Here is a 54,684-nt window from a genome sequence, read left to right on the forward strand (position 1 = left end):
GGAGACCGCAGACGGGGTGGTCTTCGCGCTGGTCCCCTGACATCACCGCCGCGCCGCGCTTTGATGTACCCATGACGGCAACGAAGCCTCCGGTCACCGACCTGCGCGTCGCCCTGTTCGCCACGTGCTTCAACGACACGATGTGGCCGGAGACACCCAGGGCCACCGTGCGGCTCCTCGAGCGGCTCGGCGTCACGGTGGAGTTCCCGATGGACCAGACCTGCTGTGGCCAGATGATGACGAACACCGGGTATGCCGGGAAGGCCGTTCCGCTCGTGCGTCGCTTCGTCGACGTGTTCGCGGGCTACGACGCGGTCGTGGCGCCCTCGGGCTCGTGCGTCGGCTCGGTCCGCGAGCAGCACCCGATGATCGCCCACCTCGCGGGCGACCCGGGCCTGGCCTCCCAGGTGGAGCAGGTGCGGCCCAGGGTGTACGAGCTGTCGGAGTTCCTCGTCGACGTCCTCGGCGTGACCGACGTGGGCGCCTCCTTCCCCCACCGCGTCACCTACCACCCGACGTGCCACTCACTGCGCATGCTGCGGGTCGGCGACAAGCCGCTGCAGCTGCTGCGCGCGGTGCGGGGGATCGACCTGGTGGAGCTCGAGGGCGCCGAGGAGTGCTGCGGCTTCGGCGGGACCTTCGCGGTCAAGAACGCCGAGGTGTCGGTCGCCATGGGCACGGACAAGGCGCGGCACGTCACCGACACCGGCGCGGAGGTCCTCGTGGCCGGTGACAACTCCTGCCTTGCACACATCGGCGGGATCCTCGGGAGGCAGCACTCCGGCATACGCCGCATGCATCTCGCCGAGATCCTTGCCTCGACGGAGGAGGACCCCGCATGAGCACCCCACCGGTCCAGGAGACGTCCCCGACGTTCGTCGGCATGCCGGCGTTCCCGAAGGCCGCGCACGAGGCCCTGGCCAACACGCAGCAGCGGGCCAACCTGCACAACGCGACGCACACGATCCGCGCCAAGCGCGCGTCGGTCGTCGCGGAGGTGCCCGAGTGGGAGGCCCTGCGGGTGGCCGGCGCGGACGCCAAGGACGAGGCGCTGCACCACCTCGGCGACTACCTCGAGCAGCTCGAGGAAAGCCTGACCGCGAACGGGGCGGTCGTTCACTGGGCGCGCGACGCCGACGAGGCCAACCGCATCGTCGTCGACATCGCCCGCTCCAAGGAGGTCGACGAGGTCGTCAAGGTCAAGTCCATGGCCACGCAGGAGATCGAGCTCAACGAGGCCCTCGAGGAGGCCGGCATCAGCGCCTGGGAGACCGACCTCGCCGAGCTCATCGTGCAGCTCTTCGGCGACCGGCCCAGCCACATCCTCGTCCCGGCCATCCACCGCAACCGCACCGAGATCCGCGACGTCTTCCTGCGCCAGATGGGCGAGTTCGGGCGACCGGCACCCGCGGACCTCACCGACGACCCGGCGCGGCTGGCCGAGGCGGCGCGACTGCACCTGCGTGAGAAGTTCCTGCGCGCCAGGGTCGCGGTCTCGGGTGCCAACTTCGCCATCGCCGACACGGGCACGCTCGTCGTCGTCGAGTCCGAGGGCAACGGACGCATGTGCCTGACCCTGCCCGAGACGCTCATCTCGGTCGTCGGCATCGAGAAGGTCCTGCCGACGTGGGACGACCTCGCGCCGATGCTCCAGCTGCTGCCGCGCTCGAGCACGGGGGAGCGGATGAACCCCTACACGACCATGTGGTCGGGGGTGCACGAGGGCGACGGGCCACAGGAGGTGCACGTCATCCTGCTCGACAACGGCCGCAGCCACGTCCTCGCGGATGCGCTGGGCAGACAGGCGCTGCGGTGCATCCGGTGCTCCGCCTGCCTCAACGTGTGCCCCGTCTACGAGCGCACCGGCGGCCACGCCTACGGGTCGGTCTATCCCGGCCCCATCGGGGCGGTGCTCAACCCGCAGCTGCGCGGGACCGCGAGCGAGATCGACCAGTCGTTGCCCTATGCCTCGTCACTGTGCGGAGCCTGCTTCGATGCGTGTCCCGTGCGGATCAACATCCCCGAGCTGCTCGTCGAGCTGCGCGGCACCGTCGCCGAGCAGGGCGGCCACCGGGCCGAGTCCGCCGCGATGAAGGCCGCGGCGTGGGTGCTGTCGGACCCGCGGCGGCTGGCCGTCGCCCAGAAGGGCGCGACCACCGCGGGCAGGCTTCTCGGCAAGCGCACGATCACGAAGGTCCCGGGGCTCGGTGCCTGGACCGACGCCCGCAACGTGCCCAGCCCGCCGACGGAGACCTTCCGCCAGTGGTGGGCCCGCGAGCGCGGCGAGACGTCGGGCACGCAGGAGGAGGAGCAGCGATGAGCGCGCGCGACGACATCCTCGCCCGGGTCCGCTCCGCGACCTCCGACATCACCACTGAACCCCGACTTCTTGCCCGTGTGGCCAGTTCCGCGGCCGACGAACCGTCGCTGGGAGGTGGCCAAACGGGCAATGAGTCGGGCGGGGAGCAGGGGACGCTGGAGCTGTTTGTCGAGAACGTCGCCGACTACCGGGCGACCGTCCTGCGCACGAGGGAGCCGGACGTCGCTGCGACCGTCGTCTCGGCCCTGCGCTCTGCTGGGCTGCGCTCGGTCGTGCTGCCCTCCGGGCTGGACGGGTCCTGGTGCGAGGCGTTGGGCGAGGCGTTCGAGGTGGTTCCCGAGTCCGAGGCGCACTCGCCCCAGGCCCTCGACGTCATCGATGCGGTCGTCACCGGTTGTGCCCTCGGGATTGCCGCGACCGGCACGATCGTCCTCGACCACAGCGGCGACCAGGGCCGGCGTGAGCTCACTCTCGTGCCCGACACCCACCTGTGCGTCATCCGCGCCGACCAGGTCGTCCCGGATGTGCCCGAGGCGGTGGCCCGACTCGGCGCGGCACCGCACCGCGGCCAGCCGCTCACCTGGATCAGTGGACCGAGCGCGACGAGCGACATCGAGCTCCAGCGGGTCGAGGGCGTCCACGGCCCACGAACCCTCGTCGTCGTCCTCGTGGGGCCGGACTAATGTGGCGAGCGCACCGCCGCACCGTCGCCAGGGAGGCCACCCCATGATCGTCCCGTTCACCGTCGCCGACTTCCTGGCCCGTGGGGCCGCCGTCTATCCGAACCGCGTCGGGGTGGTCGACGAGCCCGACCAGCCGGCTGCCTCCCTGGGGAAGCTGACCTACAGCGAGGTGGCGTCCCGCGCCAAGGCCATCGCCGTCAGGCTCGACGACCTCGGCATCGAGGTGGGGGAGCGCGTGGCGATGGTGTCGCACAACAGCGCCCGCCTCTACACCGCCCTCTTCGGCGTCTCCGGCTCCGGCCGCGTCCTCGTCCCGGTGAACTTCCGGCTCTCGGTGGACGAGGTCCAGTTCATCGTCGACCACAGTGGCGCCCGGGTGCTCTTCGTCGACCCCGAGGTCGCACCGGCGCTCGAGGGCGTGACCTGTGAGCACACGTTCGTGCTGGGAGACGACGACGAGCTGTTCGCGCCAGCGGGGGCGGACGGCATACGGGAGCCGCGCGAGTGGCAGGCGGACGAGAACGCGACGGCCACGATCAACTACACCTCAGGAACCACCGCTCGCCCCAAGGGGGTGCAGCTGACCCACCGCAACCTGTGGGTCAACGCGGCGACCATGGGCCTGCACCTCGGCGTGACCGACCGCGACGTCTACCTGCACACGCTGCCGATGTTCCACTGCAACGGCTGGGGCATGCCCTACGTCACGGCCAGCCTGGGCATCCCCAACATCGTCCTGCGCAAGGTCGACGGGGCCGAGATCCTGCGCCGGGTGCGCGACCACGGCGTGACGATCATGTGCGCGGCGCCCGCCGTCATCAACGCGGTCCTCGACGCCGCGGCCACGTGGGAGGGCGAGATCCCCGGTCGGGACACGGTGCGCGTGGTCGTCGCCGGTGCCCCGCCGCCCACCAAGACGGTGGTGCGCATGGAGGCCGAGCTCGGCTGGGAGTTCGTCCAGATCTATGGCATGACCGAGACCTCGCCCCTGCTCACGGTCAACCGCAAGCGGGCCGAGTGGGACGACCTCTCCGCCGAGGAGCGCGCCGCCAAGCTCATCCGCGCCGGCGTCCCGGCCGTGGGCGTGACGCTGCGGATCTCGCCGGACGGCGAGGTGCTCGCGAAGTCCAACGTCGTGCTCAGCGGCTACTGGAACCAGCCCGAGGAGACCGAGCGCACGCAGGGTGACGGCTGGATGCACACCGGCGACGGGGGCCACATCGACGAGGAGGGCTACCTCGTCATCTCCGACCGCAAGAAGGACGTCATCATCACCGGTGGCGAGAACGTCAGCTCGGTCGAGGTCGAGGACGTGGTCTTCGGGCACCCCGAGGTCGCCGAGGTCGCAGTCATCGGCATCCCCCACCCCAAGTGGGGCGAGACGATCCTCGCGCTCGTCGTGCGCACCCCCGGCTCACAGCTGAGCGAGAGCGACCTCATCGCCTACTGCAAGAGCAAGGCCGCGAGCTACAAGGCGCCGACGACCGTGGAGTTCCGCGACGAGCTGGCGCGCACCGCCACGGGCAAGCTCCAGAAGTTCAAGCTGCGCGAGCCCTACTGGGCCGGGCGCGACCGGCAGGTCAACTGAACCCGTGGCCATCGACCAGGTGGGCGGCGATGTGGGCACTGAGGAGGAGGCCACGCCGGTCTTCTTCGTCGCCGGGGGTACGGGCATCTCAGCCGAGACCTTGGGCAACCTGATCATCGCCCAGTTCCCGGGGTTGAGGTTCGCCCGGCGCAAGTTCCCGTTCATCGTCACCGTCGCGCAGGCGCAGACGGTCGTGGAGAAGCTCGACGCGGCGAAGACCGACTCGGTGACGCCGCTCGTCTTCTCGTCGGTGTCCGACCAGCAGATCCGGCAGGAGCTGCAACGCACGCAGTGCGCCTTCATCGACCTGTTCGGAACCCACCTCGACACGGTCGAGCGGGTGCTGCACGTCAACGCCGCGCACTCCTCGGTCGCCTCCCTGCACGGGGTGGGTGACGCGTCCCGCTACGACCAGCGGATGAAGGCCATCGAGTACGCGATGGAGCACGACGACGGTGCGAGCCTGCGCCATCTCGACCAGGCCGACCTCATCCTCATCGCCCCCTCCCGGTGCGGCAAGACACCGACCTCGATGTACCTCGCCCTCCAGCACGGCCTCAAGGTCGCGAACTACCCGCTCGTCGACGAGGACTTCGACGGCAACAACCTGCCGCGACCGATCGCGCACCTGCAGGACCGCTGTTTCGGGCTGCTCTCCACGGCCGCGCGACTCAGCCAGGTGAGGGGGGAGCGCCGCCCCGGATCGACCTATGCCAGCCTTGCCCAGTGCAGCTTCGAGCTGCGCCGGGCAGAGGCGCTCTACCGGGCCCATCGCGTCCCGTCCATCAACTCCGCCAAGATGTCGGTGGAGGAGATGGCTGCAGTCATCATGCAGAGCAGTCGCCTGTCCAATCTCGGCTGAGGCCGATCGACCAAAGGAACGCCATGACCGGCACTCCCACCGACGCCCCCCACGCCTCCGACAGCGTCAACATTGCGTGGTTCGCCGAGCTCGGCCTCGGCGACGTCGAGCACGTCGGCGGCAAGAACGCCTCGCTCGGAGAGATGGTCCAGCACCTCTCCAAGGCCGGCGTCCGCGTGCCGGACGGCTTCGCGACGACGGCCGCGGCCTACCGGCGGTTCCTGTCCCACGAAGGCCTGGCCGACCGGATCAACGGCATGCTCGCCGACCTCGACGTCGAGGACACGCGGGCACTGGCCAGCGCGGGCGCCGACATCCGCGAGGCGGTCGAGCAGCAGCCGTTCCCGGCTGACCTCGAGAGCGAGATCCGCACGGCCTACGACACGCTCGTCGACGAGGCCGACGGCGACGTGACCTGGGCCGTGCGCTCGAGCGCGACGGCCGAGGACATGCCCGACGCGTCCTTCGCCGGGCAGCAGGAGACCTTCCTCAACGTCAGCGGCATCGACAACATCCTGCTGGCCATCAAGCGGGTTTTCGCCTCCCTCTACAACGACCGCGCCATCGCCTACCGCGTCCACAGCAGCTACGACCACCACTCGGTCGCACTCTCGGCGGGCATCCAGCGGATGGTGCGCTCCGACATCGGCTCCTCCGGCGTGATGTTCACGATCGACACCGAGTCCGGCTTCTCCGACGCCGTCTTCATCACCAGCAGCTTCGGGCTGGGGGAGGCCGTCGTGCAGGGCGCCGTGAACCCCGACGAGTTCTATGTCTACAAGCCGGCTCTGCGGGCCGGTCGTCCCGCGATCCTTAAGCGCGGCGTCGGCAGCAAGGCCACCAAGATGGTCTACACGCAGGACTCGGCAGTGGGTCGCTCCATCGACTTCGTCCCGGTCGACGACGCCGACCGCAGCCGCCTCAGCCTCACCGACGCCGACGTCCTCGAGCTCGCCGAGCACGCGCTCAAGATCGAGGAGCACTACGGCCGTCCGATGGACATCGAGTGGGGCAAGGACGGGGTCGACGGCAAGCTCTACATCCTCCAGGCCCGCCCCGAGACCGTGAAGTCGCGTCAGTCCGGCTCGACCCTCACCCGCTTCCGCATGGGCGAGCGTGGACCCGTGATCGTCGAGGGCCGTGCCATCGGCCAGAAGATCGGCGCCGGTGCTGTGCGCGTGCTCACCGATGCCGAGTCGATGCACGAGTTCCAGTCCGGCGAAGTGCTCGTGGCTGACATGACCGACCCCGACTGGGAGCCGGTCATGAAGCGCGCCAGCGCCATCGTCACCAACCGTGGTGGCCGCACGTGCCACGCAGCCATCATCGCCCGCGAGCTCGGCATCCCCGCGGTCGTCGGCACCGGCAGTGCGACCACCGCGCTCACCGACGGCCAGGAGGTGACGGTCTCCGCCGCCGAGGGCGACACGGGCCTGGTCTATGACGGCCTGCGCGACTTCACCGTCACCGAGACCGCGCTCGACGACATGCCCGACGTGCCCGTCAAGATCATGATGAACGTCGGGACCCCCGACCAGGCCTTCGAGTTCTCGCGCCTGCCGCACAAGGGGATCGGCCTGGCCCGGCTCGAGTTCATCATCAACCGCCAGATCGGGATCCACCCCCGCGCCCTGCTCGAGCTCGACGACCAGGAGCCCGACATCAAGGCCGAGATCGAGGCGCTCATCGGCGCCTACGACTCCCCGCGCGACTACTTCGTCAAGCGCGTCGCCGAGGGCGTCTCCATGCTCGCGGCCGCATTCGCACCCGAGCCGGTCATCGTGCGCATGAGCGACTTCAAGTCCAACGAGTATGCCGGGATGCTGGGCGGCCGGCGCTACGAGCCGGACGAGGAGAACCCGATGATCGGCTACCGCGGCGCGGCCCGCTATCTCTCGCCCGACTTCGCCGAGTGCTTCGCGATGGAGTGCGAGGCCCTGCGGCTGGTGCGCGACGACATGGGCCTGACCAACGTCAAGGTCATGATCCCGTTCGTGCGCACCCTCGCCGAGGCGGAGGGCGTCATCGACCTGCTCGGCCAGCACGGGTTGCGTCGCGGAGAGAACGACCTCCAGGTCGTCATGATGTGTGAGGTCCCCTCGAACGCCGTGAACGCGGACGCCTTCCTCGAGCACTTCGACGGCTTCTCGATCGGCTCCAACGACCTGACCCAGCTGACGCTCGGCCTGGATCGCGACTCGGCACTGGTCGCTGGCGGCTTCGACGAGCGCGACCCTGCGGTCAAGAAGATGCTGACCCTCGCGATCGAGGCCTGCCGCCGACAGGGCAAGTACGTCGGGATCTGTGGTCAGGGCCCCTCCGACCACCCGGACCTCGCGGACTGGCTCGTGGACCAGGGCATCGAGTCGATGTCGCTCAACCCCGACACGGTCGTCGAGACCTGGCTGCGGCTGGCCAAGCGCGCCTGACCGAGGGAGCGGCCTTCGCGCCCGTGGCAGAAACGGTCGGCGCGCGGGCCCACCTCGGGTGGGCACACGGCATACGGTGAAAGGAAGCCAACCACCAGCGGAACCGGTGGCCCCGTCGGTTCCGCGCGACTTCGCTGAAGGAGAAGGACTGATGGCCGAGCTGAGCGAGGACCGACGCGACAAGCTGGACGACTCGGACTTTGCGTACGTCGACAAGGACGGTGAGCGGCACCTGCCGATCCACGACGAGTCGCACGTGCGCAACGCCGTGGCGCGCTTCGGACAGACCAACTTCGACTCCGCATCCGAGAAGAAGAAGGCGGCCAAGTCGATCAAGAAGGCTGCCAAGGACCACGACATCGAGCTCTCGGACGACGACGAGGTCATGAAGGCGGCCTCCTCCTGAGTGCGCGCAGGCGGATTCTGCTCACCGGCGCGACCGGGACCATCGGGCTGCTCCTCGCCGCACGCCTCGACGACGACTACGACCTCGTCCAGCACGGCCGCACCCCGCGCAGCGCTCAGCAGGAGCACGGGCTCGAGCGGGCCGACCTCACGAGCTACGAGGACGTGGCGCCGCTCATGGACGGCGTCGACACGGTCCTGCACCTGGCCGGGGAAGCCTCGCCCGAGGCCGACTGGGACGCGGTGCTGGCCGCCAACATCGTCGGCTACCGCAACGTGCTCGAGGCCGCCCGCGAGGCTGGTGTGCGCCGAGTCGTCTATGCCTCCTCGAACCACGCGATGGGGATGTACGACCGGTTGCAGGAGTGGCCGGTCTACCCGCACCACCTGCCGCGACCCGACTCGCTCTACGGCGTCTCCAAGGTGTTCGGCGAGACCCTCGGTCGCTTCTACCACGACGAGCACGGCCTCGACGTCATCTCCCTGCGCATCGGGTGGTGCTCGGAGGACCCGATGCTCGCGGACGAGGAGATCCTGCACGCGATGTGGCTCAGCGAGGACGACACCGAGCAGGCCTTCCGCCGGGCGATCGAGGCCGAGGTCCGCCACGGCGTCTACTACGTCGTCTCGGACAATCCCAACCGCCGCTGGGACCTCACCAGCACGATGCTCGACCTCGGCTACCGGCCCAAGGACTCCTGGGAGGACGCGTCGGGCCGGAGCGAGACGGTGGTCGAGGGCGGAGGCGACGTGCGCGACGACTGGCCGGTCGGGTCCTGAGCGGCTGAGGGCCGCTGTCGTCGGGCCTTTGCTGCCGACTTCGCCCTTTGGGGTGGAGCGCCCGTACCTGCGCGCGCCTACGGTCGAAGGATGACTGCCTACAGCACCACGGTCCGTGCCCTGCACCTCGTGACGAATGCCGCCTGGTTCGGCGGCTCGCTCGCGGGTGCCGTCGCCGTCAACCCCGCCGCCCAGGAGGGTGACACCCCCCGTGAGCGCTCCGAGATCGCCGACCGCGGCTGGCGCTCGTGGGGGCCGGTCCAAGGAGGCGCGATCGGCCTGCACCTCGTGAGCGGCCTGGCCATCCTCGCCGACAACAGGCGTCGGACCGTGCTCCACCCGCCGACCACGGCCGCGGTCGTCCTCAAGACGGCCCTGACCGGTGCTGCGGTCGCCGCCAGTGCGGCGGCCTACCTCAACGGGGCGCGCCTCGGAGAGGCCCAGGAGGCGAGCGAGGAGGACCTGGCCGCCCGGCGTCGAGCCGAGGACCTGTCCCGGCGGATGCGGTGGCTGCAGTGGGCCACACCCGCCACCACGGGGGCGCTTCTCGTCCTCGACGCCTACCTCGGTGAGCAGCAGCGTGGCGTGGCAGGTCTTCTCGACCGGCCGATGTCGCTGCTGCGGCGGTCATGAGCACGCGCTTCGAGTTCGACTTCGCGCCGGCCTACCGCCTCCCCGCCCTGGCCTTCGGCATCCGACCGTCCTCCGCGTTCGTCGAGGTGACGCGGGAGGAGCTGCGCGTGCACTTCGGCCCATGGCGGCTCGTGACCGGACTCGACAACATCGCCGGCACCGAGATCACCGGGAACTTCGCCTGGCTCAAGACCGCGGGCCCGCCCCACCTGTCGTTCGCCGACCGCGGCGTCACCTTCGCGACCAACGGGGAGCGGGCCCTCTGCGTCCAGTTCGTCCGCCCCGTGCCGGCCATCGACCCGACCCGAACGATCCGGCATCCGGCCGCCACCCTCACGGTCGCCCGGCCCGAAGCACTGCGCGAGCTCGTGGGCTGACGCTCCTCCGTTTGGTCGCGACCCAACGACAGCGGGACAACCATGTCGCACCAGGGGCGGTCGGAGTTCTTGGACGGCCGGGCCCAGGGGCCAGAATGAGTCGCCCGCCGGGATGCAAGTCATCCATCACCGATCCAAGGAGCTCGTTGTGGTCGACACCTCCAGAGCGAGTGCCACCACGCCGAGCCCGCGTGAGGTGAGACTCGAGTTCACCTTCCTCGACTGGGCCGACGCCAACATGGTCGCAGCCGCCCGCACCGCCGGCCCCGACGTCGACGCGGCCCTCGCGCTGGCACGCAACGTGAGCCCCGACTCCTCGTGGCTGGGCAGGACCACGTGGGCCTACCTCCGGGTCCTGGGCTCGCTCGGCGCGGGCGACCTCACGGTGGCCCGCGTCATCGAGCCGCACCTGGATGCCCTGACCATCCTTGCCCAAGCGGCTGAGGCCGACGGCCATGACTTCGCAGGCGGACTGCCGGGGCTGACGCCGTCACCGAGCAGCACCTGGGGGGTGTATGCCGCCCACGCGCCCGGCGAACGCCTGCTGGCCACTGTGGCCGACGGGGAGTGGTCCCTGAGTGGGAGCAAGCCGTGGTGCTCGCTCGCCGACCGGGTCAGCCACGCCATCATCACCGCCCACGTGGACGACGAGAGGCGTCGCGCCTTCGTGGTCGATCTCTCCCACCCCGGTGTGCGCCTTGCGGACGCCCCCTGGGTGTCGCGCGGCCTCGCGGCGGTTCGCAGCACTGGCCTCCACCTGCATGCCGTCCCCGCGACCCCCGTCGGACCGGTGGGGTGGTACCTCTCCCGTCCAGGCTTCTCGTGGGGCGGGATCGCCGTGGCGGCTGTCTGGTTCGGAGCGGCATCGGCGCTCGCCCAAGCCGTGCTCGCCGGGGCGCGGAGCCGCACACCGGACCAGGTCGCGATGCTGCACCTAGGCCGCCTCGACGGAGCCCTGCGCGCAGCCGAGCTCGAGCTGCGGGCTGCGGCTGCTGCGATCGACGCCGGTATGGCCCTGGGGAACGCGGGCGAGCTCGTGGCTGCCCGGGCCCGCAACGCCGCCGCGGCCGCAGCCGAGCTCGCCCTCACCGAGACGGCCCGGGCTCTCGGACCTGCGCCGCTGACCTTCCGGGAGGAGCACGCCCGTCGTGTCGCGGACCTCACCGTCTATGTCCGCCAGCACCACGGCGAGCGCGACCTCGTCCGCAGCGGAACCCTGCTCCTCGGGGGTCGGGCATGACGCGGGCCGCTCCGCAGCGTCTGGACCACCCCGACGGTGAGCTTCGGTGGGTGAAGGACGACCGGTGGGCCACCGTCGCGGCGCCGACGGCGAAGGCCATGCTCACGGCATACGACCATCTTCTTGTCATCGCAGCCCATCCCGACGACGAATGCCTTGGCGCAGGAGCGTTCATCGCCGATGTCGCAGACCTCGGCCTCGAGGTGACCGTGCTCGTCCTCACCGATGGCGAGGCGTCACACCCCTTGTCACCCACGGTGAGCCCCGACGAGATGGCGCGTCGCCGCCGTGTGGAGGCCGACCACGCAGCCGTCATCCTCGCGCCCGCGGCACGAGTGGTCCACGCCCAGCTGGCGGACGGAGGGCTGGGTGAGCGCCACGACCCCATCGTCGCGTCGGTGCGTGAGCTCATCGGGCCGCGCACCCTTGTCATCGCCCCGTGGGTCGCGGACGGACACCCGGACCATGATGCGGCCGGTGCGGGCGCGGCGGCCGCGGTCGCTGCTGCTCGTGCCGATGGCGAGGGGTCCCCGGGGATGGCGCACTACCTCGTCTGGTTCTGGCACTGGAGCGGGCCGGACCAGCTCCCCTGGTCCGACGCAGTGGTCTTCGACGCCACGAAGGACGGGCTCCGACGACGCGACCTCGCTCTGGCGCGGCATCAGAGCCAGGTGTCGCCACTGTCGCCCGCGGTCGGCGACGAGGCGCTGCTGACCGAGGGGGTTCTGGCCCCCTCCAGGCGCGGTTTCACGACGCTGCTGCTGCCCGGGCACGAGCCCTTCGCCGATGCGGCCCCAGTGAGTGGGCGTGACTCGACCTTCGACGAGATGTTCGCCGACGGTGACGACCCCTGGTCGAGTCACAGCTGGTACGAACGCCGCAAGCGGGCGCTCACTCTCGCAGCCCTGCGGCGTGAACGGTACGGGCGGGTGCTCGACCTCGGCTGCTCGACCGGCGCCCTCACGCGCGGCCTGGCAGCACGGGCCGACGAGGTCGTCGCGGTCGACGTGAGCCGGCGGGCTCTCGAGGTGGCGCAGCGAGCGTCCGACACCGGCATCACGTGGGTGCACGGGGAGGCGCCGTCGGTCCTCGAGGAGATTGACGGTCCCCTCGACCTCATCGTCATCTCCGAGGTCGGCTACTTCCTCAGCCCCATCGAGCTGTGGCTCACCATGGGCAGGCTCCTCGCGCGGCTCCGGCAGGGCGGTGAGCTGTTGCTCGTGGACTGGCGCCATCCCACGAAGGACATCCCTCTGGACGGACCGGCTGTCCATGACCAGGTTCGGGCGATCTGCGGTGCGTGGTCGGTGCTCACCCATGTCGAGGAGGACGTCCTTCTCGACGGTTATGAGGTCCCGCAGTGATCCGTGCCGTGCAGGTCGTGGTTCCGGCCCGTGACGAGGAACGCCTGCTTCCTCGCTGCCTCGAGAGCCTCGAGGTGGCCTGCGCGGAGCTGCGCCGCTCGCGTCCCGGCCTGCGGGTCGACGTCACCGTCGTGCTCGATCGCTGTGTCGACAGGTCGGCGGAGGTGGTCGGACACGCCGGGGTGCGAAGGGTGACCGTCGACCACGGCAACGTGGGGGCAACCCGCCACGCCGGGATCCGTGAGGCACTGGAGACGGCGGCCCTGATGGACGTCGGCGCCGACGATCTCTGGATCGCCTGCACCGATGCGGACACCGTCGTGCCGGCGCACTGGCTCACCGGTCAGGTGGAGCTGTCCGAGGTCCACGACGTCGTCATCGGCACGGTCGAACCCCTGGGTCTGACCGACACGTCCGTCCTGGCGGAGTGGCGAGCACGTCACCACCTCATCGAGGGCCACCCCCACGTCCACGGCGCAAACCTCGGGTTGCGAGGAAGCGCCTACCTCGAGGTGGGCGGCTTCCGGCCGATGGAGTCCGACGAGGACGTCGACCTCGTCCGGCGCATTCGCGCGCACTCCGCCCGATGGGTGGCGACCGACACCGTGAGAGTCGCCTCGTCGGCCCGCCGGACCGGTCGGTGTCGCGCTGGTTTTGCCGACTACCTCGCCTCGCTCGAGGACGAGGTGGGCTGAGGAAACACCCTCGGCCGAACCGTGCCCGCAGGAGCGGGTGCGCCGGCCTGCGCAACGGCCACGTTGCGGCCCCGGCCGCCGCGTAGGGTTGCGGACATGACGCTGCGGACGAGCGCGCCCCTGACGGTGGCGCTGGTCAACGACCACGAGGTCATCGTGCGCGGCATCGCGGCGATGCTGGAGCCGTTCGCCGACGTCGTCGAGGTCGTCGAGCTCGATGTCGACGTGCCGGTGACACGGCCGGTGGACATCGCGCTCTATGACACCTTCACCCGCACGGGCTTCGACGCTGACGACCTCGACGCGCTCTGCACGAACCCGGACATCGGCCGGGTCGTGCTGTTCACCTGGCTGCTCACCGACGACCTCATCGCCTCGGCCAGAGCGCGCGGAGTGCACGCGGCCATCCCGAAGTCCCTCGACGCACCGGGCCTCGTGGACGCCTTGACCCGGGCCCACCACGGCTCCCCGGACCTCGTCCCCATTGCCGAGAACCCTGATCTCGCCTCGAACGAGTGGCCCGGCCGGGACGAGGGGCTGACGCCGCGGGAGTCCGAGATCATCGCCCTCGTGACGATGGGCCTGAGCAACAACGAGGTCGCCGAGCGGACCTACCTCAGCATCAACTCGGTGAAGTCCTACATCCGCTCGGCCTACCGGACCATGGGCGTGAGCAGCCGCAGCCAGGCAGTGCTCTGGGGCATCGACCACGGGATGGCGCCGACCCGGATGAGGATCGTGGCGCCGCCGCCTCCCGCGGCCAACGACTACTGACTCCCGTCGACCTGGCTTCGCGAGTCGCGAGGGCCGGTCTCGTTGTGGCGACGAGCCGCGGCGTCACCGAGCACGCTCACCGCGTTGACGATCCTGGACCCGAGCATGCGGCGCGCCTGCACACCCTCGACGTGCCCTGCAGCGTCCGTCATGGACGGTGCATCCCGCTCACCGTGGGGCAGCGCCCGCGCGACCAGGCCGAGCAGGCGCGACGTCGTGCCGGGAGCGAGCCCGTGCACGCGCCGCCCCACCCACGTCAGGGGGGTGAGCTCCACCTGGGAGCGGCCCGCCAGCACGGCGTCGACGATGCGTCGTGCGGCACGCTCGGCCGAGACCGAGAGCAGGGGAAGGGACGCACCCGGCGCGAACCACGCGTAGTCCTTGGCCGCGTCCCCGACGAACCGGGCGTGCACGTGTCCACCGGTGCGCATGAGGCCGGGCACGATCGTCGTCGCCGTGACCCCCGTGCCGCTGAGCTCGGACTGCAGGCCCTCGCTCAGCCCCACGGCGCCGAACTTCGCCACCGAGTAGGGCAGCAGGTGCGGCACCGACACGACCCCACCGACCGAGGTCACGACACCGATGCGCCCGGAACCTGCCTCGAGCATCGTCGGCAGCACGGCGAGGCAGAGGTGGACCGGGCCGAGCAGCATCGTGTCGATCGCGTCGCGGAAGTGCCCGAGGGTGGTCGACTCGACCGGTCCCACCTGGATGATGCCGGCGACGTGGATGGCAACGTCGACCCGGCCCTCGGCTGCCTGCACGTCCGCGACCCAGGCCGCCACCGCCTCCGCGTCGGTGACGTCGCAGACGTGCCCCACGAGCTGGCCGCGCTCCCGACCGTCCGCTGGGTCGATGGCCGGACCGACCTCACCACTGTTGACGAGCTGCTCGGCGCGGTCGAGCTCGGCGCGGTCACGAGCGCAGCCGTGGACCCGATGGCCACGCGCCACCAGCTCGGCGCAGATGAGCAGGCCCAGACCCCGTGAGGCTCCGGCCACGAGAGCCACCGGCGTCATGGCTTGAGCACGACCTTGATGCAGCCGTCCTCCTTGTTGCGGAACATCGCGTAGGCACCCGGCGCCTCCTCGAGGGGGAGACGGTGCGTGGCGAAGGACTCGAGTCCCAGCGGGTCCCCGTCCTCGAGGACGACGGGGACGATGTCGTCGATCCACCGCTTGACGTGGCACTGGCCCATCCGCAGCGACAGGCCCTTGTCGAAGATCTCCATCATCGGCATCGGGTCGGCCATGCCGCCGTAGACACCGCTGATCGAGACCGTCCCGCTGCGGCGGACCGCGCCGATGGCGGTGCGCAGGGCAGCGAGCCGGTCGATCCCCATCGTCTTCATCATCGGCTTGGCCAAGGCGTCCGGCACGAACCCGACGGCCTTGATCGCCGTCTCCGCCACCGGTGCACCGTGCGCCTCCATCCCCACCGCGTCCAGGGACCCGTCGACGCCCCTGCCGTCGGTGAGGTCGCGGATGGCGGCGGGCACGTCGTCGGTGTCGTCGGTGTTGATCACCGTCGCACCCATGGCCTGTGCACGGGCCAGTCGCTCGGGCACGTTGTCGACACCGATCACCGTGAGCCCACGGTGCGCCGCGATGGCGACGGCCATGAGCCCGACGGGACCCAGCCCGATCACGCCCAGGCTGCCGCCCGAGGGCACCTCGGCGTACTCCACTCCCTGCCACGCCGTGGGCAGGATGTCCGAGAGGTAGAGGAAGCGCTCGTCAGGAACCCCGGAGGGCACCGGGATCGGGCCGAACTGGGCCTGCGGCACGCGCAGGTACTCCGCCTGGCCTCCGGGTACGGAGCCGTAGAGCTCGGTGTAGCCGAAGAGCGCCGCGCCCTTGCCCTGCGAACGCACCTGGGTGGTCTCGCACTGCGCGGTGAAGCCACGCTCACACATCCAGCAGTGGCCGCAGGAGATGTTGAACGGGATGACGACGCGGTCGCCGGGCGCGAGGTGGGTGACGTCGCCGCCCACCTCCTCGACCACGCCCATGGTCTCGTGGCCCAGGACGTCCCCGCGCGAGAGGAAGGGGCCGAGGGGCTCGTAGAGGTGGAGGTCGGAGCCGCAGATGGCCGTCGAGGTCACCTTGATGATGGCGTCGGTCGACTCCTCGATCCGCGGGTCGGGGACGTCCTCGACTCGCACGTCGTGCTTGCCCTGCCAGGTCAGTGCCCTCATGGAGTGTCCTTTCACGGTCCCACGCCGGGTGGGCCACGTCGTCTGCTGAGGAGGGGACCAGTGGTCCCACCTGCCCCGTACCCCGCTGTCGAGGGTCCTACGCGTCAGCGCTCGCGGTGGCCGCGGTCGGGCACCGCGTCCCAGACCTGCGGGGACGCCGCTCGCCTACGCTGGCAGAGCGACCAGCCCGTCCGCTACGACAGGAGTCACCATGACCGACAAGACACCGCAGGACCTCGTCGCCGAGATCATGAGGGAGACCCGGATCGCCGTCCTGACCTACGTCAACGACGACGGCCTCCTCGTGTCCACGCCGCTGGGGACCCAGGACTTCGAGAGCCCGTCGACGGTGTGGTTCATCACCGAGCTCGACAGCGACAAGGTGGCCGCCATCCGGCAGCGTCCCCAGGTCAACGTCGCCTACGCCAGCGACGCCGGCTGGGTGTCCCTCGCGGGGACCGCCTCGGTCAACACGGACCGGGCCAAGCTCGAGGAGCTGTGGGACCCCTCGGCGTCGGCGTTCATGGAGGGCGACGCGCAGGACCCGAACTCCGGCCTGCTCCAGGTGGACGCGGAGACGGCGGAGTACTGGGAGTCGCCCGGCAAGGCGGCCATGCTCGTCCAGATGGTCAAGGGCGCGGTGACCAAGTCGGACCCCGACCTCGGCGACAGCGGAGTCGTCCCGCTCTGACGCCGGCTGGCTACGATCAGCAGGTGACCACCACACTCGTCCTCACCGTCATCGGCAACGACCGCGCCGGGCTCGTCAAGGCCCTGGCCGACGTCATCGAGCAGGGCGGTGGCAACTGGGAGCGCAGCCACCTCAGTGAGCTGGCCGGCAAGTTCGCGGGCATCGTCACGGTCACGGTCCCACCGGAGCGAGTCGACGCACTGCGCGCTGCGCTCGCGCCCCTCGACGGGCTGCTCGACGTCACGGTGCACGACGGCTCCGCCGACCGTGGTCCGGCGGCGGATGCCGAGCCGCGACGCGACCTGCGCATCGAGCTCCTCGGCAACGACCGCCCGGGCATCGTCGGCGCCGTCTCGGGCGTCCTCGCCCGTCACCACCTCAGCGTGGCCGACCTCCAGAGCCTGACGCGGGACGCGCCCATGACCGGTGGGCGGCTCTTCGAGGCGTCGGCCCTCGTCGCCGTCCCGGCGCAGGTCGACCTCGATGCCCTGCGCGCAGATCTCGAGCAGCTGGCCAGCGAGATCCAGGTGGACCTGACCCTTTCACCCCACGACGCAACTGCCGAGGCCTGAGCCACCGCGGACAGCGGAAGGCCCCCCGACCACAAGGGTCAGGGGGCCTTCGCTGAGATCAGATGTCTCGAAGGTGGTGAAGGGTCAGATGCCCTTGACCTTCTCAGCCTGCGGGCCCTTGGGGCCCTGCGTGACGTCGAACTCGACCTTCTGGCCTTCCTGGAGCTCGCGGTAGCCGCCGCTCTCAATGGCCGAGTAGTGAACGAAGACGTCGGCGCCGCCGCCGTCCTGCTCGATGAAGCCGAAGCCCTTTTCGCTGTTGAACCACTTCACGGTGCCGGTTGCCACTTGGTGTTGCCTTTTCTGTAGTGCGAGAACTCCCGTGTGGAGCACTCATGCCGCCGATACTTCACCCCCGCAGGACCCACGCGAACCTTCGCGTGGCTACTCGGTCGTGTCGGCCACGCGGACGTGGACTGAAAGGCAACAGGGATGACGGTAGCAGTCTTCGTGCCCTGGGACCTATTGAGTGCCGCGGAATGTCCCAGCGGCCCATCCGGCATACGTCGCTCTGGACGTGGACAGTCTGCGCGCAAGAAATCGGTGCATGCTGCGGGACAACGGTTCTGTGACCGTTCGTCCCGACGGGACAAGGCGTCCGTATGCCGTGGGCGCGCGTGGGCCCAGCGAGTCCGGGAAGTGGTTGGCAACCGCGACCTCGGCCTACGTTGTGGTCATGACCGCGACTTCCGTCATCGACCTCAACAGCGACCTCGGCGAAGGCTTCGGCCGCTGGAGCCTGGGCGATGACGAGGCCATGCTCGGTCTGGTCACGAGCGCCAACGTCGCGTGCGGCTTCCACGCGGGTGACCCGAGCATCCTGCGGCGCGTGTGCGCGCAGGCCGCCGAACGGGGCGTCGTCATCGGCGCGCAGGTCGGCTACCGCGACCTCGCTGGCTTCGGGCGACGCCACATCGACGTCGAACCGGGCGAGCTCGTCGACGAGGTGATCTACCAGATCGGCGCGTTGGACGGCATCGCCCGCGTCGAGGGTGCACGAGTCGCCTACGTCAAGCCGCACGGTGCGCTCTACAACGATGCCGCGTCCACCCGTGCCACGGCCGATGCGGTCGCCGAGGCCGTCGACCTCTATGACCGCTCGCTGCCTCTCGTCGGGCTGGCGGGCTCCGAGCTGCTCGCGGCAGCTCGCGGTGCGGGGCTCACCGGGGTCGCGGAGGCGTTCGCCGACCGTGCCTACACCTCCGAGGGGCTGCTCGTGTCGCGTCGCGAGCGGGGAGCCGTCCTCCACGACCCGGCCCAGATCGCGGCGCGCTGCGTCCGGCTCGTCACCGATGGCACCGTCGTGGCCGTCGACGGGTCGGTCGTCACCGTTGCGGCGCAGTCGATCTGCGTCCACGGTGACACCGAGGGAGCCGTCGCAGTCGCGGCCGCCGTGCGGCGCGAGCTCGAGGCGGCTGGCATCGCGATCACGTCGTTCGTACCGTCGTCGTCATGAGACGGATGCTCGTCGCGGGTCACGACGGCCTGCTCGTCGAGTGCGAGGACCTCGAGGACGTCATGGCCCTGCACCGCTCTCTCGAGGCCTCGCGACCCGCCGGCGTCATCGACCTCGTTCCTGCCGCGCGCACGCTGCTCCTGACCTTCGACGCCACGACGAGCCGGTCGGACCTCGTCGCCGCGGTGACCCGGGCCGGAGCAGCGGAGGCGGGTCTTGCGCACCCCGTCCCGGAGGTGGTCATCGAGGTGACCTACGACGGCGAGGACCTCGCGGAGGTCGCCGAGCTGACCGGCATACCGGCCGACGAGGTGGTGCGGCGGCACCAGGCGGCCGACCACGTCGTCGCGTTCACCGGCTTCGCTCCCGGTTTCGCCTACATCGCCGGTGGCGACCCCGCTCTCGTCGTCCCTCGGCGGGACACTCCCCGCACTCGCGTGCCCGCGGGCTCGGTCGCTCTCGCAGGCGAGTTCACAGGAATCTACCCGCGTGAGGGGCCCGGCGGCTGGCAGCTCATCGGCCGCACCGACAGCGTGCTGTGGGATCTCCGTCGCGAGAACCCGGCCCTGCTCACGCCCGGTGCGCCCGTGCGCTTCACCGAGGCGGGGTCATGATCGAGGTGCTCAGGGCCGGGCCGCTCACGACGATGCAGGACCTCGGCCGGCCGGGGCTCGCCCATCTCGGCGTCGGGCGATCCGGCGCGGTCGACCGGCCGAGTCTGGGGCTGGCCAACCGGCTGGTCGGCAATGACGAGGGTGCGGCCGCGCTGGAGGTCACCTTCGGTGGGACGGCGTTGCGGGCCACCGGTCCGCTCACCGTGGCGCTGACCGGTGCACCCTGCACCGTTCGCGTCAACGGCCGGGGGAGCGACATGTGTGCTCCCCTCTCGCTCGCCGCCGGGGACGTGCTCGAGCTCGGTATGCCGTCACGCGGGGTGCGCACCTATCTCGCCGTACGTGGTGGGTTCGAGTGCGAGCTCGTGCTCGGGTCCGCCGCCACGGACCTCCTGTCCGGCCTGGGCCCGACGCCGGTGCGCGACGGCGACCTCCTTGTCGTGGGGCGGGCGTGCACCGCGCAGCCCGGTGTGGACGTGGCTCCGGTGCGGCAGCTGCCCGACGAGCCGGTGCTGCGGGTCGTGCCCGGGCCCCGTGTGGACTGGTTCGCCCCCGATGCGTTGATGGTGCTCGGCCGCAGTCGCCACGAGGTGACCTCGTCCTCCGACCGCATCGGCGTTCGGCTGGACGGGCCCGTGCTCGAGCGCTCGCGCACGGACGAGCTGCCGTCCGAGGGCATGGTCGAGGGCTCGGTGCAGGTCCCGCCCGATGGGCACCCGGTCGTGTTCCTGGCGGACCATCCCGTGACCGGTGGGTACCCGGTCATCGCGGTCCTCCACCCCGACGACATCGCCGTGGCCGCCCAGCTGCGACCCGGTCAGGCGGTGCGCTTCGACGTCCGTCCACCGATCTGAGCTCAATGGCGGACCCGGACGTGACCCCCTGGTCGAGAGGGGCACGTCCGGGCGATCCTCCGGCGGTGGCTCGTCAGCCGGCGGGGGCGGAAGCGGCGGGGAAGCGCTCCCACACCCGGTGCAGCGCGAGCTGCTCGGCGAGTTTCTGGGCCAGAGCAGCCCCATCCGACTCGCTCGTGATGCCAGCACCGTCCGTGGGGACGCCGGCCGCCGCAAGGACGTCCGCGCCGGCCTCGCCCAGTAGCCCGATGGCCTTGCTGTGCCGCCAGACCTCCGACACCATGACCGGGATCCTGGGGTCGACGCTCGCGCCCTTGGGGGAGGCGGCCCCCGCCCGTGCGTCCACCCCGACCACGGCGTCGGGCGTGGGTGGCAGCGCACCGGCGATCACGATGGCGTCGTACTCGAACGAGCGGGCGGTCGCCCACGTGCGGTCGGCGGTGAGGTCCCCGACGGCACCCCCGTGGGGCGCGACGACGAACGGCATGAGACCAAGCCCGGTGGCGGCTTCCACGAAGGCCCCGACCGTGGCGGTGTCACTGTCGTCGTCCACCACCACGCCGACCTTGCGGCCGGCGACGGGGAAGGGCGTGCCGATCTGGGAGAGGGCTGGGCTGGGCTTGACGTCCGCGTGCTCGACCGTCGGCTCGGGGGCGGGCAGACCGAGCGCCTGAGCCACGCGGGAGCACAGGTCGGCATCGATGTTGGCCAGGCACTGCAGCTGGCGCTCGCGCACGGCCTGCTCGTAGCACTTGCCGAGCTCGAAGGAGTAGGCCCCGACGATGTGGTCCTGCTCCACCGGCGTCATCGAGTGGTAGAACAACCGCGCCTGCGAGAAGTGGTCATCGAAGGAGCGGGCGAGCGCACGCTCCTTCACGCCCTCGACGACGACGGCGGGCACCTCCACGTAGCCACCCACGTCGGCGCCGGCCTCGAAGGGGCACCCGCCGTCGAGGGAGTTCGGGCGGTAGGGCGCGACGCCGGCGTGGACGGCGTGCTGGTGGAACCCGTCGCGCAGCATGTCGTTGACCGGGGCGTGCGGCCGGTTGATCGGCAGCTGTTCGAAGTTGGGCCCGCCCAGACGCGTGAGCTGGGTGTCGACGTAGGAGAACAACCGGACCTGCAAGAGCGGGTCGTTGGTCACGTCGATGCCGGGCACCAGGTGCCCGACGTGGAAGGCGACCTGCTCGGTTTCGGCGAAGAAGTTCGTCGGGTTGGCGAACAGCGTCATCAGTCCGATGGGCTGCACCGGGGCCAGCTCCTCGGGGACGAGCTTCGTCGGGTCCAGCAGGTCGATGCCCTCGAAGGTCTCCTCCGGGGTGTCGGGGAAGGTCTGGATCCCGAGCTCCCACTGCGGGAAGTTGCCGGCCTCGATCGCGTCAGCGAGATCGCGACGGTGGAAGTCCGGGTCGCCGCCCGCGGTGAGCTGAGCCTCCTCCCAGACGAGGGAGTGCACGCCCTGCTTGGGCTTCCAGTGGAACTTCACGAGCGTCGTCTCCCCGGCCTCGTTGACGAGCCGGAAGGTGTGGACCCCGAAGCCCTCCATGGTGCGGTAGGACGCCTGGATGCCGCGGTCGGACATGTTCCACATGGTGTGGTGCTGGGCCTCGGTGTGCAGGCTGACGAAGTCCCAGAAGGTGTCATGGGCCGACTGCGCCTGCGGGATCTCGCGGTCAGGGTGCGGTTTCGCCGCGTGGACGATGTCGGGGAACTTGATCCCGTCCTGGATGAAGAAGACCGGCATGTTGTTGCCGACCAGGTCGAAGGTGCCCTCTTGCGTGTAGAACTTCACCGCGAAACCGCGGGTGTCGCGCACGGTGTCGGCCGAGCCACGCGACCCGAGGACCGTCGAGAACCGGACGAACACGGGGGTCTCGACCTCGGCCGACAGGAACGCGGCTCGGGTCACCGAGGAGGCCTTGCCGTAGCCCCGGAAGACGCCGTGGGCTCCGGCTCCACGGGCGTGCACGACCCGCTCAGGGATGCGCTCGTGGTCGAAGTGGGTGATCTTCTCGCGCAGGTGGTGGTCCTGCAGCAGGGTGGGTCCACGGGTGCCGGCCCTGAGCGAGTGGTCGGTGTCCGGGAGGCGCACGCCGCCGGCGGTCGTGAGGTAGGCGCCTGACTGGCTGCGAGCCGTCGGCGGAGCGCCGGTCGGCTTGCCCGTGGCGCTGACGGTCTCCGGTGCGGCCTGGTCGGGCGCCGGCGGGAACGGCTCGTGCGGGGTCGTCGGCTCCTCCACGGTGGGCGGGGTCTTCGGTTCTTCCACGGTGCTGCTCCTGTCGTCGGTGTGGGCACAGGCGACCGCCATCGCTGCGGATCGGCGGGAGGGGTGCACCCGTCCCTTACCCAGCAGGCGGGCCGGGAACCTCCGTGCCGCGCCCATAGGCTCACCGGATGACCACCGTCGCGTTCGTCCTGGCCGGTCTCGCGGGCCTCATCCACGTCTACATCTTCCGCCTCGAGTCCCTGGCGTGGACCGCCCCGGCGACGCGTGCCGTCTTCGGCACGTCGCCGGAGCAGGCCGAGGTCACCAAGCCGATGGCCTACAACCAGGGCTTCTACAACCTCTTCCTCGCGGTCATCGCCGCCATCGGCATCGTCGTGGGCATCAGCGGGTCCGACGACGTCTCCGCTGCCCTCCTGTACTCCGCCTGCGGCTCCATGGTGGCGGCCGCGCTCGTCCTCGTGACCAGCGATCGGAGCAAGCTGCGCCCCGCCCTCATCCAGGGGCTGGCGCCGGCCCTCGCGATCGTCGCCCTGGCGCTGGGCTGACCACGGCGGAGTAGCGTCGAGCCATGCCCGAGCTCTCGACCTTCACGGAGTTCGAGGACCTCGACCCGACGGTGCCTGCGTCCGGTCCAGGCTGCGCCGAATGCACCGAGGCACAGGGGTGGTGGGTGCACCTGCGCCGTTGCGCGGCCTGCGGGCACGTCGGCTGCTGCGACAGCTCACCCGGCCAGCACGCGACTGCGCACTACCGGCAGACCGGCCACCCGATCATCGCGAGCTTCCCGTGGGCGCGTCCCCGAGAACTGGCGCGATCTCATCTCCACCTGAGCGGACGGCATACACCACCATGACTGACGCCACGAGAACGATCGGCGAGCAGCGGTACGTCGAGCTGACGACGTTCCGGCGCAACGGTTCGCCGGTCTCCACGCCCGTCTGGATCGCACCGGACGGCGACGACCTCCTCGTCGTGACCCTCGACGACACCGGCAAGACCAAGCGTCTCGCCCACACCGCGCGCGTCGAGCTGCGTCCGTGCACCGTGCGCGGCACTGTCGCGCCCAACGCTCCGCGGTATGCCGGCCGGGCCAGCGTGCACCGCGACGCTGCGGCCATTGCGCGGGTGAAGAAGGCCGTCGGCGCGAAGTACGGCTGGTGGTACCGCGCCCTCACCGTGGTCGAGCCGGCGCTCGACCTGCTGCCCGGGCGCAAGCCCAGAGCAGCCGTCGTGATCACTGGCCTCGTGCTGCTCGCGTCCTGAGCTCCTTCTCGATCGACCGCGAGAAGCCGGATCCCATGGCCGCGAGGACGCCCTGCATCGTCGCCTGGATGGCCGGCTTCGCCAGGCGGGGGAAGGGCAGGTCCACGGTGACGGCGAGCTCGATCCGCAGGTGGGTCGACGCCTTCCCCTGAGCGTCGCTGAGGTCGTAGCGGCCCTCGGTCCCGGCCCGCTCGTCACCGCGAGGGCTGTGGGAGAAGCTGATGCGTGACTTCGGGTCGTAGGACATCGCTTCGGTGAAGCCCAGCTCGAACGACTGGCCCAGGACGGCGATCCTGGCGAGCTGCCAGTGCCACAGGTCACCCTCGGCGGTGATCGAGCGGACCATCGGGGTCAGCTTCGCCACCGTCGCCGGGTCGGTGAGGACCTCCCACACGAGGTCACGTGGGTGGTCGACCGTCGCCTCGGACGTCTTCTTCGCGCTGAAGGACGCCATGTCAGTGGCCCGAGGGCGAGTCGAGGATGGCAACGCACGTGCCACCGGGCACGGGGCTGCCGGGCACTGGGACGAGGTGAGGCATCACGGGTCCAGCCTCTCACCCGCGCTGGCTTCCCGCGTGCGAAGTGGCCATGCGCGCGGGTGGGCCGGGCGCCTCGCCACCGGGAACCCGCCGGAGATGGCAGGGTGCTGGGAGGGGCCTGACGGGGGCCGGAGGGAGGACAGTCGTGGAGCTACCCGCACCGCAGTCATGGTGGATGGACACCGCACCGGGACCGGACCGCTCGGGACGTCCGCTCCCCACGACGGCTGACGTCGTCATCGTCGGTGCCGGGATCGCCGGACTCACCGCCGCCCACGAGCTCGTCCTCGGCGGCCGCAGCGTGCTCGTGCTCGAGGCCGCCCAGGTCGCGAGCGGGGTCAGCGGCCAATGCGGCGCCCGACCTCCCGGTCCCGGTCGCGGTGGTGGCGCGGATGGCGAACCAGGCGCAGTTCCACCCTCGTCGGTGGCTGCTCCACCTCGCCGAGGGCATCGAGCGCGCCGGCGGGGTCATCGTCGAGGGCTGCCGTGTCACCGAAGTGGAGGGTCAGGGGCGCACGGTCGTGGTGGGCGACCAGCGGGTGGAGGCCAACGGCGTCGTCATCGCCACCCATTTCCCGATCCCGGACCGGGGCGGGTTCTTCGCGCGCCTGGAACCCGAGCGCGACCTGGTCGTCAGCGGACCGGTGGACGCAGCGCAGGCCCCGCACGCGGCATACCTCTGCACGAGCGAGTCGCGCTCCGTGCGGACGGTGCCGGACGGCAACGGCGGACGGCGCATCCTCGTGGGTGGTGAGAACTACCGCACGGGAACCACGAGCGACGTGCAGAGCCGGTATGCCGCGCTCGCGGACTTCGCGTCGACGCACTTCGGCGTCACCGACATCACCCACCGGTGGTCGGCGCACGACCTCGTGACCCCTGACGGCGTCCCCCTCGTGGGGCCGTTGCTGCCCGGCGCGCAGCACCTCTGGGTGGCGGCCGGCTTCAGCCTGTGGGGCATGACCGGCGGTACGGCGGGCGGACGGCTCGTCGCCGACCTCATCCTGGGCCGTGCCGACGAGCACTGGGCTGCTCTCTGCGACCCGGGCCGCCTCGGCCTCGACCAGGTCCCGGGGGTCGCCAAGGACAACGCCGTCGTGGCCCGGCACCTCCTGGGCGACATCGCCGCTGCGGCACTGCGTGACGGTTCCTCGAGCTCACTGGTGCCGGGCGAGTCCCGCGTCGGGCGGGTCGGTGGCCGGTTGGTGGCGTCCTACTGCGACGAGGTTGGTCAGGTGCACTCCGTCAGCGCACACTGCACCCACCTCGGGTGCGTGGTGGCGTTCAACGACGCCGAGCGTTCCCGGGACTGCCCCTGCCACGGGTCGCGCTTCGCGCTCGACGGCTCGGTGCTGCACGGGCCGGCCACCGAGCCGCTGCAGGCGAGTACGCAGGATCTCTGACCCCTGGTGGTGCCTCGTCCTGCCGAGGTGATGTCGCGCAATGGGGAAGTTTGCGGCAGTGGGTACCCAGCAGTAGCCATCGCGTTCCGAAGTGGGGAGAACCGGGGGACATCGCGTGGGAGTCCTGTGGAACGGCGCTCCGTAGCGTTCTTCTAATCAACCCCACGGCATCGGGATCACCCCGATCGACTCGATCCAGGAGAACGACATGAGCATCAGCCGCACCAAGAAGATCCTCGTCCCGCTCGCCACCCTCACCATCGCCGGCGCCATCGCCGTCGGTTCCGGTGCGACCTTCACCTCCACCTCGGGCAACACCATCAGCACCGTCACCGCCGGCTCGCTGACGCAGTCGAACTCCAAGGACAAGGCCGCGATCTTCAACCTCACCAACATGAAGCCGGGCGACACCGTCATCGGCTCGGTCACCATCACCAACACGGGCACCCTCCCGGCCGACTTCGGCTTCACCGAGCTCTCCTCGGCCAACACGTTCGGTGACAAGACCACCGGTGACAACTACCTCAAGCTCGCCATCACCAACGTCACGACCAACAAGCTGGTCTGGTCCGGCAACTTCGGCGCCCTCGTCGACGGTGCGGCCAACACCCTCGGTGAGTTCCTCCCCGGTGCCGCGAACACCTACCGCTTCACGGTCACCCTTGACGCGGCCACCCCCAACACCGAGCAGAACAAGACGGCCAACGCCACGTTCCAGTGGGACTCGGTCCAGCAGAGCGCGAAGACCTTCGACCAGTCCTGACTCCTGAGTCCTGACTCCTGAGCACGATCGATTCCCGGGTTGAGGCAGGGCGTCCGCACCGGACGCCCTGCCACCGGCCCAGCTGCCCCACCGCTTCACCGCTTCACCGCTAGGCCGCTACACCGCCCGCCCCACCACCGAAGGAGCCTTCAGATGCACCGCTTCGTCCAGACCGCCCGCCGCTGCGTGCGAGTGCTCGGCTCCATCCTCCTGCTCGTCACCACCCTGGCCGGCCTCGCCTACGTCGTCCCCGGGCTGCTGGGCTACCAGCACTACGTCATCACCGGCGGTTCCATGTCGGGCACGATCGAGCGTGGCTCGGTCGTCTTCGAGAAGCCCGTCCCCGTCAAGGACCTCGTCATCGGGGACGTCATCACCTACCTGCCTCCGCCGGCCAGCGGCGTCTCGACGCTCGTGACCCACCGCATCATCACGAAGGCGCCCGGCAAGGACGGCAGCACCGTCTTCGGCACCCAGGGTGACGCCAACCCCGATCCCGACCCGTGGAGCTTCAGCCTGGCCTCGGGGGACCAGCCGGTCGTGGCGCAGGCCGTCCCCTACGTCGGCTACGGCTTCATCGCCCTGGCCAACCCGCAGGTGCGGATGCTCGTCATCGGCGTGCCCGCGGGCGTCATCGCTCTCATCGCCCTGCGCGACCTCCTCCTTGCCCTGCGACCGGCTCAGGGCCGGCGTTCCCCGGGCCGCCGCAGCGGCGCCCCTGCCCACCCCTGACCTGCCCCCCGGGTTCGGATCGCCGTAGCAAAGCGGGCAACTTCTGGGGGACTTCCGTGGAAGAGCAGTGGAGCCCTTCGAACTAGCGTTGAGCACAACGCCAGAGCTCCTGCCACCACCACCGACGAACCACAGAAGGAGGACACCGTGATGCGACTGCCCCGCTCGCTCCAGCTCCTCCTCCTCGCCGGCCTCGCCGGCCTGATGACCGTGGCGTTCCCGGGCTTCTCCTCCGCCACCTTCACCGCGTCGACCCAGTCCACGGCCACCGTGCGGGCCGCTGTCGACTGGACGCCTCCGACCGTCTCGGTCGTGAGTCCGGGAAGTGCCGTCAAGGGCACCACCACCATCACGGTCAACGCGACCGACGCCGAGACCGGGATCGCCTCCGTCACCCTCGAGCAGCTCGCTCCCGGTGCCGCCGACTGGGTGACCGTGTGCACCGACACCATCGCGCCCTACACCTGCGCCTGGAGCACCGGGGCCAACACCGCCGCGGTCGCCGACGGCCAGTACTCGCTGCGGGCGCGCGCCACCGACAAGGCCGGCTACGAGACCATCTCGGACTCCGTGCGCACGACCGTCGCCAACAACGTCCTGGTGGTCCTCGCCTCTCCCGGGGACGCAGTGCGCGGAACCGTGCCCCTGGTGACCTCCGTCTACAACGCCCCCACCCCCAACACGGTGACCATCCAGTACGCCCTCACGGGTACGACAAGCTGGACAAACATCTGCCGGAACATCTCCAGCCCCTACACGTGCAGCTGGAACACCGCCGGCATGGCTGCGGGCGACTACGACCTGCGCTCCTCCCTCTCGTACGGCACCAGCCTCAGCGCCGTTTCCGCCGTTGTTGACGCCGTCACCGTCGACAACACGGCGCCCAGCGCGACCATGGTGGACCCCGGCACACCCGTGAGCGGGACGCGCACGTTCACCGCGACCGCCACCGACGCCGACTCCGGCGTGGCCGGCGTCGTGATCCAGTCCCAGCGCAGCGGGACCTCGACGTGGCAGGGCCTGTGCTCCATCGGTGTCGACCCCTGGACGTGCCGGGTGGACACCACGACCCTCCTCGACGGCACCTACTCCTTCCGTGCCGTGGCCACGGATGTCGCCGGCAACGTGACGACCTCGGCCACAGTCGCGAACCGGGTCGTCGACAACACCGTCTCCTCGATCAGCCTCGACGTCCCGTCCACGCTCAACGGGACGGTCACCGTGGGCGCCGCTGCGAGCTCGACCGCGGGTGTTGCGTCCGTCCGGATCCAGGTCGCCCCTGTGGGGACGAGCACCTGGACCGATCTCTGCACCGACACCACCTCGCCCTACGCCTGCGCCTGGGACACGACCACCGTCATCGACGGCCTCTACGACCTTCGCGGCATCCTGCTCGACGCCAAGGGTCAGTCGACGACCTCGGTGGTCGTGAGCTCCCAGCTCGTCGACAACGCTCCTTTGCGCGGTGCCGACGTGCAGAGCGCCAACGGTGGGGCCACCGCCGGTCGGCCCGACACCGGGGACACTGTCACCTTCACCTACAGCGAGCAGGTGGACCTCACCACCATCACCAGTGGCTGGAACGGTGCATCCAAGAGCGTCACCGTCCGGTTCCGCGACGGCGCTTCCGTGGGCAAGAGCTCGACCGACGACACGCTCGACGTGCAGCTCGGCAACGCCGCGGTCAACCTCGGCTCGGTCAACCTGCGCGGTGACTACGTCAAGGCCGGGAAGTCCGCGTCCTTCAACGCCACCATGACTGCAGGCACCGTCACCACGAGCACCGGCATCACCCGGACCACGGTGACCCTGCGCCTCGGTGCCGTGGTCGGCAACGGCAGCAGTGCGCTGAAGAGCTCGACAGCGACCGGCTCCCTCATCTGGACGCCCTCCTCGGCAGTGACCGGTCCTCAGGGCCGGCCCTGCTCGACCACGCCGGTCTCCGAGACCGGCACCGCGGACCAGGACTTCTGATGCCACGGGAGCTCACGACCGCGTCGAGGTGGGCCGCGATCACCACACTGGTGCTCGCGGTGGTCCTCCTCGAACGAGCCCTGCACTCGGACAGCACCGGGCTGATGGTCCTCGACCTCGTCGGGCTCGGCGCAGCGGTGCTGGGCGCGGTGAAGATGTGGGTGCACAACTGCCTCGAGTCACACCTCGTGGTCATCACGGTGGCCATGGCGACCGTGGTCGGGACGGTGCTCACCCTGACCGTGGGTATGCCGGGAGCGCCCGTTGCGTCCGTGGCGCCCGTCCACGTCGTACTTCTGGCGCTCGCGGCGTCCATCCTGGTGCTACTCGTGGTGGACGCCCGTGCTCGCCGCCGCGCATGACGTTACCGTGCACGGTGACTATGACGAGTGGTCAGTACGCTCTGGTCCCATGGGATCCCACGTGTTGCTTGTCGAGGACGACGACAGGATCGCCGCGCCACTCGTGAGGACCCTGGAGCGTGAGGGTTACGACGTCCAACGGCTCGCGCAGGGCCTGCCCGCCCTCGAGCTCCTCGCGAGCGGTTCCGTCGACCTGCTCCTGCTCGATCTCGGACTGGCCGACGTCGACGGTCTCGAGGTCTGCCGCCGGGCGCGCGAGGCCGGCTATGCCGGGGGAGTGATCATCCTCACCGCCCGTGACGGTGAGCTGGACCGCGTGGTCGGCCTGGACGTCGGTGCCGACGACTACCTCGCGAAGCCCTTCGGTCTCTCCGAGCTGCTCGCCCGCGCCAGGGCGGTGCTGCGCCGCAGCGCGGCACGCACGGGCAAGGAGCCCCCGACGCCACCTGCACCACCGCCAGCGAGCACCGGCCTGAGGGTCGACGTGCAGTCCCGGCGTGTGTGGGTCGGAGCGGCCGAGCTCCCCGCGACGTCCAAGGAGTTCGACGTCCTGGCCCTGCTCGACGCCCCACGTGGCGCGGTGGTGAGCCGCGAGCGCCTCATCAACGAGGTGTGGGACGAGAACTGGTTCGGATCCACCAAGACCCTCGATGCCACGGTGGGGCGCCTGCGACAGAAGCTCGAGGACGCCGCTGCCCCGGCACAGGTCACGACCGTGCGAGGGGTGGGGTTCCGGCTCGAGGACGCGCAGGATGCGTGACCGGCTCGTCGCCGTCCTCGTCGGCATGGCCATCACCATCACCGCCCTCTACGGCGTCCCGCGTGCCTACCAGATCGCCGACCTCGTCACCCAGCAGGAGAACCACGCAGTCGACCGTTCGGCGGACCTCGTCGCCGTCGTGATCACCGAGCGCGCGAGTGCGGCGTCCCCGGTGACCGCGTCGTTCCTCGCCGGCCTTCTCAACGCGGGAGAGAGCGTCGAGTACGTCGCGCCCGACGACTCCGTGATCCGTGCCGGCGAGCCGGTACGTGGCGAGAGCGACGTCATACAGAAACGGGTCCTCCCGGGCGGTGGCACGGTGACGATCTCACGGTCGGGTGCCCTCGTCCAGCAACGCGTGTCCGCGGCCGTCATGCCGCTGATCCTCATCGGTCTCGCGCTCATCGCCGCGACTGCGTGCGTCGGCTACCTGTTGGCCCGCCGGCTCGCGCGACCCTTCGGTGAGCTCGCGGAGGCGGCAGAGCACCTGGGGCGCGGGCGGTTCGACGTCGAGCTCTCCCACTACTCCATCCCCGAGGCAGAGAAGATCGGCGCCGCCCTGCGCCGCGCCTCGACCCAGCTCGACGACCTCGTCGAGCGCGAACGGGAGTTCGCGGCGAACATCTCCCATCAGCTGCGCACGCCGGTCACGGCGCTGCGGCTGACACTGGAGGACCTGTCGATGTGGCCCGAGACCACTCCCGGTGTCGCGGCCGAGCTGACCAGCGGCATGAGCGAGCTCGACCGGCTCAACCGCGCGATCACCGAGATCCTCGACCTCTCGCGGGGCAAGCGCCTGGGGGACGCCGTCGACGTCGACCTCTCGCGGCTCCTTGCCGACACCGTGGAGCGGTGGACCCCTCACTACGTGGCGGCCGGGCGAGAGCTGCACCATGACCCTGTCGAACCCGTGTTCGCCCATGTGGTGCCTGGACCGGTTGTCCAGGTCCTCGACGTCCTGCTCCACAACGCGTGCGTGCACGGCAGTGGACGCGTCGTCGCGGGAGCGCGAGACCGGGGGGCCTACCTCCACGTGGTCGTGAGTGACGAGGGCACGAGGACTGTGGGTGACGAGGTGTTCCAACGCGGCACCGGCGACCGGGACAGCGAAGGGCACGGTCTGGGCCTGACCATCGCCTCCCAGCTCGCCAACTCCCTCGGGGGCTACCTGGTCCTCGCCGACGCACCCACGACGACCTTCGTCCTCGTGCTCCCCGCCCCTGGGGTCAACGACCTCATCCACGGTTCGCATCACCTGGGCCCGGGTCGCGTGAACCTCGGCTGATGGCCGCGATCCTCCTGCTCCACTCAGCACTGGGCCTGCGCCCGGCAGTGGTCGACTTCGCCGAGCGGTTGCGGGAGCTCGGCCACGTGGTCGAGGCGCCGGACTACTACGAGGGCCGGGTCTTCGACGACGAGGGCTCCGGGATCGCGCACCGCGATGCACATCCTGAGTACTTCGAGCGCGTCCGCGCCCTCGCCTCACGACTGCCTGCCGACACCGCCCTGGCCGGCTTCTCGCTCGGCGCCTGGTTCGCCCAGCGACTTGCTGCCGGGCGACCACATGCCGCGGCCGCGATCCTCATGCACTCCGCTGCACCCGCCCGTGGTGCGTGGCCCGGTGTCCCGGTGCAGGTGCATCGACGCGCAGTGGACCCATGGATTGACCCGAGCGATGTCGCCTCACTCGGTGCCGCGGTCCGGGCCAGCGGAGCGGCCTTCGAGGACCACGTGTCACCGGGCCGGGGCCACCTGTTCACCGACCTCGGTGGACCCGATGCGGACAGCCTCACCACGGCGTCGACCCTGACCCGGATCGACGCCTTCCTGCGCTGACAGCGTCCTGTCCGCCTCGCCGGGCACACTGGGTGACATGTCCACACCGCTGAGCATCGCCGTCATCATCGCCTCGTCCCGACCCGACCGCGTCGGTCCTGCTGTGGCCCACTGGGTCATGGAGGGCACGCAGAACCGCACGGCCGCAACCTATGAGCTGGTCGACCTCGCCGAGCAGGACCTGCCCAACCTCGACGAGCCGGAGCCGGCGAGCTCGGGCAACTACACGCAGCCGCACACGAGAGCGTGGGCCGAGAGGGTGGCCGGCTACGACGCCTTCGTCTTCGTCACGCCGGAGTACAACCACGGCATCCCGGGCCAGCTCAAGAACGCCCTCGACTTCCTCTATGCCGAGTGGAACGACAAGGTGGCCGGCATCGTCTGCTACGGCAGCAACGGGGGCTTCCGCGCGGCCGAGCAGCTCAAGCTGACGCTCAACGAGCTGCAGGTCGCCGTCGTCCGTGCCCAGGTCGAGCTGTCGACCTTTGACGACATGCAGGACCAGAGAGACATGGCGCCGCGGGACTACCAGCCGGGCAAGCGCACGACCCTGCTGGCCGCGGTCGAACGCTGGGCCGGGGCGCTGCGCCCACTGCGCGACCCCGCCAGCTCCTAGAAGACGGCGCGTCCACCCGTGACACCGAGCACGGTCCCGGAGACATAGCTGGCCTCGTCGGAGGCAAGGAAGACGTAGGCCGCCGCCACCTCCACAGGGTGGCCGGCGCGACCCAGCGGGGTGTCCTTGCCGAAGCCCTCCACCTTCTCGGTCGGCATCGTCGCGGGGATGAGCGGTGTCCAGATGGGTCCCGGTGCCACGGCGTTGACGCGAATGCCACGCTGGCCCAGCTCGCTCGCGAGGTTGACGACCATGTTGTTGAGCGCAGCCTTGCTCGCGGCGTAGTCGAGCAGCTGCTCCGAGGGCTCGTAGGCCTGGATCGATGTCGTGATGATGACGGAGCCCCCTGAGGCCTCGAGCTCCCCGGCCAACGCCTGGACGAGCCAGAAGGGAGAGAAGACGTTGGTGGCGAAGGTGCGCTCGATCTGGTCCGGCGGGAAGGCCTCGATCGCGTCGAAGGTCATCTGGTAGGCCGCGTTGCACACCAGGACGTCCAGGCCCCCGAGCGCCTTGACCGCGTCCGTGGCGAGCTCCTGGTTCGCCGTGAGCTCGCGCAGGTCCGTGGCGAAGAGGTGCACGCTCCCGCCCGCCTCGCGGATGACACGCGCCGTGTCCTGTGCGTCGGCCTCCTCCTCGGCCAGGTGGGCGATGGCCACGGTCGCACCCTCCTGGGACATCGTGATGGCCGTCGCGCGACCGATTCCGGAGTCACCGCCGGTGATGAGGACGCGCTTGCCCTCCAGCCGTGAGCGGGGTGTCCAGGAGGTCTCCCCGTGGTCGGGGCTCGGGGACAGCTCGGCGATGGTGCCGGGCCACTCCTGCTGCTGGTCGGGGATCGCGGTGAGCTTGGCGCGGGGCATGGTGTCCTCCTGCATCGGCTGTGGACGGGTCCACAACCCCATGCCCCGCGACGAGCCCACCATGCCCCCGCCGGCCAACCTTTTGGTCAGAGCGGGAAGGCGTGCACCTCTCCGCCGCCGACGCACACCGCGCACGTCGTCACGTAGGCCCTGCCGTCGCGGATGGCGAGTCCGTACGGAGCGAACAGGCCTCCGGCAACGGTCGTGGGTGACGTCGAGCCCGCGTCGACCTTCACCAGCGAGCCGACCGGTCCGGCGAGCAGGCCACCGGCAGCGATCTGCACGGCATACAGCTGGTCACCGTTGAAGGCCAGATCGGTGACGTTCGTCAGTCCGGTGGCATAGGGCGTCGGTGCGGAGCCCGGAACGACCCGCCAGATCGTCGACCCGCCGACCGGGAACGGGAAGCCGGTGAGCTGGCTGACATAGAGAGCGTCGTCGGGTCCGACGACGACGGAGGTCGGCACCGCCTGCATCGGCATGAGGACCCCGGGAGGTGCCCCGGGGACCTGCGCCATCGTGTCGTGGAACACGGCCATGGTGCTCACGGACCCGTTGGGCCGCACCTGGTTGACCGCGTTGGCGCCTGCGTCGGCCGCGAGGTAGCCGCCCCGGAACCGCGTGATCCCCACCGGGTTGGAGTCGGGCACTCCGCCGTCGGGGTTGGCCCACTGCTCGTAGCCGGCGAGGTCGGCGAGTGTGGACATCGAGCCCCCGAGCATGCCGCTCTGCAGCGTGCCCAGCTTCTGTCCGGCGGCCGGCAGCTTGGCCCGCTCCGAGGGTGCCGCGCCCAGGCCCATCGAGAGCGCGTACTTCTTCGACCCGGTGAGCTGGATGTCGGCCGGACCGGCGGCGTTGCTGCCGTCCTCCGCCGCGACGGACGGCAGGCCCGAGAGGACGCGGCTCTGGGTGCCGTTGCGGATGCGGGTCACCGAACCGGTGAGGCCGAAGCAGGCCGGCCCCTCGCCGCCCACGATGCAGGGTCCTGAGCCCCCACGGCCCGCCTCCGCGACGTAGAGGTCACCCGTCGGCGAGAACGACAGGTGACGGGGGTTGTTCAGGCCCGAGGCGACGACGCTGCCGTCGGCGATGGCGGGGGGAGCGAGCAGGACGAGGGAGGGCAGGGCGAGGGCGGCAACGGCCGTCGTGAGGTGACGCAAGCGCATGGGGACTCCATCGGGTGACGACGTGAGGGGCCTGGGTGGCCGTGGGAGGGCGAACCTCCGCCGGAAGGCACGGTGCAGGCGATGTGACTCCGCAGGCCGTGGACTCTCCCGACAGTGGCCCTGTGCGGGTGCACCGTCAACGGCTCGGACGTGCCATGCGGCCAGCGATAATGGGGCCATGCCCGACTATGGCCTCGACCTGGAGTTCGGCCTCTTCCCCAGCCCCGACGCCGCCCGCCACCACGAGGTCCTCGAGCTGGCCCAGCTCGCCGACGTCCTCGGCCTCGAGCACGTGAGCATCCAGGACCACCCCTACCAGTCGGCGCACCTCGACACGTGGACCCTTCTGGCCTCCATCGGTGCCCGGACGAGCCAGGTCCGGCTGTCGACCAACGTCGCCAACCTGCCGCTGCGGCCCCCGGTCGTGCTCGCCAAGGCGGCCGCGACGCTCGACCTGCTCACGGGTGGCCGGGTGGAGCTCGGCCTGGGCGCGGGCGCCTTCTGGGACGCCATCGAGGCGGCCGGTGGTGGCCGCAGGACAGCCAAGCAGTCCGTCGACGCGCTCGTGGAGGCCATCACCATCCTGCGCGGCTTCTGGGCGGGGGAGCCGGGGCGACTGCGCGGCGAGCACTACTCGAACTCGGGCCTGCGGCCCGGACCGCAGCCGGCCCACGACATCCCCATCTGGCTCGGTGCCTACAAGCCGCGGATGATCCGGCTCACCGGGCAGCTCGCCGACGGGTGGGTGCCGAGCATGGGCTACGCCGACCCCTCTGCCCTGCCAGACCTCAACGCCCGTCTCGACGAGGCCGCGCTCGCGGCTGGGCGCGCACCCCAGGACATCCGCCGCATCTACAACATCTTCGGGTCGTTCGGCACTGGCTCCGGCCTGCTGCGTGGCACGCCCCACGACTGGGCCGAACAGCTCACCGATCTCGCCGTGGGCGTCGGGATGAGCACCTTCATCGTGGGCACGGACGACCCGGTGTTCCTGCAGCGCTTCGCCGCCGAGGTCATGCCCCTGACCCGCGAGATGGTCCGGGCGGAGCGCGAGGCCGAGCCTGACACGTCGGTCCACGTCGAGCCCCCACAGCCAGCGGAGCCGGTGGAGCCGGGGCGCGAGACCGTTGCGACACAGGGGCACCTGTCCTTCACGCCGCAGCAGCTGGCCATCCCGGCGCACCTCGTCGAGGTCCACGACTACCTGCGGGCCGAGCTCAACCAGGTGCGTGACATCGTCCGGCAGGTCCGCGAGGGCCACACCAGCGTCGGTCAGGCCCGTTCGGTCATCAACACCATGACGATGCGGCAGAACAACTGGACCCTGGGGGCCTACTGCGAGTCCTACTGCCGGATCGTCACCGGGCACCACACCAACGAGGACAGGGGGATGTTTCCCCACCTCCTGCGGGCGGACCCGACGCTGGAGCCGGTCGTCACCCGCCTCCACGAGGAGCACGAGGTGGTGGCCGGACTCCTGGACGAGCTCGACCGGGCCCTCGTCGCGCTGGTCGGCGATGCCGGCTACGGCTCCGACGGGCAGCGTGCCCTCGACGCGCTCTCCGACGCCCTCGACCAGCTCACGGAGTCGCTGCTCTCCCACCTGTCCTACGAGGAGGAGGCGCTGCATGACGCCCTCGCCACCCACGGCTTCGGCTGACGTCCCCGGCATCCCGCGCGACGCGGTCGCGTTCTACCGTGAGCTCGAGGGCTCGAACTCACGGACGTGGTGGACCGCCAACACGGACCGGTATGCCGTCAGCGTGCGTGAGCCGATGGCTCACCTGGGCGATGTGCTCACCGAAGAGTTCGGCGAACCGAAGCTCTTCCGGCCCCACCGGGACGTCCGCTTCAGCAAGGACAAGACGCCCTACAAGGACCACCAGGGACTCTTCGTTCCCGTGTCGCCGCGCATGGGGTGGTACGTCCAGGTCGGTGCCGACGGATTGCGGACAGCAGGCGGGTTCTATGCATCTCAGTCCGACCAAGTGGCTCGTTACCGCGCCAGCGTGGTCGACGACGTCGTGGGCGGCCAGCTCGTATCCATCCTGGACACGTTGGTGGACAGGGGTTTCGACATCGGTGGAGACGTCCTCGTGACGCGACCACGCGGCATACCGGCAGACCATCCGCGACTGGAGCTCCTGCGGCACCGAACCCTCAGCGCCTCCCGGGACCACGGCACCCCTGACTGGCTGGAGTCCGAGGAGGTTGCCGAGCGGGTGCGGGCGGACTGGGCGGCGATGCGTCCGCTTCTCGAGTGGTGCGACCAGTACGTGGGCGCGAGCGAGCGGCCGAGGCGTCGCTGAGGCCGCTCAGCGACCGGAGGGAACGTGTGGGCGCGGGAGGCAAATGAACCCTCCGCAGGCCGAGGTGTCCGCAGGGGGAGCAAAAGCTGGGTCAGGAGGGGGTTGAGCCGATCTCGGTGCGGACCGAGAAGAGCTCCGGGAAGAAGGTGAGCTCGAGGGCGCGCTGGAGGAACCCGACGCCGCTCGAGCCGCCCGTCCCTGTCTTCATGCCGATGACGCGCTGGACGGTCTTGAGGTGTCGGAAGCGCCACAGCTGGAAGTTGTCCTCGAGGTCGACGAGCTCCTCGCACGCCTCGTAGACGTCCCAGTGGTTCTCGGCGTCCTCGTAGATGCCGGTGAGGACCCGGACCAGCTCCTGGTTGGGGACGTGGGCCACGCTGACGTCCCGGTCGAGGATCTCCTGCGGCACGGCATACCCCCGTCGTGCCAGGTAGCGCAGGAACTCGTCGTAGATGCTCGGCGCCTCGAGCAGCTCCTCGAGGATGGCATGGGCCTCGGCGTCGGCCTCGTGCACCTTGAGCGTTCCGCGGTGCTTGTTGCCGAGCATGAACTCGACGGCGCGGTACTGCCACGACTGGAAGCCGGACGCGTGGCCCAGGAAGCCGCGGAACTCGCTGTACTCGCTCGGCGTGAGCGTCGCGAGGACTGACCACTGGTCGGTGAGCGTGCGCTGGATGTGCTTGACCCGGGCGACCCGTTTGAGCGCGATGCGCATCTCGTCCTGCGCGAGCAGGCCTGCGGCAGAACGCAGCTCGTGCAGAACGAGCTTGAGCCAGAGCTCGCTGGTCTGGTGCTGGATGATGAAGAGCAGCTCGTCGTGGTGCTCCGGGTTGCTCACCGGGTGTTGCGCGCTGAGCAGCCGGTCGAGCGAGAGGTAGGAGCCGTAGCTCATCTCCGTGGCGAAGTCGGTGTGGATGCCCTCTTCGATGGCGCGGGTGTTGCCCGCAGATGTCTCGCTCACGCCCGCCACCCTAGCCACCGGCAGCCAGGGGCCGGTTCGGTCGCGAGCACCGTGGCGTGGCTCAGATGCGGCGGAAGAGGGCGGCCAGGGCCTGTCCGCCGCCGATGCACATCGTCACGACGCCCGTCTCCAGATCACGGCGGTGCAGGTCCTTGGCCACGCGCAGTGACAGGATCGCGCCGGTCGCGCCGACGGGGTGACCCAGAGCGATCGCACCGCCGTAGGGGTTTACCTTGTCGAGGTCGAGCTTGGCGTCGCGCACGACCGCCACGGCCTGCGACGCGAACGCCTCGTTGACCTCGAAGGTGTCGATGTCGTCGGCGCTCAGTCCGGTCTGGTCGAAGAGCTTCTTGAGCGCGATGACCGGTGCGTAGCCCATGATCTCGGGCTCGAGCGCGCCGGTCGCCACGGCTTCGAGGGACACCAGGCCTGTCAGGCCGCGGTCGGCCGCGACGGAATCACGCGCCAGAACGACTGCGGCCGCACCGTCGTTGATCCCGGAGGCGTTGCCCGCCGTCACCGTGCCGTCCTTGCTGAAGGCCGCACGCAGGCCCGCGAGCCCCTCGAGCGTCGTCCCGGGCTTGGGGTGCTCGTCCTCGGTCGCCGTGAACGGCTTGCGGCCGCCGACCTCCACCGCAGTGATCTCCTCGGCGAACGCGGCGCGCCCCTTCTCGCTGGTCGCCAGCTGCTGGCTGCGCAGCGCGAACTCGTCCTGCTCCTCGCGGCTGACGCCGTAGCGGGTGGCGACGTTCTCGGCGGTGACGCCCATGTGGATGTCGTGGAACGGGTCGGTGAGCATCATGACCGTGCCGTCCACGAGCTCACGGTTGCCGAGGCGGTAGCCCGCGCGCGCACCGAAGTCGTAGAACGGCATACGGCTCATCGACTCGTCGCCGCCGGCAAGCGCAAGGTCGACCCCGCCCCAACGCATCTGCATCGCGGCCGACCAGATCGCCTGCAGCCCCGATCCGCAGAGGCGGTTGACCGTGTATGCCGGTGCCGACTTCGGCAGCCCGGCTGCCAGTGCCACTCGGCGTGCGTTGTAGGCATCCGGTCCCACCTGCCCGATGCAGCCCATGACGACTTCGTCGATGTCGTCGGCACTGACGCCCGAGCGCACCAGGGCCTCACGGGCCGCGGTGGCGCCGAGCTCGTGAGCGGGGACGTCCTTGAACATCCCACCGAAGCTGCCGATCGGGGTACGCGCGCCGTCGACGAGGACGATCTTCTCTGCAGTCATCTCCCCATCGTAGGAAGCCTGCAGCGCCTCCGACAGGGCTGCCCGGTGTGACGTGCTCGGGACCTAGGGTGTGGCGGTGACCGGACCCGCCGACCCCGACCGCCCGCTGCACGCACTGTGGCAGCGGCACCGCCGCTACCGGGGGCGCCTCGTGGCCGCGGTGACGATGTCCACCGTCAACAAGGTCGCCGACGTGGTGCCCGAGCTGCTCATCGGTGCTGCCGTCGACGTCGTGGTCCGCGGGAACGACTCCTTCGTCGGGTCGGTCCTCGGTGTCGACTCGCGCTACGCGCAGCTCGGCTGGCTGGCGGTGATCAACGTCGTCGTCTGGGTGGTCGAGTCGGTCTCGCAGTACATCGCGGACGTGCTCTGGCGTGGCCTGGCCCAGGGGGTCGAGCACGACCTGCGGGTCGATGCCTACGACCATGCGCAGCACCTCGACATGTCCTGGCACGAGGGCCGGGCGAGCGGCACGACGCTCGCCACGCTCAACGACGACGTCAACCAGCTCGAGCGGTTCCTCGACGTCGGGGCTCCGGCGATCCTGCAGACGGCGCTCAACGTCGTGCTCGTGGGAGCGGTGTTCGCGGCGTCCAGCCTCCAGCTCTTCGTCCTCGCGTTCCTCCCCATCCCCGCGGTCATCGCGGGCTCGCTCGTCTTCCAACGACGCCTCGAGCCGCTCTACGCCCGGGTCCGCGTGGCCGTCGCTGACCTCTCGGGAGCGTTGAGCGCCAACCTGGCGGGCATCTCCACGATCAAGGCGTTCACCGCAGAGGCACGCGAGCGCGACCGCATCGCGGAGCTCTCCACGGCATACCGGCAGGCCAACGTGGACGCGATCCGCTCGAGCGCCGCCTTCGTGCCGCTCGTGCGGATGGCGATCCTCGCCGGCTTCACGTGCACGCTGCTCTTCGGTGGCTGGTCGACGCTGCGAGGGGACCTGGAGATCGGTCTCTACTCGGTCCTCGTCTTCATGACCCAGCGACTGCTGTGGCCGCTCACCGAGGTGGCGACGGTGCTCGACCTCTACCAGCGCGGACGCGCCTCGGCGAGCCGCATCCTGCGGCTGCTCGACGAGCCGGTCACGGTCCCGGCAGGGACGAGTGCGCTCCAGCGGCCCGTGCGCGGGGCCGTCGAGCTCCGGGGAGTGCGCGCGGGCTACGGTGAGGGGCCGGCCGTGCTCCACGGCATCGACATGGCCATCCCAGCGGGGGAAACCCATGCGATCGTCGGTCCCACCGGCTCGGGCAAGTCGACGCTGCTCCGGCTCGTGCTGCGTTTCGACGACCCGCGCGAGGGCCAGGTGCTCCTCGACGGCCGTGACGTGCGCGAGCTGGACTGGGACTCGCTGAGGGGGTCGCTCGGCTACGTCGCCCAGGACGTCTACATCTTCTCGGGGTCGATCGCCGACAACATCGCCTACGGACGCCCCGGTGCCAGCGCGGCCGAGATCCGCGAGGCGGCCGTCGCCGCTGCGGCTGCGGACTTCATCGAGGCCCTGCCGGAGGGGTTCGCGTCGCAGCTGGGGGAGCGGGGCGTCAACCTCTCCGGCGGCCAGCGCCAACGCATCGCGCTCGCCCGGGCGCTGCTGCGCGACCCGGCGGTGCTCGTGCTCGACGAGGCCACGAGCGCCGTCGACAACGAGACCGAAGCCGCCATCCAGGCGTCGTTGCGCCGGGCCACCCTCGACCGCACCGCCATCGTCGTCGCCCACCGGCTCTCGACCGTCCGGCACGCCCACCGGATCTGGGTCCTCGACGCCGGGCGCGTCGCCGAGGCGGGCACCCACGACGAGCTGCTGGGTGCCGGGGGCATCTATGCCGCGCTGTGGAAGGTGCAAACCGGAGAGTTCTGACGAGACGGCTGGGCTGGTCGCCCGGCCCCTGCTCCTGATGGGATGTGCTGGACTTCAGGCATGGAGCACACCGCTGTCGTCCTCGTCGCCCACGGCACCAGGGACGTCCGAGGGGCCGACACCGTGCGGCGCCTGGCCCAGCGCGTGGCCGGGGCCCTGCCCTCGCAGGAGGTGGCGCTCGCCTACGTCGACGTCCAGGAGCCGTTCGTCACCGACGCGCTCGACGACGTCATGAGCAGGCACGCCTCGGCGGTCGTCGTGCCCCTCCTGCTCAGCCGGGGCTTCCACGTGGACGTCGACATCGCCGACGCGGTGGGCGCCCACCCCGGGTCGGGTGCAGTCGCGCCCCTCGGTCCGGATCCGCTGCTCGGCGCCCTGCTGGCCCAGCGGCTGCGCGACGCCGGTGCCACGCCCGATACGCATGTCGTCCTGGCAGCAGCAGGCTCGAGCCGACCCCAGGCGGCCGAGGACGTGGAGCTGGCCGCCGACCAGCTCGCGGAGGCCTGGGAGGGTCCCGTCACCGTGGCCTATGCCACCGCCACCGCGCCCTCTGTCCCCGACGCCGTCTCGGCGGCGCGCGCGGCCGGAGCCGGCCGGGTCGCCGTCGCGTCCTACCTGCTGGCGGAGGGGTCCTTCCACGACCGGCTGGCGGGCGCGGGTGCCGACGTCGTGACCGCCCCCCTCGCCGACGACGACGCGGTTCTGGCGGTCATCCTCGCCCGCCTCACCCCCGACCCCTTTTCCGGCTGATCACGGAAACGGAGCGTTCGGCCGGGAACTGTTCCGGGCCGAACGCTCCCCTTCCGGGCTGAACCCGGCGGCAGGGCACTGTCCGAACGGGCAGTCAGTCGAGGGTGAGGTCGCGGTGCCAGGACTCGGTGCGGTAGCTCGTCGCCCAGCCCATGGAGAGGTAGAGGCCGTCGGCACCGGTCGGGGAGTCGTCGTCGACCTCCAGCCCGACCCGGTTGTGGCCACGCTCGGCAGCATCGCGAATCACGGTGTGCAACAACGCCTTGGCGACTCCCCGACCCCGAGCCAACCGATGGACACCGATGTAGTCGACGTAGCTCCCCGAGGCACCTGAGGCGTCGGGCTGCAGGATCGTCGCCACGAGCGCACCGCCGGGGACCGTCTCGCCATCGACGTCGACCTCGGCGATCCACCAGTGGTCCCAGCGGTGACCCGGATCCTCGCGCAGGCGCGACAGGAACTCGGGAAAGGACTCGCGATAGCTGTTGAAGTGGTCGGCGAACGACTCCTCGAGCATCCGGTGCACGGTCTGCAGGTCGGCGGCCACGGGAAGCCCGTTGTCGTGCTTGGCCACCCGCCGGATCCCCACGCCCTCGCGTGGTCCCGGGAGCACGCCCTCCTCGGCCTCGCGGGGCGTGACCGGACGCGACATCTGCAGCCAGGTGCGGGTCTGGCGGTAGCCGGCGGCGTCGAGCCAACGACGCTGGCGTGAGTCGTCGGCATAGGCGCCCGAGTCGAGCTGGGTACCCGGGAGGTCACGCCCCGCCGCGATGACCCGTCCGGCCTCGGAGGCCCAGGCGAAGAACGCTCCGGCGAGACGGTCGGCGTCGCCGTCATCGAGGCCGTCGGCGGCCACGGTCACCTCGACCATGGTGCGGCCGGCCGCGCGGTCGTGGATCCTGACCCAGCCCACGACCGTCCCCTCACCGTCCGTGACCAGCGCCTGGTGGCGCGTCCAGGAGCCCGTGCCGGCCACGGTGCTCTCGACGCTGTCGGAGTCGACCGAGCCCGAGCCCTTGGCCATCTCCTGGTGGGCCTGCACCAGGGTCACCAGCGCGGCCACGTCCTCGCGGCGCGGGACACGCGCGACCCAGCCGGACGGCATACCGGTCAGATCGGGCAAACCAGACTGGTGAGGCGGAATCCCATTGTCGGACAACGGATCTGGCGCCTGCAACGTCATGAGATGGGGCCTCCGGACTGGACGATCGGGACAAGGTCGGCGATCGAGTCCATCACAGCAGTGGGCCGATAGGGAAACAGCTCGACGTCCTGCGGACGGGTCGAACCCGTGAGGACGAGCACCGTCCTCAGCCCCGCTTCGAGGCCCGAGACCATGTCGGTGTCCATGCGGTCGCCGACCATGACGGTGGTCTCGGAGTGGGCGTCGAGCCTGTTGAGCGCACTGCGCATCATGAGGGGGTTGGGTTTGCCGACGTAGTAGGGCTGGCGACCCGTGGCGGTCGAGATGAGGGCGGCGACCGACCCCGTGGCCGGCAGCGTCCCCTCGTGCGAGGGACCGCTCACGTCGGGGTTCGTCGCGATGAAGCGGGCACCCTTCTCGATGAGCCGGATCGCCTGGGTGATCTGCTCGAACGAGTAGGTGCGGGTCTCGCCCAGGACGACGTAGTCGGGCGTGCGGCTCGTGAGGATGTAGCCGACGTCGTGCAGTGCCGTGGTGAGGCCGGCTTCGCCGACGACGTATGCCGTGCCCTGCGGCCGCTGGTCGGCGAGGAACTGGGCGGTCGCCATGGCTGAGGTCCAGATCGCCTCCTCGGGGACGTCGATCCCGCTGGAGAGCAGCCGTGCCCGCAGGTCCCGGGCGGTGTAGATCGAGTTGTTCGTGAGGACGAGGAAGGGCAGCTGGGCCTCTTTCAACGCATTGATGAAGTCGGCTGCCCCGGGGATCGCGTGCTCCTCGTGCACGAGGACGCCGTCCATGTCGGTGAGCCAGGTCTGCACCGGGTGCCTCGTCATCCGACCATCTCCCTACCTCGCTGCATCATCGGGCCATTGTCGCGCCTACGGTGGAGACATGGCGGACGCAACGACACACCGGACCGAATCGGACACGATGGGCTCCATCGAGGTCCCCTCCGACGCCTACTGGGGCGCCCAGACGCAACGGAGCATCGAGAACTTCGACATCGGGCGTGACACGTTCGTGTGGGGACGCCCGATGATCCGTGCCCTCGGGATCCTCAAAAAGGCTGCGGCACAGGCCAATGGCGAGCTCGGTGAGCTCCCGGCCGACGTGGCAGACCTCATCGTGCGCGCAGCCGACGACGTGATCTCGGGGTCGCTCGACGCGCAGTTCCCACTCGTCGTCTTCCAGACCGGCTCCGGGACGCAGTCCAACATGAACGCCAACGAGGTCGTGTCGAACCGCGCCATCGAGCTCGCCGGCGGGGAGCGCGGCTCCAAGAATCCGGTCCACCCCAACGACCACGTCAACCGCGGCCAGTCCAGCAACGACACCTTCCCGACCGCCATGCACATCGCCGTCGTCCTCGAGGTCGTCGAGCGGTTGGAGCCGGCGGTCGCGGAGCTGCGCGAGGTCCTCGCGGCCAAGGGCACGGCATACAGCGACATCGTCATGGTCGGCCGCACGCACCTTCAGGACGCGACCCCGGTGACCCTGGGCCAGGTCTTCGGCGGCTGGGTCGCCCAGCTCGACGACGCGATGAAGGCCCTGTCGTATGCCGTGGAGTCGGCTCGGGCTCTCGCCATCGGTGGGACTGCGGTCGGGACCGGGCTCAACGCCCATCCGGACTTCGGCCGGCTCGCCGCCAGCAAGATCGCGGCCGAGACCGGGCAGCCGTTCCGCCAGGCTCCCGACCTGTTCGCGGCACTCTCGGCCCATGACGCCCTCGTCGGGGTGAGCGCCGGCCTGCGCACCCTCGGCGGGGTGCTCATGAAGCTCGCCAACGACGTGCGTTGGTACGCGTCGGGCCCCCGCAACGGGCTCGGCGAGCTGCGGATCCCCGAGAACGAGCCGGGGTCCTCGATCATGCCCGGCAAGGTCAACCCCACCCAGGCGGAGGCGTTGACGATGGTCGCCACGCGCGTGTTCGGCAACGACGCAACCGTGGCGTTTGCGGGGTCCCAGGGCAACTTCCAGCTCAACGTCTACAAGCCGGTCATGGCCCATGCCGTGCTGGAGTCCACCCGCCTCCTGGCTGACGCGTGCCGGTCCTTCACGGCCCACTGCGCGGGTGGGATCGAGCCCAACACCGAGCGGATCGAGGCCAACCTCGCGAGCAACCTCATGCTCGTGACGGCCCTCAACCGCCACATCGGCTACGACAAGGCGGCGGCCATCGCCAAGAATGCCCACAAGCAGGGCATCAGCCTGCGGGAGTCGGCCCTGGCGTCGGGCCACGTGACCGGTGAGCAGTTCGACGAGTGGGTCGTCCCCGAGGACATGACCCACCCCTGACCTGCGGCTTTACCAAACATCCTGCTCCTGGGTCAAGGGCGAGGCGAGTTCTCGCCACGGGCTCGACCCAGCGGGCACCCCCGGTCCATCCTGCTGTCGTCACGGGCCAGGAGGGGGGTCCGGGAACGGTTGCTGCGTCGCGTGGCGGGCAGTGGTGGCACTGAGCTGGTTCAGGTGCGACTCTGCCGCCCGCGTCCCAGCATGTTGAGGACCGCCTCGGCGCGAGAGCCCGCCTGCGTGACCTCCAGGATCGCGGCCACGTCACGAGCCACCGTCCGCTGCGAGATGCCGAGCTGCCGCGCGATCGTGGCGTCGGTGCGGCCCAGGCAGACACCACGTGCGACATCGAGCTGGCGCTCGTTCAGCGGCGGCGACTCGCCCGGGGCCAGCGCTGGGCGGGACTCGGCCCAGCTGGCAGACCAGACGTCCAACGCACGCGCGAGGATCTCGCCTCCCGTGGCCAACCATGCGGTGGTGTCACCCTCGCCCGTGACGGGACCCTCCACAACGGCTGAGCGCTCGTCGATGACGATGAGCCGCATCACGACCGGGCCGATCCGGGCCCAGGGGATGAAGGACGTCAGCAGGGGGTTGAACCGCAAGGTCCGCGGCTGGGTGATCGTGCGCAGCTCGACGCCGCGCTTGCGTGAACGCGGGTTCAGCTCGTAGCCGAGATCCTCCGGGTCGAAGGTGAGCCGGGGCAGGATGCTCCATGCCGAGTGACGCGTCGTGCGTTCGAGCCGGGCGAGCGAGCTCATGACCTCACCCTGGCCCACCGCGAGAAGTTCGAGCCCCTTGGGCGGCTGCTGGGACTGCCGGGCGTTCGCGTCCATGACGGCCCGCAGCTCCACAGCGCGACGTTCTGCCTCGGACACGGTCACGACCCTCTCACGAGCGTCCACCGGATCTGCGGCGGCCGGACTGCTGCGCACAGTGGCTCACCCCGGGCGTCGACGAGTGACAGCCGGCCCTCGAGCGTCGCGTCGCTCGCAGCCGAGGCCATCTCGGCAGGGTCCAGGACGTCGAGCATGAGCTTGGCGCGCCGCTGCAGCACGAAGCCCTCGCCCTCGTCGTGGCCCCAGCAGAGATGGAGGAACCGGTCCCCACGCGGACCCTGCACCCACGGCCCCCGGTAGTCCACGCCGGCCGACGTCACGACGACGTCGAGCGCCGCGTCGAACCTCATCGCCTCGCCGACCACGGGGCGAGGGGACACGACGTCGCGACCACGCGGCATACCCACGAGCACCGCCTTCCCCTCGAGAACGGGGGGCGGCAGCGCGACCGCGAGGATGGTGACGTCCACGCCGCCATCGTGGCGCAGATGAGCCGCGATCCGGCTCGCAACGCTCGCCCCACTAGGTTGACGCCATGAACTTCACCGCTCCCTCACCCCACGGCGGCATGGGCGCCACGCCGACCGACGGCGGTGTGACCTTCCGTGTCTGGGCACCGCACGCGCAGCACGTCTGGGTCATCGGCGACTTCAACGGGTGGGACAGCGGCGAGAACCCGCAGCTCGAGCGCGACGACGACGGCGGCGCTGACACGTGGTCGGTGCACGTTCCCGGGGTGACCGCGGGACAGGAGTACCAGTTCCAGGTCGACACCGGCTCCGAGGTGGTGTGGCGCGCCGACCCCTACGCCCGCCAGATGACGAGCTCCGTGGGCAACTGTGTCGTCTACGACCCGAACTCGTTCGACTGGGGTGAGAACGGGTCCCGTATGCCGTCGTGGGACGACGTCGTCATCTACGAGATGCACGTGGGCACCTTCGGTCGGGACAAGGGGCCGCACGGGAGCTTCGAGTCGGCGATCGCGGGCCTGGGGCACCTCAGCGAGCTCGGGGTCTCGGTCATCCAGGTCATGCCACCGTTCGAGTACGCCGGGGACATTTCGTGGGGCTACAACCCCAGCCACCTCTTCGCGGTGGAGTCGACCTACGGCGGTCCCGACGCCTTCAAGTCGTTCATCAAGGCGGCGCACGAGCACGGGATGGCGGTCATCGTCGACGTCGTCCACAACCACATCGGCCCTTCCGACCTCGACCTCTGGCGCTTCGACGGCTGGTACGAGAACGACGGCGGGGGCATCTACTTCTACAACGACTGGCGGGGCGACACGCCCTGGGGAGCGACGCGTCCCGACTACGGGCGCCCCGAGGTGCGCGGCTACCTGCGCGACAGCGCCATGCTGTGGCTCGAGGAGTTCCGTTGCGACGGGCTGCGCTTCGACGCGACCAACTTCATCAGGTCGGTCACGGGCGGCACCTGGGACGGCGGGGCCGAGATCCCCGACGGCGCCGACTACCTCTCGTGGCTGACCTCCGAGATCCGGTCGGCCCAGCCGTGGAAGCTCCTCATCGCCGAGGACCTGCAGAACGACCCGCTGGTGACCACCATGACCGAGCAGGGCGGCCTGGGGTTCCACGCCCAGTGGGACGCGGGGTTCGTCCACCCCGTGCGCCGGGCCCTCACCGAGCTCAGCGACGAGAACCGCGACGTCGAGGCCGTGGCCAGCGCCATCCTCGGTGAGGACCGCGGCCCGTCCGGCAGCCGCGTGATCTACACCGAGTCCCACGACGAGGTCGCCAACGGCAAGACGCGGCTCCCGGAGGCCGTGGCCCCCGGTGACGCCGACTCGTGGGCAGCCAAGAAGCGCGCCGCGCTCGGCTTCGCCACCGTGATGTGCGCGCCCGGGCTGCCCATGCTGTTCCAGGGGCAGGAGTTCCTCGAGGACCGCTGGTTCGACGACTCCGTCCAGCTCGACTGGGACAAGTCCGAGTCGAACTCGGGCATCGTCGCCCTGCACCGTGACCTCATCCGGCTGCGGCGCAATGCCGACGGCGTGAGCAGGGGGCTGCGCGGCGCCGGCATCACCCCGCTGCGCGTGGACAACGACTCCAAGGTCCTCGCGTTCCACCGGTGGGCCGAGGGCGGCGTGCACGACGACACCCTTGTCGTCTTCAACTTCTCCACCGACGTTCACGAAGAGCTCGCCGTCGGGTTCCCCGCCCCCGGCCTGTGGAAGGTCCGGTTCAACTCCGACTCACCGCTGTATGCACCGGAGTTCGGTGGCACGGAGGCCAACGACGTCGAGGCCGACGGCCCGGCGATGGATGCGTGCGAGCAGAGCGCCGTCCTCACCCTCGGCCCCTACAGCGCCGTGGTCCTGACCCGCGAGTCCTGACTCGTGCGTTTCTCACCCAATTCCCCCCAAATGCACGGACACGCCGGTGTGCGTAACCCGGGAATTGGGTGAGAAACGTACGCGGGCCAAGCCCGAGTCATGAGCCAGGAGTCAGTCGGTGACGTAGGTGTCGGCGACGGCGAGGGCGGCGTCGAGCATCTCGAGCCCCTCGCGCATCTCTGCAGCCGTCGTCGTGCACGGCGGCACGACATGGGTCCGGTTGAAGTGCACGAACGGCCAGAGACCGTTCTTCTTGCACTCCGCGGCGAAGGCCGCCATCGGCGCCGCAGCCTCGCCGGAGGCGTTGAACGGGACCAACGGCTCGCGCGACTCGCGCGAGCGGACCAGCTCCACGGCATACATGAACCCGACCCCACGCACATCGCCCACGGACGGGTGGCGGGTCGCGATCTCCTCGAGCCCGGGTCGCAGCACCGTCTCCTCGACCCCGCGCACGTGCTCGAGGATGCCCTCCTCCTTGAAGATCCCGATCGAGGCCACCGCCGAGGCGCAGGCCAGGGGGTGGCCCGAGTAGGTCAGGCCGCCGGGGTACGCGCGGTCGGCAAAGGTGGCCGCGATCGCTGCCGAGATGACGACGCCGCCGAGGGGGACGTAGCCCGAGTTCACGCCCTTGGCGAAGCAGATGAGGTCCGGGGTGACGCCCCAGCGGTCGACCGCGAACCACTCGCCGCAGCGACCGAACCCGGCCATGACCTCGTCGGCGATGAAGACGATCCCGTGCTCGTCGCAGATCTCGCGGATCCCCGCGAGGTAGCGGTCCGGCGGCACGAGGACCCCGTTGGTGCCCACGACCGTCTCGAGCATGATCGCCGCGATCGTCGACGCGCCCTCGACCATGATCGTGTCGCGCAGGTGCTGCAGCGCGCGCTCGCACTCCTCCGCCTCGGTCGTCGCGTGGAACGGGGAGCGGTAGAGGTAGGGCCCCCAGAAGTGCACGATCCCCGGCACGGAGGGCTCTGACCCCCAGCGGCGCGGCTCCCCGGTCGCGGCGATCGCGCCAGCCGTGGCGCCGTGGTAGCTGCGGTAGGTCGTGAGCACCTTCTGGCGGCCGGTGTGCAGCCGCGCCATGCGCATCGCGTTCTCGGTCGCCTCGGCGCCACCATTGGTGAAAAACACGGAGTCCAGGTCGCCGGGCGCGACCTCGGCGATGAGGCGGGCGGCCTCGGAGCGCGCGTCGTTGGCGAACGCCGGCGAGACAGTGAGCAGCCTGCCCGCCTGCTCCTGGATCGCCGCGACCAGCTTGGGGTGCTGGTAGCCGATGTTGACGTTGACGAGCTGGCTCGAGAAGTCGAGGTACTTCGTCTCCCCCGTCCAGAAGTGCGACCCCTGCGCGCGGGTGACCTCGATGGGCGAGATCGTGGCCTGCGCGGACCAGGAGTGGAACACGTGCGCCCGGTCGGCGTCGGTGGTCGAGGTGGCGGGGGCAGCGGGGCTCGTCGTGGTCACCCTCCGCAGCATATGACCCCGCACCCGAAGGCGGCAGGGCTCACATTGTCGAACACTGTTCAACCATTCGGGTTTACCGCTACTGTGGAAAACAGCCGGGCGCGCGTCGTGAACCCCTGTACCGACGCGCGCCCTTGGCCTGTCCCGGCCCGGTCCCGACACCGTCGAGGTATGCCGTCCGCCCCCGTCCGGATGATTCGGGCCCCCTGCGGTGTTGTCATGGTGGGTCGCACGACCCCGACAACCCCGACTTCCTAGGAGTTCTGCATGGCCACCGTCGAGCTGACCGCCGACACGTTCGAGAAGACCGTCACGAGCAACGGCATCGTGCTCGTCGACTTCTGGGCCGAGTGGTGCGGTCCGTGCAAGCGCTTCGGGCCGGTCTTCGAGGAGTCCTCGGAGAAGCACCCCGACGTCGTCTTCGGCAAGATCGACACCGAGGCCGAGCAGCAGCTGGCTGCCGCGGCACAGATCACGTCGATCCCGACGCTCATGGCCTTCCGTGACTCGATCCTCGTGTTCTCCCAGCCCGGCGCCCTCCCGGCGCCTGCGCTCGAGGGCATCATCGAGCAGATCAAGGGTCTGGACATGGACGAGGTCCGTGCCCAGGTCTCCTCGCCCGCCTCTGCCGAGGCCAACGGGCCCACCCAGGCCTGACCCCGACCGAGACCCTCACGAGCGGCTGACCCCAGTCGTCGAGAGGAGACAAAGTCCCGCCTCGGCGTACTCGAGGCGGGACTCTGTCTCCTCTCGACTGCTTGGATGACGGGGTGGCAGCAACACCAGCGACTCCAGCAGCTCTCCCGCCTGCGTCCTATGTCGCCCTGGGCGACTCCTACGCCGCGGGGGTCGGAGGAGGGGCGCAGCGCAGCCCGTGCTGGCGCGCAGTGGAGGGCTACCCCGTCCTCGTCGCCCGCGCCCTGGGGCTCGACCTCGCCTACCAGGCCTGCCTCGGCGCCACGATCGCCAACGTCGAGCGCGACCAGCTGGGAGCGCTGGGCCCGGGCACGACCCACGTCTCCCTGACCGTCGGCGGAAACGACATCGGCTTCACCCCGGTGCTCGTCGAAGCGGCCAAGCCCTCGTGGATGGCCGACTCCGACCCGGTGCTCGACGCCGCGCTCGTGATCCTTCGCACGGAGCTCCCCCAGCGGCTGGCCGCCCTCCTGGCGGCCATTCGCACCAGAGCGCCGCAGGCGAGAGTCGCGGTCACGGCATACCCCGTGTTGTTCAAGGGCGAGGACTGCAACGCGCTGACGTTCTTCAGCCCGCACGAGATGCGCCGCATCAAGGACGGGGTGGACGAGCTGGCGGCCGTCATCGGGGAGGCGACCCGCGCGGCAGGCCTGGCGTTCGTGGACCCGAGGGCCGCCTTCGACGGTCACGCGATCTGCGACACCGAGGAGTGGCTCAACGGTGCCTCGTGGCCGCTCGAGGGGTCGTTCCACCCCAACGCTGCCGGCCACGCGGCGTACTCGCGCCTCGTCGAGGCAGGTCTGGGCCGCGACGAGGAGCTCCAACCGGAGGGCGAGGTGCGCATCGTCCATGGGCCCGCGCGACGAGGTGACGCTCCCACGTTCAGCCTGCCCGACCTGCTGTCGCCGCAGAGCCTGGCGGGTGCCCGCCGTCACGGGATCGACCCGGACCGGCTGGTTGTGCTCGTGCGGGAGGGCAGGCACGACGCGCTGCACGACCTCGACCGCACCGTCCTGGCCAGCCGGCAGAACTGAAACAGCGCTGAACCGACGAGCGGTTCAGCGCTGGGCAGCAGCGTGCAGGAGGCTCAGATCGAGCGGTGGTGCTGCTGCCACTGCGAGGCCACCATGAGCTCGTGGTTGAAGCGGGTGTTGTCCATGTCGACCGTGGTCGTCCAGCCGGACGAACCGGGGCGACGGAAGTTGCGGATGCGGTCGGCGATGCGGACCGCGGTGCTGAGGGTGTGGTTGCGGGGGATCATGGAGACAATGATCCAACCTTCAACTCCTTAGCACAACGTGACTTTGCTTAGCGGTTGTTAAGCGTTGCTGTAGGGTCGTGACATGCTCGACCCCCACCGCCTCCGCGTCTTCCGTGCCGTCGTCAGCAGTGGTTCCGTGCAGGCCGCGGCGGACAACCTGGGGCTGACCTCGAGTGCGGTGAGCCAGCACCTCAGCGCCCTCGCCCGGGAGACCGGGCTCGTCCTCTTCCAGCGCCAGGGCCGGGGCATCGCCGCGACACCGGCCGGTCTGGAGCTCGCCGCACAGAGCGAGGAGGCGATGAGCCAGTGGGGACGGCTCGACTCCGTCGTCTCCGACCTGCGCGAGGGCCGCAGTGGACGGCTCACGGTCGGTTACTTCGCGTCCGCCGGCTCGGCGTGGATGCCGGACCTGGTCAAGCGGCTGACCTCCGAGCTGCCCGACCTCACCGTCGAGCTCATCCTCACCGAGACCGCGGGTCGCAGCGTCACGCCCGACATCGACATCGTCTTCGACCCCTCGGACGGTGGTGGCCGGCGCCCGCGCCCGGGCTACCGGCAGGTGCCCCTCGCGACCGACCCGTTCGTGGCCGTCGTCCCGCGCGACCACCGGTTGGCCCCCGCGCGCACCGTGCGACTGGCAGACCTGCGGGGAGAGACGTGGGTGTCCAACGACATCCACGGCAGCCAGGTCCACCGGATGGTCCTGTCCGCGTGCGCGGCAGCGGGGTTCACGCCGCGCTTCACGGTGCAGGCCCAGGAGCACTACTCGGCCATCCAGTTCGTCGCCGCGGGGGTGGGCATCTCGGTCATGCCACGCCTCGCCGCCCGCACCCTGCCGCCCGAGGTCATGCGCCTGCGCATCACCGACCCGACGCCGGTGCGCGACATCTCGGCGCTCGTGCGCGAGACGGGCCGACCCAACCCGGCAGCCGAGCGGCTCGTCCAGATGCTGCTCGAGCTCAACACCCGCCCGGCACTGCGGGCGCGGGCCACGCCAGATGCCCAGAACGCTCAGGAGGTCCAGCAGACCGAGCAGGCCGCCCAGGGCCAGGACGGCCAGGAGGGCTAGGGGCGGGCGTGTGGCGGGTGCAGGAGCTCCGTCTCGATGACGGCCGACGGGTTGAGCGGCCCGTGCAGGTGGGGGAACGTCTCGCCGGTCTCGGGGTTGCCGACCTCACGCACCAGAGGCGACTCGAGCAGCTCGGGGTCGATCGTCAGCAGCACCAGGTCGTGCTCGATGTCGGCATAGAAGGTGTCGAGGACGAAGTCGAGCTGGGCCGGGTCGCAGCAGTGGATGAAGCCCTCCTCCTCGAGCGAGCGGTCCAGCGTCGACTCGGTGAACGTCCCCTCGGCGAGCGCCCTCTCCCACACCTGCGGACTCGTCACGTGATGGATGCGTGCGTCGCCGATGACGCTCACTTCTGGGTGACCTTGTCGATCGACATCACGAGGATCACGCGGTCGGCCCGGTCGGGTGGGACCGGGGTGTCGGGGTTGCCGTAGCGCGCACCCAGCACCGGATAGAAAGCACCTTCGGGGTCGGGCATGACCTCGACGAGCCCGCCTCGGAGCTCGACGAACCGCATCGCATCCTCGGGGTCGAGAACCTCGAGCGCCATGGCCGGGTTCGCCCGCAGGTTGCGGAACTTCGCCCGCTTGGTGGTGTGGGTGAAGCGCACGGTGTTGGACTCCTCGTCCCAGAGGAACCACATGGGGTTGACCTGGGGTGAGCCGTCCGGCCGCACGGTCGCGAGGTGACCGAAGTTCGGGTCGCGCAGGAGGTCGGCCAATGCGTCGGGAACTGTCGCCATGGCTCCCAACCTACGCCGCGGCATACCCTCTCGTGCATGACGATCCGCGAGGCGACCCCTGACGATGTCCCGGCCATCCTCCAGCTCGTGCGGGACCTGGCGGTCTACGAGCGGGAGCCCGACGCGGCGAAGGCCACCGAGGAGCAGTTCCGCACCGCCCTGTTCCCCGAGACGGGCACGCCGACGACGTTCGCGCACGTGGCCGAGGTCGACGGCGAGGTCGTGGGCATGGCGATCTGGTACCTCACCTTCTCGACGTGGACCGGCGTCAACGGCATCTGGCTCGAGGACCTCTTCGTGCAGCCGCATCAGCGGGGCAGCGGCCTCGGGCGGAAGCTGCTCGCCACCCTCGCCCGCACCTGTACCGAGCGCGGCTACCAGCGCCTCGAGTGGTGGGTCCTCAACTGGAACGAACCCTCGATCGGCTTCTACAAGAGCCTGGGTGCCGTCCCCCAGGACGAGTGGAGCGTCTTCCGGATGGACGGCGAGGCGCTGGCCGAGCTCGGCACCTGAGGCTGTCGGCCCCTTGGTCGGGGTGCGAACCCTGAGTGGCCTCAGGGTGACCCAAGGGGCGAGTCGGGTTCCGTCCCCGATGTGCCGGCACTGCCCCCGACGCGAGGCTTGCGGTCATGATCACCGTCGAGTCACTCACCAGGAAGTACGGCGACCAC

59 protein-coding genes and 2 pseudogenes (2 of these 61 cut by a window edge) are annotated in these 54,684 nt (G+C 70.3%); 44 read left to right on the forward strand and 17 right to left on the reverse strand.

Features of this window, described 5'->3' with window-relative positions; translation table 11 throughout:
- The 15 genes from ASG74_RS11375 to ASG74_RS11445 all read left to right on the forward strand — a co-directional run.
- Positions 1–40 carry the final stretch of an MBL fold metallo-hydrolase gene (locus ASG74_RS11375; protein WP_056142961.1) on the forward strand. It extends 1,022 nt beyond the left edge of the window, so the window shows 40 of its 1,062 coding nt (coding positions 1,023–1,062); its start codon lies off the left edge, out of view; its stop codon occupies positions 38–40.
- A 31-nt stretch (positions 41–71) separates the two neighbouring features.
- Positions 72–842 carry a (Fe-S)-binding protein gene (locus tag ASG74_RS11380; protein WP_056142963.1) on the forward strand — a complete coding sequence of 257 codons (771 nt, stop codon included), beginning with the start codon at positions 72–74 and terminating at the stop codon, positions 840–842.
- A complete protein-coding gene (locus tag ASG74_RS11385; RefSeq protein WP_056142966.1) occupies positions 839–2,320 on the forward strand; it encodes a LutB/LldF family L-lactate oxidation iron-sulfur protein in 1,482 nt (493 codons plus the stop codon). The genes ASG74_RS11380 and ASG74_RS11385 overlap by 4 nt, the downstream gene beginning before the upstream one ends.
- Positions 2,317–3,003, forward strand: a complete 687-nt coding sequence (locus ASG74_RS11390; protein WP_056142969.1) for a LutC/YkgG family protein — start codon at positions 2,317–2,319, stop codon at positions 3,001–3,003. The genes ASG74_RS11385 and ASG74_RS11390 overlap by 4 nt, the downstream gene beginning before the upstream one ends.
- Positions 3,004–3,046: 43 nt before the next feature.
- Entirely contained in the window at positions 3,047–4,591 is a 1,545-nt protein-coding gene (locus ASG74_RS11395) for an AMP-binding protein (RefSeq protein ID WP_056142972.1), read from the forward strand.
- Positions 4,592–4,595: 4 nt separating this feature from the next.
- On the forward strand, positions 4,596–5,453 hold the full coding sequence (locus tag ASG74_RS11400) for a pyruvate, water dikinase regulatory protein (protein WP_235498902.1): 858 nt from the start codon (positions 4,596–4,598) through the stop codon (positions 5,451–5,453).
- Between the two features lie 23 nt (positions 5,454–5,476).
- On the forward strand, positions 5,477–7,882 hold the full coding sequence (gene ppsA, locus ASG74_RS11405; RefSeq protein ID WP_056142984.1) for a phosphoenolpyruvate synthase: 2,406 nt from the start codon (positions 5,477–5,479) through the stop codon (positions 7,880–7,882).
- 151 nt (positions 7,883–8,033) lie between these two features.
- On the forward strand, positions 8,034–8,288 hold the full coding sequence (locus ASG74_RS11410) for a DUF6582 domain-containing protein (protein ID WP_056142987.1): 255 nt from the start codon (positions 8,034–8,036) through the stop codon (positions 8,286–8,288).
- Positions 8,289–8,305: 17 nt separating this feature from the next.
- On the forward strand, positions 8,306–9,067 hold the full coding sequence (locus tag ASG74_RS11415) for an NAD-dependent epimerase/dehydratase family protein (protein ID WP_268766034.1): 762 nt from the start codon (positions 8,306–8,308) through the stop codon (positions 9,065–9,067).
- 90 nt (positions 9,068–9,157) lie between these two features.
- Positions 9,158–9,700, forward strand: coding sequence for a hypothetical protein (locus ASG74_RS11420; RefSeq protein ID WP_056142992.1), 543 nt, complete (start codon positions 9,158–9,160; stop codon positions 9,698–9,700).
- Positions 9,697–10,077, forward strand: coding sequence for a hypothetical protein (locus ASG74_RS11425; protein WP_056142995.1), 381 nt, complete (start codon positions 9,697–9,699; stop codon positions 10,075–10,077). The genes ASG74_RS11420 and ASG74_RS11425 overlap by 4 nt, the downstream gene beginning before the upstream one ends.
- Positions 10,078–10,225: 148 nt before the next feature.
- Entirely contained in the window at positions 10,226–11,317 is a 1,092-nt protein-coding gene (locus ASG74_RS11430; RefSeq protein WP_235498903.1) for an acyl-CoA dehydrogenase, read from the forward strand.
- Complete coding sequence (locus tag ASG74_RS11435; RefSeq protein ID WP_056143000.1) at positions 11,314–12,681, forward strand: bifunctional PIG-L family deacetylase/class I SAM-dependent methyltransferase; 1,368 nt, start codon at positions 11,314–11,316, stop codon at positions 12,679–12,681. Before ASG74_RS11430 ends, ASG74_RS11435 begins: the two co-directional genes overlap by 4 nt.
- Complete coding sequence (locus ASG74_RS11440; protein ID WP_235498904.1) at positions 12,678–13,376, forward strand: glycosyltransferase; 699 nt, start codon at positions 12,678–12,680, stop codon at positions 13,374–13,376. The genes ASG74_RS11435 and ASG74_RS11440 overlap by 4 nt, the downstream gene beginning before the upstream one ends.
- 96 nt (positions 13,377–13,472) lie before the next feature.
- Positions 13,473–14,150 (forward strand): response regulator transcription factor, encoded by a 678-nt coding sequence (locus ASG74_RS11445; RefSeq protein ID WP_056143002.1) that lies wholly within the window; start codon positions 13,473–13,475, stop codon positions 14,148–14,150.
- Here the strand turns inward: ASG74_RS11445 and ASG74_RS11450 are convergent.
- Both ASG74_RS11450 and ASG74_RS11455 read right to left on the reverse strand, forming a co-directional pair.
- Positions 14,144–15,169: an SDR family NAD(P)-dependent oxidoreductase gene (locus tag ASG74_RS11450; RefSeq protein ID WP_056143005.1), complete on the reverse strand. Its 1,026-nt coding sequence runs from the start codon at positions 15,167–15,169 to the stop codon at positions 14,144–14,146. The genes ASG74_RS11445 and ASG74_RS11450 overlap by 7 nt on opposite strands.
- Positions 15,166–16,347 carry a zinc-dependent alcohol dehydrogenase gene (locus tag ASG74_RS11455; protein WP_056143008.1) on the reverse strand — a complete coding sequence of 394 codons (1,182 nt, stop codon included), beginning with the start codon at positions 16,345–16,347 and terminating at the stop codon, positions 15,166–15,168. The genes ASG74_RS11450 and ASG74_RS11455 overlap by 4 nt, the downstream gene beginning before the upstream one ends.
- A 211-nt stretch (positions 16,348–16,558) precedes the next feature.
- Here ASG74_RS11455 and ASG74_RS11460 point away from each other — a divergent pair, with 211 nt between their 5' ends.
- Complete coding sequence (locus ASG74_RS11460; protein ID WP_056143011.1) at positions 16,559–17,038, forward strand: pyridoxamine 5'-phosphate oxidase family protein; 480 nt, start codon at positions 16,559–16,561, stop codon at positions 17,036–17,038.
- A 23-nt stretch (positions 17,039–17,061) separates the two neighbouring features.
- A complete protein-coding gene (locus ASG74_RS11465; RefSeq protein WP_056143014.1) occupies positions 17,062–17,610 on the forward strand; it encodes a glycine cleavage system protein R in 549 nt (182 codons plus the stop codon).
- An 84-nt stretch (positions 17,611–17,694) separates the two neighbouring features.
- Here ASG74_RS11465 and ASG74_RS11470 read toward each other — a convergent pair whose 3' ends face one another.
- A complete protein-coding gene (locus tag ASG74_RS11470) occupies positions 17,695–17,898 on the reverse strand; it encodes a cold-shock protein (RefSeq protein WP_009777120.1) in 204 nt (67 codons plus the stop codon).
- A 388-nt stretch (positions 17,899–18,286) separates the two neighbouring features.
- Between ASG74_RS11470 and ASG74_RS11475 the strand changes: the two genes are divergently transcribed.
- Genes ASG74_RS11475 through ASG74_RS11485 form a run of 3 tightly spaced genes read left to right on the forward strand, consistent with a single transcriptional unit; the run spans position 18,287 to position 20,534 of the window.
- On the forward strand, positions 18,287–19,066 hold the full coding sequence (locus ASG74_RS11475; protein WP_056143016.1) for a LamB/YcsF family protein: 780 nt from the start codon (positions 18,287–18,289) through the stop codon (positions 19,064–19,066).
- Positions 19,063–19,680 (forward strand): 5-oxoprolinase subunit B family protein, encoded by a 618-nt coding sequence (locus tag ASG74_RS11480; RefSeq protein WP_056143019.1) that lies wholly within the window; start codon positions 19,063–19,065, stop codon positions 19,678–19,680. The genes ASG74_RS11475 and ASG74_RS11480 overlap by 4 nt, the downstream gene beginning before the upstream one ends.
- Positions 19,677–20,534 carry a biotin-dependent carboxyltransferase family protein gene (locus tag ASG74_RS11485; RefSeq protein ID WP_056143023.1) on the forward strand — a complete coding sequence of 286 codons (858 nt, stop codon included), beginning with the start codon at positions 19,677–19,679 and terminating at the stop codon, positions 20,532–20,534. Before ASG74_RS11480 ends, ASG74_RS11485 begins: the two co-directional genes overlap by 4 nt.
- 73 nt (positions 20,535–20,607) lie before the next feature.
- On the opposite strand, the gene ASG74_RS11490 is transcribed toward ASG74_RS11485, so the two are convergent.
- On the reverse strand, positions 20,608–22,842 hold the full coding sequence (locus ASG74_RS11490) for a catalase (RefSeq protein WP_156465386.1): 2,235 nt from the start codon (positions 22,840–22,842) through the stop codon (positions 20,608–20,610).
- Between the two features lie 86 nt (positions 22,843–22,928).
- Between ASG74_RS11490 and ASG74_RS11495 the strand changes: the two genes are divergently transcribed.
- The 3 genes and pseudogenes from ASG74_RS11495 to ASG74_RS11500 all read left to right on the forward strand — a co-directional run bounded on the left by ASG74_RS11495 (position 22,929) and on the right by ASG74_RS11500 (position 24,024).
- Positions 22,929–23,306 (forward strand): DUF1304 domain-containing protein, encoded by a 378-nt coding sequence (locus ASG74_RS11495; protein ID WP_056143026.1) that lies wholly within the window; start codon positions 22,929–22,931, stop codon positions 23,304–23,306.
- Positions 23,307–23,329: 23 nt separating this feature from the next.
- Positions 23,330–23,545 (forward strand): annotated as a pseudogene (locus tag ASG74_RS16965) (UBP-type zinc finger domain-containing protein); the annotation flags it as partial.
- A 65-nt stretch (positions 23,546–23,610) separates the two neighbouring features.
- A complete protein-coding gene (locus ASG74_RS11500; protein WP_056143030.1) occupies positions 23,611–24,024 on the forward strand; it encodes a PPOX class F420-dependent oxidoreductase in 414 nt (137 codons plus the stop codon).
- Here ASG74_RS11500 and ASG74_RS11505 read toward each other — a convergent pair.
- The gene (locus ASG74_RS11505; protein WP_056143034.1) at positions 23,996–24,478 is read right to left on the reverse strand and encodes a hypothetical protein; all 483 of its coding nucleotides are present in this window, start codon (positions 24,476–24,478) and stop codon (positions 23,996–23,998) included. The two genes, ASG74_RS11500 and ASG74_RS11505, sit on opposite strands and share 29 nt — an antisense overlap.
- Positions 24,479–24,738: 260 nt before the next feature.
- Between ASG74_RS11505 and ASG74_RS17945 the strand changes: the two are divergent.
- The 10 genes and pseudogenes from ASG74_RS17945 to ASG74_RS11555 all read left to right on the forward strand — a co-directional run.
- A pseudogene (locus tag ASG74_RS17945) lies at positions 24,739–24,858 on the forward strand (hypothetical protein); the annotation flags it as partial.
- Complete coding sequence (locus ASG74_RS17950; protein ID WP_442910085.1) at positions 24,809–25,966, forward strand: FAD-dependent oxidoreductase; 1,158 nt, start codon at positions 24,809–24,811, stop codon at positions 25,964–25,966. The pseudogene ASG74_RS17945 and the gene ASG74_RS17950, both read left to right, overlap by 50 nt.
- A gap of 208 nt (positions 25,967–26,174) precedes the next feature.
- Entirely contained in the window at positions 26,175–26,729 is a 555-nt protein-coding gene (locus ASG74_RS11520) for a TasA family protein (protein ID WP_056143040.1), read from the forward strand.
- 153 nt (positions 26,730–26,882) lie between these two features.
- Positions 26,883–27,461 (forward strand): signal peptidase I, encoded by a 579-nt coding sequence (locus tag ASG74_RS11525; protein WP_056143043.1) that lies wholly within the window; start codon positions 26,883–26,885, stop codon positions 27,459–27,461.
- 150 nt (positions 27,462–27,611) lie between these two features.
- Complete coding sequence (locus ASG74_RS11530) at positions 27,612–29,435, forward strand: Ig-like domain-containing protein (protein WP_056143046.1); 1,824 nt, start codon at positions 27,612–27,614, stop codon at positions 29,433–29,435.
- Positions 29,435–29,797, forward strand: coding sequence for a hypothetical protein (locus tag ASG74_RS11535; protein ID WP_056143050.1), 363 nt, complete (start codon positions 29,435–29,437; stop codon positions 29,795–29,797). Before ASG74_RS11530 ends, ASG74_RS11535 begins: the two co-directional genes overlap by 1 nt.
- 49 nt (positions 29,798–29,846) lie before the next feature.
- A complete protein-coding gene (locus ASG74_RS11540; protein WP_056143576.1) occupies positions 29,847–30,557 on the forward strand; it encodes a response regulator transcription factor in 711 nt (236 codons plus the stop codon).
- The gene (locus tag ASG74_RS11545; protein WP_056143053.1) at positions 30,550–31,842 is read left to right on the forward strand and encodes a HAMP domain-containing sensor histidine kinase; all 1,293 of its coding nucleotides are present in this window, start codon (positions 30,550–30,552) and stop codon (positions 31,840–31,842) included. The genes ASG74_RS11540 and ASG74_RS11545 overlap by 8 nt, the downstream gene beginning before the upstream one ends.
- Positions 31,842–32,393, forward strand: coding sequence for a dienelactone hydrolase family protein (locus ASG74_RS11550; RefSeq protein WP_056143058.1), 552 nt, complete (start codon positions 31,842–31,844; stop codon positions 32,391–32,393). The genes ASG74_RS11545 and ASG74_RS11550 overlap by 1 nt, the downstream gene beginning before the upstream one ends.
- Positions 32,394–32,430: 37 nt before the next feature.
- Positions 32,431–33,009 (forward strand): NADPH-dependent FMN reductase, encoded by a 579-nt coding sequence (locus ASG74_RS11555; protein ID WP_056143061.1) that lies wholly within the window; start codon positions 32,431–32,433, stop codon positions 33,007–33,009.
- On the opposite strand, the gene ASG74_RS11560 is transcribed toward ASG74_RS11555, so the two are convergent.
- A complete protein-coding gene (locus ASG74_RS11560) occupies positions 33,006–33,869 on the reverse strand; it encodes an SDR family oxidoreductase (protein WP_056143579.1) in 864 nt (287 codons plus the stop codon). The genes ASG74_RS11555 and ASG74_RS11560 overlap by 4 nt on opposite strands.
- A gap of 86 nt (positions 33,870–33,955) precedes the next feature.
- Positions 33,956–35,035, reverse strand: coding sequence for a ScyD/ScyE family protein (locus tag ASG74_RS11565; protein ID WP_056143064.1), 1,080 nt, complete (start codon positions 35,033–35,035; stop codon positions 33,956–33,958).
- A 178-nt stretch (positions 35,036–35,213) separates the two neighbouring features.
- Here ASG74_RS11565 and ASG74_RS11570 point away from each other — a divergent pair, with 178 nt between their 5' ends.
- Positions 35,214–36,695, forward strand: coding sequence for an LLM class flavin-dependent oxidoreductase (locus ASG74_RS11570; RefSeq protein ID WP_056143066.1), 1,482 nt, complete (start codon positions 35,214–35,216; stop codon positions 36,693–36,695).
- On the forward strand, positions 36,664–37,344 hold the full coding sequence (locus ASG74_RS11575; protein WP_056143069.1) for a DUF2461 domain-containing protein: 681 nt from the start codon (positions 36,664–36,666) through the stop codon (positions 37,342–37,344). The genes ASG74_RS11570 and ASG74_RS11575 overlap by 32 nt, the downstream gene beginning before the upstream one ends.
- Positions 37,345–37,435: 91 nt before the next feature.
- Here ASG74_RS11575 and ASG74_RS11580 read toward each other — a convergent pair whose 3' ends face one another.
- Together ASG74_RS11580 and ASG74_RS11585 are read right to left on the reverse strand one after the other, a co-directional pair.
- Positions 37,436–38,236 (reverse strand): tryptophan 2,3-dioxygenase family protein, encoded by an 801-nt coding sequence (locus ASG74_RS11580; RefSeq protein WP_235498925.1) that lies wholly within the window; start codon positions 38,234–38,236, stop codon positions 37,436–37,438.
- A 130-nt stretch (positions 38,237–38,366) separates the two neighbouring features.
- Positions 38,367–39,581, reverse strand: a complete 1,215-nt coding sequence (locus ASG74_RS11585; protein ID WP_327035006.1) for a thiolase family protein — start codon at positions 39,579–39,581, stop codon at positions 38,367–38,369.
- A 40-nt stretch (positions 39,582–39,621) separates the two neighbouring features.
- On the opposite strand from ASG74_RS11585, the gene ASG74_RS11590 reads away from it, so the two are divergent.
- Both ASG74_RS11590 and ASG74_RS11595 read left to right on the forward strand, forming a co-directional pair.
- Entirely contained in the window at positions 39,622–41,400 is a 1,779-nt protein-coding gene (locus tag ASG74_RS11590; protein WP_235498905.1) for an ABC transporter ATP-binding protein, read from the forward strand.
- A 60-nt stretch (positions 41,401–41,460) separates the two neighbouring features.
- Positions 41,461–42,150 (forward strand): sirohydrochlorin chelatase, encoded by a 690-nt coding sequence (locus ASG74_RS11595; RefSeq protein WP_056143082.1) that lies wholly within the window; start codon positions 41,461–41,463, stop codon positions 42,148–42,150.
- A 94-nt stretch (positions 42,151–42,244) separates the two neighbouring features.
- Here the strand turns inward: ASG74_RS11595 and ASG74_RS11600 are convergent, their stop codons facing one another.
- Together ASG74_RS11600 and ASG74_RS11605 are read right to left on the reverse strand one after the other, a co-directional pair.
- Positions 42,245–43,273 (reverse strand): GNAT family N-acetyltransferase, encoded by a 1,029-nt coding sequence (locus ASG74_RS11600; RefSeq protein WP_327034955.1) that lies wholly within the window; start codon positions 43,271–43,273, stop codon positions 42,245–42,247.
- A gap of 56 nt (positions 43,274–43,329) precedes the next feature.
- Complete coding sequence (locus ASG74_RS11605) at positions 43,330–44,127, reverse strand: HAD-IIA family hydrolase (protein WP_056143087.1); 798 nt, start codon at positions 44,125–44,127, stop codon at positions 43,330–43,332.
- A gap of 58 nt (positions 44,128–44,185) precedes the next feature.
- On the opposite strand from ASG74_RS11605, the gene fumC reads away from it, so the two are divergent.
- A complete protein-coding gene (gene fumC, locus ASG74_RS11610; protein WP_056143090.1) occupies positions 44,186–45,589 on the forward strand; it encodes a class II fumarate hydratase in 1,404 nt (467 codons plus the stop codon).
- Between the two features lie 170 nt (positions 45,590–45,759).
- Here the strand turns inward: fumC and ASG74_RS11615 are convergent, their stop codons facing one another.
- Together ASG74_RS11615 and ASG74_RS11620 are read right to left on the reverse strand one after the other, a co-directional pair.
- Complete coding sequence (locus tag ASG74_RS11615) at positions 45,760–46,464, reverse strand: helix-turn-helix transcriptional regulator (protein ID WP_082569711.1); 705 nt, start codon at positions 46,462–46,464, stop codon at positions 45,760–45,762.
- A 2-nt stretch (positions 46,465–46,466) separates the two neighbouring features.
- Entirely contained in the window at positions 46,467–46,895 is a 429-nt protein-coding gene (locus ASG74_RS11620; RefSeq protein ID WP_200942573.1) for a DUF5990 family protein, read from the reverse strand.
- A 65-nt stretch (positions 46,896–46,960) separates the two neighbouring features.
- On the opposite strand from ASG74_RS11620, the gene ASG74_RS11625 reads away from it, so the two are divergent.
- Positions 46,961–48,778: an alpha-amylase family glycosyl hydrolase gene (locus tag ASG74_RS11625; protein WP_056143096.1), complete on the forward strand. Its 1,818-nt coding sequence runs from the start codon at positions 46,961–46,963 to the stop codon at positions 48,776–48,778.
- A gap of 111 nt (positions 48,779–48,889) precedes the next feature.
- On the opposite strand, the gene ASG74_RS11630 is transcribed toward ASG74_RS11625, so the two are convergent.
- Positions 48,890–50,257 carry an aspartate aminotransferase family protein gene (locus ASG74_RS11630; protein WP_156465365.1) on the reverse strand — a complete coding sequence of 456 codons (1,368 nt, stop codon included), beginning with the start codon at positions 50,255–50,257 and terminating at the stop codon, positions 48,890–48,892.
- 255 nt (positions 50,258–50,512) lie between these two features.
- Between ASG74_RS11630 and trxA the strand changes: the two genes are divergently transcribed.
- Together trxA and ASG74_RS11640 are read left to right on the forward strand one after the other, a co-directional pair.
- The gene (gene trxA, locus ASG74_RS11635) at positions 50,513–50,902 is read left to right on the forward strand and encodes a thioredoxin (protein WP_056143099.1); all 390 of its coding nucleotides are present in this window, start codon (positions 50,513–50,515) and stop codon (positions 50,900–50,902) included.
- Positions 50,903–51,015: 113 nt separating this feature from the next.
- Positions 51,016–51,975, forward strand: coding sequence for an SGNH/GDSL hydrolase family protein (locus ASG74_RS11640; RefSeq protein ID WP_200942574.1), 960 nt, complete (start codon positions 51,016–51,018; stop codon positions 51,973–51,975).
- A gap of 53 nt (positions 51,976–52,028) precedes the next feature.
- Here the strand turns inward: ASG74_RS11640 and ASG74_RS17230 are convergent, their stop codons facing one another.
- Positions 52,029–52,202: a hypothetical protein gene (locus ASG74_RS17230; RefSeq protein ID WP_156465366.1), complete on the reverse strand. Its 174-nt coding sequence runs from the start codon at positions 52,200–52,202 to the stop codon at positions 52,029–52,031.
- Between the two features lie 82 nt (positions 52,203–52,284).
- Here ASG74_RS17230 and ASG74_RS11645 point away from each other — a divergent pair, with 82 nt between their 5' ends.
- On the forward strand, positions 52,285–53,271 hold the full coding sequence (locus ASG74_RS11645; protein ID WP_082569675.1) for a LysR family transcriptional regulator: 987 nt from the start codon (positions 52,285–52,287) through the stop codon (positions 53,269–53,271).
- On the opposite strand, the gene ASG74_RS11650 is transcribed toward ASG74_RS11645, so the two are convergent.
- The gene (locus tag ASG74_RS11650) at positions 53,268–53,621 is read right to left on the reverse strand and encodes a DUF952 domain-containing protein (RefSeq protein WP_056143105.1); all 354 of its coding nucleotides are present in this window, start codon (positions 53,619–53,621) and stop codon (positions 53,268–53,270) included. The two genes, ASG74_RS11645 and ASG74_RS11650, sit on opposite strands and share 4 nt — an antisense overlap.
- On the reverse strand, positions 53,618–54,013 hold the full coding sequence (locus ASG74_RS11655; protein WP_056143108.1) for a PPOX class F420-dependent oxidoreductase: 396 nt from the start codon (positions 54,011–54,013) through the stop codon (positions 53,618–53,620). The genes ASG74_RS11650 and ASG74_RS11655 overlap by 4 nt, the downstream gene beginning before the upstream one ends.
- A 36-nt stretch (positions 54,014–54,049) precedes the next feature.
- On the opposite strand from ASG74_RS11655, the gene ASG74_RS11660 reads away from it, so the two are divergent.
- Positions 54,050–54,526, forward strand: a complete 477-nt coding sequence (locus ASG74_RS11660; protein WP_056143110.1) for a GNAT family N-acetyltransferase — start codon at positions 54,050–54,052, stop codon at positions 54,524–54,526.
- A gap of 116 nt (positions 54,527–54,642) precedes the next feature.
- Positions 54,643–54,684 carry the beginning of an ABC transporter ATP-binding protein gene (locus tag ASG74_RS11665; protein ID WP_056143113.1) on the forward strand. Its footprint extends 858 nt past the window's final position, so 42 of the gene's 900 nt are visible here — the first part of the coding sequence; the start codon lies at positions 54,643–54,645; its stop codon lies beyond the right edge, outside the window.

The organism is Knoellia sp. Soil729, assembly GCF_001427985.1.
GTDB lineage: Bacteria > Actinomycetota > Actinomycetes > Actinomycetales > Dermatophilaceae > Knoellia.

What these genes read in the sequence shown, in the direction of transcription:
- ASG74_RS11475 (WP_056143016.1), top strand. Translation starts at nt 18,287, where the DNA reads ATGACCGCGACTTCCGTCATCGACCTCAACAGCGACCTCGGCGAAGGC.
- ASG74_RS11625 (WP_056143096.1), top strand. Translation starts at nt 46,961, where the DNA reads ATGAACTTCACCGCTCCCTCACCCCACGGCGGCATGGGCGCCACGCCG.
- ASG74_RS11645 (WP_082569675.1), top strand. Translation starts at nt 52,285, where the DNA reads ATGCTCGACCCCCACCGCCTCCGCGTCTTCCGTGCCGTCGTCAGCAGT.
- fumC (WP_056143090.1), top strand. Translation starts at nt 44,186, where the DNA reads ATGGCGGACGCAACGACACACCGGACCGAATCGGACACGATGGGCTCC.
- ASG74_RS11580 (WP_235498925.1), bottom strand. Translation starts at nt 38,236, where the DNA reads ATGAGCTACGGCTCCTACCTCTCGCTCGACCGGCTGCTCAGCGCGCAA.
- ASG74_RS11605 (WP_056143087.1), bottom strand. Translation starts at nt 44,127, where the DNA reads ATGACGAGGCACCCGGTGCAGACCTGGCTCACCGACATGGACGGCGTC.
- ASG74_RS11500 (WP_056143030.1), top strand. Translation starts at nt 23,611, where the DNA reads ATGACTGACGCCACGAGAACGATCGGCGAGCAGCGGTACGTCGAGCTG.
- ASG74_RS11555 (WP_056143061.1), top strand. Translation starts at nt 32,431, where the DNA reads ATGTCCACACCGCTGAGCATCGCCGTCATCATCGCCTCGTCCCGACCC.
- ASG74_RS11535 (WP_056143050.1), top strand. Translation starts at nt 29,435, where the DNA reads ATGCCACGGGAGCTCACGACCGCGTCGAGGTGGGCCGCGATCACCACA.
- ASG74_RS11455 (WP_056143008.1), bottom strand. Translation starts at nt 16,347, where the DNA reads ATGAGGGCACTGACCTGGCAGGGCAAGCACGACGTGCGAGTCGAGGAC.
- ASG74_RS11435 (WP_056143000.1), top strand. Translation starts at nt 11,314, where the DNA reads ATGACGCGGGCCGCTCCGCAGCGTCTGGACCACCCCGACGGTGAGCTT.
- ASG74_RS11485 (WP_056143023.1), top strand. Translation starts at nt 19,677, where the DNA reads ATGATCGAGGTGCTCAGGGCCGGGCCGCTCACGACGATGCAGGACCTC.
- ppsA (WP_056142984.1), top strand. Translation starts at nt 5,477, where the DNA reads ATGACCGGCACTCCCACCGACGCCCCCCACGCCTCCGACAGCGTCAAC.
- ASG74_RS11540 (WP_056143576.1), top strand. Translation starts at nt 29,847, where the DNA reads ATGGGATCCCACGTGTTGCTTGTCGAGGACGACGACAGGATCGCCGCG.
- ASG74_RS11480 (WP_056143019.1), top strand. Translation starts at nt 19,063, where the DNA reads ATGAGACGGATGCTCGTCGCGGGTCACGACGGCCTGCTCGTCGAGTGC.
- ASG74_RS11460 (WP_056143011.1), top strand. Translation starts at nt 16,559, where the DNA reads ATGACCGACAAGACACCGCAGGACCTCGTCGCCGAGATCATGAGGGAG.
- ASG74_RS11410 (WP_056142987.1), top strand. Translation starts at nt 8,034, where the DNA reads ATGGCCGAGCTGAGCGAGGACCGACGCGACAAGCTGGACGACTCGGAC.
- ASG74_RS11380 (WP_056142963.1), top strand. Translation starts at nt 72, where the DNA reads ATGACGGCAACGAAGCCTCCGGTCACCGACCTGCGCGTCGCCCTGTTC.
- ASG74_RS11560 (WP_056143579.1), bottom strand. Translation starts at nt 33,869, where the DNA reads ATGCCCCGCGCCAAGCTCACCGCGATCCCCGACCAGCAGCAGGAGTGG.
- ASG74_RS11490 (WP_156465386.1), bottom strand. Translation starts at nt 22,842, where the DNA reads ATGGCGGTCGCCTGTGCCCACACCGACGACAGGAGCAGCACCGTGGAA.
- ASG74_RS11570 (WP_056143066.1), top strand. Translation starts at nt 35,214, where the DNA reads ATGCCCGACTATGGCCTCGACCTGGAGTTCGGCCTCTTCCCCAGCCCC.
- ASG74_RS11495 (WP_056143026.1), top strand. Translation starts at nt 22,929, where the DNA reads ATGACCACCGTCGCGTTCGTCCTGGCCGGTCTCGCGGGCCTCATCCAC.
- ASG74_RS11630 (WP_156465365.1), bottom strand. Translation starts at nt 50,257, where the DNA reads ATGCTGCGGAGGGTGACCACGACGAGCCCCGCTGCCCCCGCCACCTCG.
- ASG74_RS11660 (WP_056143110.1), top strand. Translation starts at nt 54,050, where the DNA reads ATGACGATCCGCGAGGCGACCCCTGACGATGTCCCGGCCATCCTCCAG.
- ASG74_RS11525 (WP_056143043.1), top strand. Translation starts at nt 26,883, where the DNA reads ATGCACCGCTTCGTCCAGACCGCCCGCCGCTGCGTGCGAGTGCTCGGC.
- ASG74_RS11390 (WP_056142969.1), top strand. Translation starts at nt 2,317, where the DNA reads ATGAGCGCGCGCGACGACATCCTCGCCCGGGTCCGCTCCGCGACCTCC.
- ASG74_RS17230 (WP_156465366.1), bottom strand. Translation starts at nt 52,202, where the DNA reads ATGATCCCCCGCAACCACACCCTCAGCACCGCGGTCCGCATCGCCGAC.
- ASG74_RS11530 (WP_056143046.1), top strand. Translation starts at nt 27,612, where the DNA reads ATGCGACTGCCCCGCTCGCTCCAGCTCCTCCTCCTCGCCGGCCTCGCC.
- ASG74_RS11565 (WP_056143064.1), bottom strand. Translation starts at nt 35,035, where the DNA reads ATGCGCTTGCGTCACCTCACGACGGCCGTTGCCGCCCTCGCCCTGCCC.
- ASG74_RS11520 (WP_056143040.1), top strand. Translation starts at nt 26,175, where the DNA reads ATGAGCATCAGCCGCACCAAGAAGATCCTCGTCCCGCTCGCCACCCTC.
- ASG74_RS11425 (WP_056142995.1), top strand. Translation starts at nt 9,697, where the DNA reads ATGAGCACGCGCTTCGAGTTCGACTTCGCGCCGGCCTACCGCCTCCCC.
- ASG74_RS11385 (WP_056142966.1), top strand. Translation starts at nt 839, where the DNA reads ATGAGCACCCCACCGGTCCAGGAGACGTCCCCGACGTTCGTCGGCATG.
- ASG74_RS11395 (WP_056142972.1), top strand. Translation starts at nt 3,047, where the DNA reads ATGATCGTCCCGTTCACCGTCGCCGACTTCCTGGCCCGTGGGGCCGCC.
- ASG74_RS11450 (WP_056143005.1), bottom strand. Translation starts at nt 15,169, where the DNA reads ATGACGCCGGTGGCTCTCGTGGCCGGAGCCTCACGGGGTCTGGGCCTG.
- ASG74_RS11595 (WP_056143082.1), top strand. Translation starts at nt 41,461, where the DNA reads ATGGAGCACACCGCTGTCGTCCTCGTCGCCCACGGCACCAGGGACGTC.
- ASG74_RS11545 (WP_056143053.1), top strand. Translation starts at nt 30,550, where the DNA reads ATGCGTGACCGGCTCGTCGCCGTCCTCGTCGGCATGGCCATCACCATC.
- ASG74_RS11420 (WP_056142992.1), top strand. Translation starts at nt 9,158, where the DNA reads ATGACTGCCTACAGCACCACGGTCCGTGCCCTGCACCTCGTGACGAAT.
- ASG74_RS11445 (WP_056143002.1), top strand. Translation starts at nt 13,473, where the DNA reads ATGACGCTGCGGACGAGCGCGCCCCTGACGGTGGCGCTGGTCAACGAC.
- ASG74_RS11505 (WP_056143034.1), bottom strand. Translation starts at nt 24,478, where the DNA reads ATGGCGTCCTTCAGCGCGAAGAAGACGTCCGAGGCGACGGTCGACCAC.
- trxA (WP_056143099.1), top strand. Translation starts at nt 50,513, where the DNA reads ATGGCCACCGTCGAGCTGACCGCCGACACGTTCGAGAAGACCGTCACG.
- ASG74_RS11655 (WP_056143108.1), bottom strand. Translation starts at nt 54,013, where the DNA reads ATGGCGACAGTTCCCGACGCATTGGCCGACCTCCTGCGCGACCCGAAC.
- ASG74_RS11550 (WP_056143058.1), top strand. Translation starts at nt 31,842, where the DNA reads ATGGCCGCGATCCTCCTGCTCCACTCAGCACTGGGCCTGCGCCCGGCA.
- ASG74_RS11575 (WP_056143069.1), top strand. Translation starts at nt 36,664, where the DNA reads ATGACGCCCTCGCCACCCACGGCTTCGGCTGACGTCCCCGGCATCCCG.